The sequence below is a fragment of the Mycolicibacter minnesotensis genome (assembly GCF_010731755.1).
GTDB lineage: Bacteria > Actinomycetota > Actinomycetes > Mycobacteriales > Mycobacteriaceae > Mycobacterium > Mycobacterium minnesotense.
Map to the genome: position 1 here is coordinate 965650 of NZ_AP022589.1, position 56601 is coordinate 1022250.

At 68.3% G+C, this 56601-nt stretch carries 55 protein-coding genes (2 of these 55 cut by a window edge); 23 read left to right on the forward strand and 32 right to left on the reverse strand.

The features are described 5' to 3' along the window. Together G6N09_RS04675 and G6N09_RS04680 are read left to right on the forward strand one after the other, a co-directional pair. Positions 1-1639, forward strand: the 3' portion of a protein-coding gene (locus G6N09_RS04675; protein ID WP_083026720.1) for a flavin-containing monooxygenase. It extends 299 nt beyond the left edge of the window; the window shows 1639 of its 1938 coding nt (coding positions 300-1938); its start codon lies off the left edge, out of view; it ends in the stop codon at positions 1637-1639. Further along, a complete protein-coding gene (locus G6N09_RS04680; protein WP_083026721.1) occupies positions 1636-2373 on the forward strand; it encodes an SDR family NAD(P)-dependent oxidoreductase in 738 nt (245 codons plus the stop codon). Before G6N09_RS04675 ends, G6N09_RS04680 begins: the two co-directional genes overlap by 4 nt. A 4-nt stretch (positions 2374-2377) precedes the next feature. Here the strand turns inward: G6N09_RS04680 and G6N09_RS04685 are convergent, their stop codons facing one another. Then, on the reverse strand, positions 2378-2923 hold the full coding sequence (locus G6N09_RS04685) for a hypothetical protein (protein ID WP_234807050.1): 546 nt from the start codon (positions 2921-2923) through the stop codon (positions 2378-2380). A gap of 139 nt (positions 2924-3062) precedes the next feature. Here G6N09_RS04685 and G6N09_RS04690 point away from each other — a divergent pair, with 139 nt between their 5' ends. Continuing rightward, positions 3063-3419 (forward strand): hypothetical protein, encoded by a 357-nt coding sequence (locus G6N09_RS04690; RefSeq protein WP_083026722.1) that lies wholly within the window; start codon positions 3063-3065, stop codon positions 3417-3419. Between the two features lie 26 nt (positions 3420-3445). On the opposite strand, the gene rnhA is transcribed toward G6N09_RS04690, so the two are convergent. The 6 genes from rnhA to gjpA (G6N09_RS04720) form a co-directional block, all read right to left on the reverse strand. Further along, positions 3446-3919 (reverse strand): ribonuclease HI, encoded by a 474-nt coding sequence (gene rnhA, locus G6N09_RS04695; protein WP_083026723.1) that lies wholly within the window; start codon positions 3917-3919, stop codon positions 3446-3448. Beyond that, entirely contained in the window at positions 3916-4542 is a 627-nt protein-coding gene (locus G6N09_RS04700) for a VOC family protein (protein WP_083026724.1), read from the reverse strand. Before G6N09_RS04700 ends, rnhA begins: the two co-directional genes overlap by 4 nt. 13 nt (positions 4543-4555) lie before the next feature. Continuing rightward, complete coding sequence (locus tag G6N09_RS04705; protein WP_083026797.1) at positions 4556-5377, reverse strand: DUF4436 domain-containing protein; 822 nt, start codon at positions 5375-5377, stop codon at positions 4556-4558. A gap of 167 nt (positions 5378-5544) precedes the next feature. Next, positions 5545-6102 carry a hypothetical protein gene (locus tag G6N09_RS04710; RefSeq protein WP_083026725.1) on the reverse strand — a complete coding sequence of 186 codons (558 nt, stop codon included), beginning with the start codon at positions 6100-6102 and terminating at the stop codon, positions 5545-5547. 12 nt (positions 6103-6114) lie between these two features. Beyond that, complete coding sequence (glmS, locus tag G6N09_RS04715; RefSeq protein WP_083026726.1) at positions 6115-7983, reverse strand: glutamine--fructose-6-phosphate transaminase (isomerizing); 1869 nt, start codon at positions 7981-7983, stop codon at positions 6115-6117. 116 nt (positions 7984-8099) lie between these two features. Then, on the reverse strand, positions 8100-9206 hold the full coding sequence (gene gjpA / locus G6N09_RS04720) for an outer membrane porin GjpA (protein ID WP_083026727.1): 1107 nt from the start codon (positions 9204-9206) through the stop codon (positions 8100-8102). Positions 9207-9512: 306 nt separating this feature from the next. Between gjpA (G6N09_RS04720) and G6N09_RS04725 the strand changes: the two genes are divergently transcribed. Both G6N09_RS04725 and G6N09_RS04730 read left to right on the forward strand, forming a co-directional pair. After that, complete coding sequence (locus G6N09_RS04725; protein ID WP_083026728.1) at positions 9513-11345, forward strand: fatty acyl-AMP ligase; 1833 nt, start codon at positions 9513-9515, stop codon at positions 11343-11345. 40 nt (positions 11346-11385) lie between these two features. Further along, entirely contained in the window at positions 11386-12225 is an 840-nt protein-coding gene (locus G6N09_RS04730; RefSeq protein ID WP_083026729.1) for a dienelactone hydrolase family protein, read from the forward strand. Positions 12226-12304: 79 nt separating this feature from the next. Here the strand turns inward: G6N09_RS04730 and G6N09_RS19815 are convergent, their stop codons facing one another. Further along, the gene (locus tag G6N09_RS19815; protein WP_133053095.1) at positions 12305-15046 is read right to left on the reverse strand and encodes a PGRS repeat-containing protein; all 2742 of its coding nucleotides are present in this window, start codon (positions 15044-15046) and stop codon (positions 12305-12307) included. A gap of 85 nt (positions 15047-15131) precedes the next feature. Next, the gene (gene gjpA / locus G6N09_RS04740; RefSeq protein WP_109558962.1) at positions 15132-16280 is read right to left on the reverse strand and encodes an outer membrane porin GjpA; all 1149 of its coding nucleotides are present in this window, start codon (positions 16278-16280) and stop codon (positions 15132-15134) included. A gap of 276 nt (positions 16281-16556) precedes the next feature. Between gjpA (G6N09_RS04740) and G6N09_RS04745 the strand changes: the two genes are divergently transcribed. After that, the gene (locus G6N09_RS04745) at positions 16557-17600 is read left to right on the forward strand and encodes an LLM class F420-dependent oxidoreductase (protein WP_083026730.1); all 1044 of its coding nucleotides are present in this window, start codon (positions 16557-16559) and stop codon (positions 17598-17600) included. A 66-nt stretch (positions 17601-17666) separates the two neighbouring features. Then, complete coding sequence (locus G6N09_RS04750; protein WP_083026731.1) at positions 17667-19490, forward strand: fatty acyl-AMP ligase; 1824 nt, start codon at positions 17667-17669, stop codon at positions 19488-19490. Between the two features lie 12 nt (positions 19491-19502). On the opposite strand, the gene G6N09_RS04755 is transcribed toward G6N09_RS04750, so the two are convergent. The 9 genes from G6N09_RS04755 to gjpA (G6N09_RS04795) all read right to left on the reverse strand — a co-directional run bounded on the left by G6N09_RS04755 (position 19503) and on the right by gjpA (G6N09_RS04795) (position 28438). Next, a complete protein-coding gene (locus G6N09_RS04755; protein WP_083026732.1) occupies positions 19503-20825 on the reverse strand; it encodes an ICP22 family protein in 1323 nt (440 codons plus the stop codon). A gap of 1 nt (position 20826) precedes the next feature. Then, entirely contained in the window at positions 20827-21108 is a 282-nt protein-coding gene (locus G6N09_RS04760) for a hypothetical protein (protein WP_234807051.1), read from the reverse strand. Positions 21109-21181: 73 nt separating this feature from the next. Beyond that, entirely contained in the window at positions 21182-22513 is a 1332-nt protein-coding gene (gene glmM, locus G6N09_RS04765) for a phosphoglucosamine mutase (RefSeq protein WP_083026734.1), read from the reverse strand. Positions 22514-22658: 145 nt separating this feature from the next. Further along, on the reverse strand, positions 22659-23162 hold the full coding sequence (gene rpsI / locus G6N09_RS04770) for a 30S ribosomal protein S9 (protein WP_083026735.1): 504 nt from the start codon (positions 23160-23162) through the stop codon (positions 22659-22661). Continuing rightward, positions 23159-23602 (reverse strand): 50S ribosomal protein L13, encoded by a 444-nt coding sequence (gene rplM, locus G6N09_RS04775; protein WP_046191136.1) that lies wholly within the window; start codon positions 23600-23602, stop codon positions 23159-23161. Before rplM ends, rpsI begins: the two co-directional genes overlap by 4 nt. 263 nt (positions 23603-23865) lie before the next feature. Continuing rightward, positions 23866-24162, reverse strand: a complete 297-nt coding sequence (locus G6N09_RS04780; protein ID WP_083026736.1) for a WXG100 family type VII secretion target — start codon at positions 24160-24162, stop codon at positions 23866-23868. Between the two features lie 12 nt (positions 24163-24174). Next, complete coding sequence (locus G6N09_RS04785) at positions 24175-24501, reverse strand: WXG100 family type VII secretion target (RefSeq protein WP_083026737.1); 327 nt, start codon at positions 24499-24501, stop codon at positions 24175-24177. Between the two features lie 135 nt (positions 24502-24636). Beyond that, positions 24637-27255, reverse strand: a complete 2619-nt coding sequence (locus G6N09_RS20225) for a PGRS repeat-containing protein (protein ID WP_163752577.1) — start codon at positions 27253-27255, stop codon at positions 24637-24639. A 70-nt stretch (positions 27256-27325) separates the two neighbouring features. Continuing rightward, positions 27326-28438: an outer membrane porin GjpA gene (gjpA, locus tag G6N09_RS04795; RefSeq protein WP_083026738.1), complete on the reverse strand. Its 1113-nt coding sequence runs from the start codon at positions 28436-28438 to the stop codon at positions 27326-27328. A gap of 248 nt (positions 28439-28686) precedes the next feature. Here gjpA (G6N09_RS04795) and G6N09_RS04800 point away from each other — a divergent pair, with 248 nt between their 5' ends. After that, complete coding sequence (locus tag G6N09_RS04800; protein ID WP_083026739.1) at positions 28687-29547, forward strand: helix-turn-helix transcriptional regulator; 861 nt, start codon at positions 28687-28689, stop codon at positions 29545-29547. Between the two features lie 19 nt (positions 29548-29566). On the opposite strand, the gene G6N09_RS04805 is transcribed toward G6N09_RS04800, so the two are convergent. Both G6N09_RS04805 and eccCb read right to left on the reverse strand, forming a co-directional pair. Next, positions 29567-30742 (reverse strand): type VII secretion-associated protein, encoded by a 1176-nt coding sequence (locus tag G6N09_RS04805; protein ID WP_083026740.1) that lies wholly within the window; start codon positions 30740-30742, stop codon positions 29567-29569. Continuing rightward, positions 30739-34332, reverse strand: coding sequence for a type VII secretion protein EccCb (gene eccCb, locus G6N09_RS04810; protein ID WP_083026741.1), 3594 nt, complete (start codon positions 34330-34332; stop codon positions 30739-30741). Before eccCb ends, G6N09_RS04805 begins: the two co-directional genes overlap by 4 nt. Positions 34333-34446: 114 nt before the next feature. Here eccCb and G6N09_RS04815 point away from each other — a divergent pair, with 114 nt between their 5' ends. Continuing rightward, positions 34447-35601: an EsaB/YukD family protein gene (locus G6N09_RS04815; RefSeq protein WP_163752663.1), complete on the forward strand. Its 1155-nt coding sequence runs from the start codon at positions 34447-34449 to the stop codon at positions 35599-35601. A 4-nt stretch (positions 35602-35605) separates the two neighbouring features. After that, complete coding sequence (gene mycP, locus G6N09_RS04820) at positions 35606-36913, forward strand: type VII secretion-associated serine protease mycosin (RefSeq protein ID WP_272937508.1); 1308 nt, start codon at positions 35606-35608, stop codon at positions 36911-36913. Here mycP and eccB read toward each other — a convergent pair. Continuing rightward, positions 36849-37955: a type VII secretion protein EccB gene (gene eccB, locus G6N09_RS04825; RefSeq protein WP_083026743.1), complete on the reverse strand. Its 1107-nt coding sequence runs from the start codon at positions 37953-37955 to the stop codon at positions 36849-36851. The genes mycP and eccB overlap by 65 nt on opposite strands. Positions 37956-38049: 94 nt before the next feature. Here eccB and G6N09_RS04830 point away from each other — a divergent pair, with 94 nt between their 5' ends. Both G6N09_RS04830 and G6N09_RS04835 read left to right on the forward strand, forming a co-directional pair. Then, positions 38050-38754: a cutinase family protein gene (locus G6N09_RS04830; protein ID WP_083026744.1), complete on the forward strand. Its 705-nt coding sequence runs from the start codon at positions 38050-38052 to the stop codon at positions 38752-38754. 59 nt (positions 38755-38813) lie between these two features. After that, positions 38814-39449 (forward strand): cutinase family protein, encoded by a 636-nt coding sequence (locus G6N09_RS04835; RefSeq protein ID WP_083026745.1) that lies wholly within the window; start codon positions 38814-38816, stop codon positions 39447-39449. Positions 39450-39465: 16 nt separating this feature from the next. On the opposite strand, the gene truA is transcribed toward G6N09_RS04835, so the two are convergent. The 8 genes from truA to infA form a co-directional block, all read right to left on the reverse strand. Further along, positions 39466-40341, reverse strand: coding sequence for a tRNA pseudouridine(38-40) synthase TruA (gene truA / locus G6N09_RS04840; RefSeq protein ID WP_083026746.1), 876 nt, complete (start codon positions 40339-40341; stop codon positions 39466-39468). Next, the gene (rplQ, locus tag G6N09_RS04845) at positions 40313-40861 is read right to left on the reverse strand and encodes a 50S ribosomal protein L17 (protein WP_083026747.1); all 549 of its coding nucleotides are present in this window, start codon (positions 40859-40861) and stop codon (positions 40313-40315) included. The genes truA and rplQ overlap by 29 nt, the downstream gene beginning before the upstream one ends. A gap of 75 nt (positions 40862-40936) precedes the next feature. Continuing rightward, positions 40937-41980: a DNA-directed RNA polymerase subunit alpha gene (locus tag G6N09_RS04850; protein WP_046189663.1), complete on the reverse strand. Its 1044-nt coding sequence runs from the start codon at positions 41978-41980 to the stop codon at positions 40937-40939. 80 nt (positions 41981-42060) lie between these two features. After that, complete coding sequence (gene rpsD / locus G6N09_RS04855) at positions 42061-42666, reverse strand: 30S ribosomal protein S4 (RefSeq protein WP_046189662.1); 606 nt, start codon at positions 42664-42666, stop codon at positions 42061-42063. Between the two features lie 15 nt (positions 42667-42681). Beyond that, positions 42682-43092: a 30S ribosomal protein S11 gene (gene rpsK, locus G6N09_RS04860; RefSeq protein ID WP_046189661.1), complete on the reverse strand. Its 411-nt coding sequence runs from the start codon at positions 43090-43092 to the stop codon at positions 42682-42684. 5 nt (positions 43093-43097) lie between these two features. Further along, positions 43098-43472 carry a 30S ribosomal protein S13 gene (rpsM, locus tag G6N09_RS04865; protein WP_024443769.1) on the reverse strand — a complete coding sequence of 125 codons (375 nt, stop codon included), beginning with the start codon at positions 43470-43472 and terminating at the stop codon, positions 43098-43100. 200 nt (positions 43473-43672) lie between these two features. After that, positions 43673-43786: a 50S ribosomal protein L36 gene (gene rpmJ / locus G6N09_RS04870; RefSeq protein ID WP_046318639.1), complete on the reverse strand. Its 114-nt coding sequence runs from the start codon at positions 43784-43786 to the stop codon at positions 43673-43675. Positions 43787-43842: 56 nt separating this feature from the next. Further along, positions 43843-44064, reverse strand: coding sequence for a translation initiation factor IF-1 (infA, locus tag G6N09_RS04875; RefSeq protein ID WP_003418601.1), 222 nt, complete (start codon positions 44062-44064; stop codon positions 43843-43845). Between the two features lie 297 nt (positions 44065-44361). Between infA and G6N09_RS04880 the strand changes: the two genes are divergently transcribed. The 3 genes from G6N09_RS04880 to G6N09_RS04890 are packed head-to-tail and all read left to right on the forward strand — an operon-like array spanning position 44362 to position 47241. Further along, positions 44362-44889 carry a hypothetical protein gene (locus tag G6N09_RS04880; RefSeq protein ID WP_179959874.1) on the forward strand — a complete coding sequence of 176 codons (528 nt, stop codon included), beginning with the start codon at positions 44362-44364 and terminating at the stop codon, positions 44887-44889. Between the two features lie 22 nt (positions 44890-44911). After that, complete coding sequence (locus G6N09_RS04885; protein ID WP_083026749.1) at positions 44912-46369, forward strand: flotillin family protein; 1458 nt, start codon at positions 44912-44914, stop codon at positions 46367-46369. A 14-nt stretch (positions 46370-46383) separates the two neighbouring features. Next, a complete protein-coding gene (locus tag G6N09_RS04890) occupies positions 46384-47241 on the forward strand; it encodes an LLM class F420-dependent oxidoreductase (protein WP_083026750.1) in 858 nt (285 codons plus the stop codon). Positions 47242-47261: 20 nt separating this feature from the next. On the opposite strand, the gene G6N09_RS04895 is transcribed toward G6N09_RS04890, so the two are convergent. Beyond that, on the reverse strand, positions 47262-47693 hold the full coding sequence (locus G6N09_RS04895) for a DUF1398 family protein (protein WP_083026751.1): 432 nt from the start codon (positions 47691-47693) through the stop codon (positions 47262-47264). A 95-nt stretch (positions 47694-47788) separates the two neighbouring features. On the opposite strand from G6N09_RS04895, the gene G6N09_RS04900 reads away from it, so the two are divergent. From G6N09_RS04900 to G6N09_RS04930, 7 genes are all read left to right on the forward strand, one after another. Beyond that, a complete protein-coding gene (locus tag G6N09_RS04900) occupies positions 47789-48214 on the forward strand; it encodes a MarR family winged helix-turn-helix transcriptional regulator (RefSeq protein ID WP_083026752.1) in 426 nt (141 codons plus the stop codon). Between the two features lie 50 nt (positions 48215-48264). Beyond that, positions 48265-49281, forward strand: a complete 1017-nt coding sequence (gene rfbB, locus G6N09_RS04905) for a dTDP-glucose 4,6-dehydratase (protein ID WP_083026801.1) — start codon at positions 48265-48267, stop codon at positions 49279-49281. A gap of 1 nt (position 49282) precedes the next feature. Further along, on the forward strand, positions 49283-49855 hold the full coding sequence (rfbC, locus tag G6N09_RS04910) for a dTDP-4-dehydrorhamnose 3,5-epimerase (protein WP_083026753.1): 573 nt from the start codon (positions 49283-49285) through the stop codon (positions 49853-49855). 120 nt (positions 49856-49975) lie between these two features. Further along, positions 49976-51496 (forward strand): CoA-acylating methylmalonate-semialdehyde dehydrogenase, encoded by a 1521-nt coding sequence (locus tag G6N09_RS04915; protein ID WP_083026754.1) that lies wholly within the window; start codon positions 49976-49978, stop codon positions 51494-51496. Positions 51497-51506: 10 nt separating this feature from the next. Next, on the forward strand, positions 51507-52670 hold the full coding sequence (locus G6N09_RS04920; protein WP_083026755.1) for an acyl-CoA dehydrogenase family protein: 1164 nt from the start codon (positions 51507-51509) through the stop codon (positions 52668-52670). 39 nt (positions 52671-52709) lie between these two features. Next, a complete protein-coding gene (mmsB, locus tag G6N09_RS04925) occupies positions 52710-53585 on the forward strand; it encodes a 3-hydroxyisobutyrate dehydrogenase (RefSeq protein WP_083026756.1) in 876 nt (291 codons plus the stop codon). Positions 53586-53656: 71 nt separating this feature from the next. Continuing rightward, positions 53657-54907, forward strand: a complete 1251-nt coding sequence (locus G6N09_RS04930) for an HNH endonuclease signature motif containing protein (protein ID WP_083026757.1) — start codon at positions 53657-53659, stop codon at positions 54905-54907. A 13-nt stretch (positions 54908-54920) separates the two neighbouring features. On the opposite strand, the gene G6N09_RS04935 is transcribed toward G6N09_RS04930, so the two are convergent. Further along, positions 54921-55577, reverse strand: a complete 657-nt coding sequence (locus G6N09_RS04935) for a L,D-transpeptidase family protein (RefSeq protein ID WP_083026802.1) — start codon at positions 55575-55577, stop codon at positions 54921-54923. Between the two features lie 55 nt (positions 55578-55632). Beyond that, entirely contained in the window at positions 55633-56166 is a 534-nt protein-coding gene (locus G6N09_RS04940; protein ID WP_083026758.1) for an HAD family hydrolase, read from the reverse strand. Positions 56167-56366: 200 nt separating this feature from the next. Here G6N09_RS04940 and G6N09_RS04945 point away from each other — a divergent pair, with 200 nt between their 5' ends. Beyond that, on the forward strand, positions 56367-56601 hold the 5' end (the start) of the coding sequence (locus G6N09_RS04945; RefSeq protein WP_083026759.1) for a response regulator. 416 nt of this gene lie beyond the right edge of the window; the window shows 235 of its 651 coding nt (coding positions 1-235); its start codon is at positions 56367-56369; the stop codon falls past the right edge of the window.

A 56601-nucleotide genomic window follows, 5' to 3' on the forward strand; every position in this document is an offset into this window, starting at 1 on the left:
CTGGGCGGCGTGCGAGATCGTGCCGGATGCCTATCTGGGCCTACTCGCCGAGGAGCTTGACCTCGAAGGCCGCGATCCGCGAAGCCCCGCACCCCTGGAGCCTTCCCGTGCGGCAGAGCTTCCAGTGGTGGTGATCGGCTGCGGCGAATCTGGCGTGCTGGCCGGCATCCGGCTGGCCCAGGCCAGGCTCCCTTTCACGATCATCGAGAAGAACGTGGGCGCGGGCGGAACGTGGTGGGAGAACGACTATCCGGGCGCCCGGGTGGATGTGGCGAACCATTTCTACTGCTACAGCTTCGAACCCAACAACGGCTGGGGCCACTACTTCGCCGAGCAGCCCGAGCTGCGGGCCTACTTCGGCGATCTGGTGGCCAAACACGGCCTGGAAGAACATATTCGTTGGGGAACCGAGGTGACCGACGCCGTCTGGGACGAGGAGACTGGGACCTGGACAGTGACCACCCGCTGCGCCGACGGTGCGGAGTCCACTGTGACGGCGCGCGCGGTGATCACCGCGGTCGGTCAGCTCAACCGGCCGCATCTGCCCGACCTGGAGGGGGCCGATACTTTCGCCGGGCCGGCGTTTCATTCCGCGGCGTGGGATCACAGCATCGACCTGACCGGCAAGCGGGTGGCGCTGATCGGGGCGGGCGCCAGCGGATTTCAGATCGCACCGGCGATCGCCGAAAAAGTCGCCCAACTCACGGTGTTTCAGCGCACCGCTCAGTGGATGTTTCCCAACCCGATGTATCACGACGTGGTCGCCGACGGGGTGCGCTGGGCGTTGGAGCATCTTCCGTTCTACGGCCGCTGGTACCGGTTTCTGCTGTTGTGGCCTGGCGCCGACAAGGGCCTGGAGGCCGCCCGGGTCGACCCGGACTACCCCGACCAGGACTACGCGGTGAGTGAGATCAACGCACTGGCCCGGCAGATGTTTACCGGCTGGATCACCGATCAGGTGGGCGACGACCAGGAGCTGCTGGCCAAGGTGCTGCCGGATTATCCGGCCACCGGCAAACGCACCTTGCAGGACAACGGCACCTGGCTCAGCACTTTGCGACGCGACAACGTCGACCTCTGCCGCGACCCGATTCGCCGGATCACTCCGCATGCCGTGCAGACCGAGGACGGCGCGCTCCGCGAAGTGGACGTGATCATCTACGCCACCGGCTTTCGGCACACCGAGGTGCTGTGGCCGATGCGTGTCACCGGACGCGCTGGAACCGATCTGCACGCATTGTGGGGCAACAGGCCCTATGCGTACCTGGGCATCACGGTGCCCAGTTTTCCGAATTTCTTTCTGCTTTACGGCCCGGGCGCGCACCTGGCTCACGGGGGCAGTCTGATCTTCAATTCCGAGCTGGAAATGCGCTACATCGATGCCTGCCTGGCCAAGCTCGCCGACGAGGGGCTGCATTCGATCGAACCGTCGACTCAGGCGGCCGCCGAGTGGCATCGGGCCACCCAGGCGGCCATCGCGCAGACCGTGTGGGCACATCCGTCGATCAAGCATTCCTATTTCAAGAACGCCGACGGTGAGATCCACACCGTGAGCCCGTGGCGGCTCGACGAGTACTGGTCGGCGGTGCGCGAACCGGATTGGTCGCAGTTCGTCATCACCCAAGGAGTATCGAGTTGAGCGGAGTCGTGATCACCGGGGCCGCATCGGGAATCGGCCGGGCATGCGCCCGCGCCCTGGTAGCCGACGGACGCCGAGTTGCGCTGTGGGACATCGCACCTGGCGTCTCCGACGTGGCCGAGGAGCTGGGCATGCCCGGCACTGTCGTCGACGTCTGTGACGACGCCGCGCTGCCCGGCGCGGTCGCGGCCGCGGCCGAAGCGCTCGACGGCATCGACGGGCTGGTGCACGCCGCCGGACGGGTTCTGCCCGAACCGGTGGGCGCCTACACCGGTGAATCGTGGAATGCCGTGATGGACGTCAACCTCCGCGCCCAGGCCATGCTGGTGCAGGTGATGCTGCCGCACCTAGAAGCAGTCGCCCGGGCCGGCGGCGGCCCGGCGGTGGTCGGCATCTCCAGCATCGAGGGACTGGCGGCCAACCCCTTCATCCCGGCCTACTGCGCCTCCAAGGCCGGACTGCTGGGTCTGACCAGGTCGATGGCGGCCCAGTTGGGCCCGGCGGGAATTCGGATCAACGCGGTCTGCCCGGGCTTCATCGAAACCCCGATGCTGCAGATCGCGCTCGACGTCGAAGAAGTCGCGGCCGGCTTTGTGGCCGCCGCCCCGCTGGGACGGATCGGTCAACCGGAGGAAGTCGCTCACGCGGTGGCGTTCCTGATGTCGCCACGGGCATCGTTTATCACCGGGACCCAGCTTGTCGTCGACGGTGGGGTCACCGCCCGGCACCCGTGAGGCTCTAGAAGACCCAGCTCTGCGGTGCGGCGACGACGAAGCCGTGGCTGATGACCGGACTCATCGTGTCGGGCACCTGGGGCTCTTTGAGCACGCAGACCAAGTCCGCGGACGGCGGCACCCCGCAGACCATCGATTGTGCGGGCGAGAAGTCCCAGAGCACGATCTTGTGGCCCATCGGGAGCTGTTCGACCGGGCTTCCCACGGCCAGCGCGTCCGGCGGGGCGGGCAGGAATCGTGCCGGCACACTTGCCTTTCCATAGATCCCCGGCAGCTCGACCGATCCCGCATCGCGTGGCGCACCCGGAATATCACCGGCGCACCTGAGCTCGTGGGTGATTCTGCCCTGACGCAGCCGGCAGACCAGACCGGACTCGGTGGCGAAGGCAACAGTGGACAGCTTCTGCAGGTCACTGACCGATGCGGGCGGCGGTCCACTGTCATCGATGAGTGAGTCCACATCGGGCACAACCGGTGTCGCCGCGGCGTTCGGCGCTGCCGTCAGCACGCCTACCGAGGTGATCGCCACTGCCAGTACCCGCCGTGCCACGCGATGCCTCCCTGTTCACCGTCGAATCTTCAAACTACGAGCGACGGGCTTGCGGGTCAACGTCACCCCGCCTAGCCATGTGCAGCACGGCAGGCGAACCTCGCCACTGCCAGCACAGGCGTCGGTAGCATTCCTGGGGATGTCGCCAAGCTACCCGCCACCGAAGCCGCCGATCTCACGGGGAGATCTCGCGGGGTCCCTGGCGGCGCTGGTGCTGACGGTCGTCGGCGGTGGTCTGGCTGCGATTCTGGGGCTATTCATGATGGCCTTCACCGATAACTGCCCGACCACGACCTGCAATATTGACGCCGGCGTCACGGCAATCACGGCCGGATTCGCGGCTGCCGCCGCAGTCTGCGCGGCCGGAACTGTGCTGACCATCGTGCGACTGGTCCGCCGGAACCTGGCCTGGCCGTTCGCCGTAGCGACCTTGGCGCTCACCGCCGCGGCGTGCGCTGCGGGCCTCGGGGGCTATCTCGCTGCCGTGGGCGGCTGAACGATCCAGGTGCCCTGACACTCAACTCAATGCCGGCCGGCCGCCTCGGCGATCGCCTCCTGGAGGCCGCGCGTGGCCAACTCATCGGCCAGCTCGTTGTCGGCAACCCCCGAATGGCCTTTCACCCAGAACCACTCGACCTGGTGACGCGCGCAGGCAGCCTGCAGCCGTTGCCACAGGTCGACGTTCTTCACCGGCTGCTTGGCGGCGGTCAGCCAGCCGTTGCGTTCCCAGCCGGACACCCACTTGGTAATGCCGTTGCGGACGTAGGTGCTGTCGGTGTGCAGATGTACCACCACGGGCCGGGTGAGCGCTTCCAGCGCCACGATCGGAGCGGTCAGCTCCATCCGGTTGTTGCTCGTCTCGCTGGGCTCGCCACCGAACATCTCGCGCACGTGGTGGCGCATGCGCAATACCGCGCCCCAACCACCGGGGCCCGGGTTGGGCCGGCACCCACCGTCGGTGTGAATGACGACCACGTCATCGGTGGATTCGGTCATCGGCTGAGGATAGGCGGCGAGATCAGCGCGGTGCGGACCGACATACCCAAATCGCGATGCCGCAGCGTGGTGATCCGACGACCGGGCTGCACGGCGTCCTTCACCGGCAGTGTTCGCTCGCCGAAGAACGCCGCCGACGCCTCGATATCGGCTACGACGTAAGTGATTCCCCACAGCGATGACGGGCCGTCGGCCGCCGTCTCGGGCGACCCGACGACTTCGAGGATCACCGCACCCAGCCGGAAGAAGACCTGCCGCATCGGCCGGCCGCCCAGTTCGGTATCGCGGACCCGGCGCGATTGCAGCCCGACCGCATTCAGTGCATCGACGGTGCGAGACAGATTGGGAGACAACAGCACAACGTGATCGATCGAGGTCACACCGTTCGGATGCACGGCTGGCTCGGTGGCCGCCGCGGCGGAGCGGGAAGTGGGAATACCGTCGAGCGAGCCGTCCTGGGGCAAGCCCCGCAGCGCCCACCCGAGGATGCCGGTGCCACCTCCGGCCAGCCGCAGCCGAACCTCACCTACCCGGCAGACGTCGTCGGGGTCGACGCTGAAACCGGCCGAGCGCCACGTATCAGCCGGATCGGCAATATGGAGTTCGTCGACGGTGACGGACATGCCGCGCCTCGTGTCAGGCTTGTGTGACGGGATCGGGCTTCAGATCGCGCCACCAGCAGAAGATGAACACCATCATCGACATCACCAACGCGACAATCACCCAGAGCGTGACCGTGACATCGATCCAGGACCCGATCGGCGGCGCATCAGGTAGTGCATTTCTCAGCGGAACCACCGCGAAAAGCATTGCCGCATACCACGTTGTCATCGGCGGCTGGAACTTGCGCCAGCCCAGGAAAGTCAGGTTTGCGACGAGGACGGCCACCACGGCCAAGGAGACCAGAACGCCCACGATCACCGCGCCGAAGGCGATGGTGCTGGGTGAGCGGTGCAGCGCGATCCGGTACGGACCGCCGTCGTCGCGGTCGCTGGCGATCTCGTTCCGCCAGCCGGCGATGTGGTCGACAAAAGTCACCGACATCCGTTCCGGCATCGTGGCATCGCCGCGAACGACATCAACGGTGACCGGCCCGGTCTGGTAGTGGTCGAACGGCCACTTCGCCGAGTTCCCGGAGATGGTCAGGGGAACCGGGAACTCCCCGGGCACGGTGCCCTTGCTCCAGGTGCGCTTGGTCGGGGTGACGGCGGAGTGCACGGCGATGCTGAGTTCTTCGGTGAGTCCGTGCCTGACCGGATCGAGCAGTGCGGGCCCCGGGCTGATGGTGACCTTGCCGGTCAGCGTGCCCTTGACGGTCTGAAGGTCTTCGATGTCGATGACAACGGTCGTTCCATCGGCTGACGCCACACCCTCGGTCAGGTGGCGAGGGCATCCGCAACCCGCGCGCTCATACAGCGCGACGGTCACGACGTAGGAGGCGATGAAGAACACCGTCATACCGAGGATCAACAGCAGCCTTGGCCGATTGAAGTGGACCGCAGGGCCGTTGGTGGACAAGACTGCTCTCCCTCATTCGGTCAGATCGATGGTCGCCGACAACTCTGCATCGTCTCATCGGCGCCGGGATCGCCGCCGAGTTTTCGGCGTATCACGGTGTGCCGAGGCTAGAAGACCTCGCTTTGGGGCGCCGCGATGACGAATCCATGCGTGACCGCTGCACCGTTGCTCTTGGCACCGTTGTCGCGCGCGGCCTTGAGCACACAGGCCACCTCGGTTCCCAACGGCGCGCCACAGACCAGTGATTCGGTCGGCGAGAAGTCCCAGAACACGATCTTGTGGCCCGGCGCCAACATGATCAGCGGCACCTTCGCGGGATCGCCGAGGAGCCCGTCGGGCGCCATCGGCAGAAACTGTGCCGGCCCATTGCCGTCGGCGGCGACAGTCCCGAGGCTGACACTGCGGGTTCCCGGCGGCCCACCGACGACGTTGCCCACGCAGGCCACACTGTGCGTCAGTTTCCCGCGGCTCTTTCGGCAGGCCACCCCCGACGCGGTGGTGAATGCCAAGTCGGGGATCGCAATGAGGTCGCCGACCGTCCCCGGCAATGGCCCACTGTCGTCGAATAGCGGGCCGAGGTCAGGAACCTCGTTCGCCGCAACGGCATTCGGCACCTGCGCCAGCATCGTCATCACGGCGCACACCACCGCCACCAGTTGTCGCACTGAAAGCTCCTGCTACTCGACGGTGACCGACTTGGCCAGATTGCGCGGCTTGTCCACGTCGTAGCCACGCGCCTGCGCGACTCCCGCGGCAAAAACCTGCAGCGGGATCGTGGACAGCAGTGGCTGGTACAGCGTTGGCACCGCCGGGATTTCGATCAGGTGATCGGCGTAGGGGCGCACCGTCTCGTCACCCTCCTCGGCGATCACGATGGTGACGGCGCCGCGAGCCTGAATCTCGCGGATGTTGGAGAGCAGCTTCGAGTGCAGCATTGCCGCGTTCTTGGGCGAGGGCATCACCACGATCACCGGCAGGTCATCCTCGATCAGCGCGATCGGACCGTGCTTGAGCTCACCGGCGGCGAAACCCTCGGCGTGCATGTAGGCAAGTTCCTTGAGCTTGAGCGCGCCTTCCAAGGCGACCGGGTAGCCGACGTGGCGGCCCAGGAAGAGCACCGCACTCGACGACGCGAACTGCTTGGCCAACTGCGCGACCGAGTCGATGCCCTCCAGCACATGCGCCACGAGTTCGGGCATCGCCTCCAGCTGCCGGTACTCGTGCTCGACCTCATCGGGGTACTTGGTGCCCCGGGCCTGCGCCAGCGCCAGGCCTACCAGATAGTTCGCGGTGATCTGGGCCAGGAACGTCTTGGTGGACGCGACACCGATCTCCGGCCCGGCGCGGGTGTAGAGCACCGCGTCGCACTCGCGAGGGATCTGCGAGCCGTTGGTGTTGCAGACCGCGAGCACCTTGGCCTTCTGTTCTTTGGCGTGCCGGACGGCCTCAAGGGTGTCGGCGGTCTCGCCGGACTGGCTGATCGCCACCACCAGGGTGCTGCGGTCCAGCACCGGGTCGCGGTAGCGGAACTCGCTGGCAAGCTCGACCTCGACCGGCAGCCGCGTCCAGTGCTCAATCGCATACTTGGCCAGCAGACCGGAGTGGTACGCGGTGCCGCAGGCCACCACGAACACCTTGTCGACCTCACGCAATTCCTGATCGCTCAAGCGCTGCTCGTCGAGGACGATGCGGCCGTCCTCGAAGTGCCCCAGCAGTGTCTCGGCCACCGCCGTGGGCTGCTCGGCGATCTCCTTGAGCATGAAGTACTCGTAGCCGCCCTTCTCCGCGGCCGACAGGTCCCAGTCAATGTGAAAACGCCGCGCGTTGGCGGTGTCATCGGTGCCGTGGAAGTCGCTGATGCGGTAGCCGTCGGCGGTGATGACCACGGCTTGGTCCTGACCCAGCTCGACCGCTTCGCGGGTGAAGGGGATGAAGGCCGCCACATCCGAGCCCAGGAACATCTCACCGTCGCCGATGCCGACCACGAGCGGGGTGGAGCGACGCGCCGCCACGATCGTGCCCGGCTCATCGGCGTGGGCGAACACCACGGTGAAGTGGCCTTCCAGCCGACGCAACACCGCCAGCGCCGAGGCCACGAAATCCCCGGCCGCCTCGCCGTGCCGGTACTCGCGCGCCAGCAGGTGGACGGTCACCTCACTGTCGGTCTCGCTGGTGAACTCCACCCCGGCCATTTCCAGCTCGTCGCGCAGGACGGCGAAATTCTCGATGATGCCGTTGTGCACGACGGCGAACTTGCCGGCGGTGTCGCAGTGCGGGTGCGCGTTCTGGTCGGTGGGACGACCGTGGGTAGCCCAGCGGGTGTGGCCCAAGCCGGTGCCCCCGGCCAGCAGCGCCGGATCGGTGGCGGCCAGCTCGGCTTCCAGGTTGGCCAGCCGCCCGGCCCGGCGCCGAACGGTGAGTTGGCCGATGCCGTCGACCACGGCGATTCCGGCGGAGTCATAGCCGCGGTACTCCATGCGGCGCAGAGCCTCGACGACGACGTCGCGGGCAGGCCGTTTCCCGACGTAGCCGACGATTCCACACATAGCTGTTCAGGGTAGTGCACCGCCGGGGGGACCCGGACAACCGCGCAGGTCAGCAATGCCCCGGCTACGAGCCGGAACCGTAACTTTCCGAGGCGATCAGTGCCCGCCGATGGCTACTACGCGCCACCGAACAGGTCTGCCCACAGGGCTCCGAAGTCGAAGTCGGTAGCCGCCCCAGGATCCGGGAGAACCTCGGGAGGGGGCCCATCGAAGTCCAGGTCGCCGGTGAACAGCAATGCGAGCACCTGCTCCAAGCCGATCAACGCGCCGCTCAGTCCGACCCCCTGACCTGGCCCGAATGTCAGGTCAAGGGTGAGCGGGTCGGTGACCGAGATGGTGATACCGAGCGCGTTGAGGATCGAGCCGCCACCGAAGGTGATCGGCGGGAGTTCGTCCCCGGTCAGTGCATCCAGATTGCCGCCGACCTCTCCCGGGGACAGCAGCCCGCCGAAGGCGAAACTCAGGGCGCCTATGGAAACACCCTCCGGCAGCAGGCCGGCACCGTCGAGGAGCGGGATCAGGGCGTCCAGATTGAGGGTTGCACCGTTGAGGAATCCGTTGATGACGTTGGCCGGGATGCTGATCAGATCGCTCAGCGCCTGCCCCAGGTCCGTGGTGCCCCCACCGACACCGAGATTGTTGATGACACTCTCAATGCTGTTGATCAACGCCACGAACGGGGCCACCGCCGGACTGATCGCGCCGATCAGTATGCCGGACAACGGCGAGGCCAGGAATTGGACGATCTCCGGGATTGGGGCAGGAATTTCCGGAATGAGCCCGGGGGCCAAGGCTTCCCCCTGGTTGCTCAGCAGCCCGTACAGCAAGAAGTTGCCCAGGAAGAAATCCGGACTTCCAATTCCGCCCTCGCCCGAAGGAAGACTTGTCGTAAATTCTGCCAGCGGGTTGAGGAAGCCCTTCTGGTCGCCGGCTAGGAACGTGAGGGCGCCCAGCAGTTCCTGCGGACTGGTGCTCCACCAGTCCGGGTTGCCCTGAATAGCTTCCACCAGCGCGTCATTGGCATTTGCGAAGGCCAGGCTAAGGTTGCCGCCGTTGGTGAGCGTGTCCTGCAACAGATCGAAAAACCCTGCCCCGGCGGTGAGTTCAACGTCGTGCACCACAGGAGCGCCAGGCGGCGGCGGGGCCACCGGTGCGATCGCGAGCGTGCTGGCGCCCACAAGCGCGATGCCGGCGGTGACAAAGGGACGCAGTGCTTGATTCATTTGAGCTACTCCTCAGATCACAGTCCGCGGCAGTGGTACACAACGCGTGCAGAGCACACATTAACTTAGATTAGTCTGTGTGACAAGCAATACTCGGATCGAAATTCCGCCGGCCACAAGGTGGGCCGGTGCCAACGACATGGCACTTCAGTCCGCCTTGTTGATGGCCGTTCGTTGAGAGTTCTTGGGGTATTGCCAGCACACCCGGTCAAGCTGCGTCCACGGCTGCGCTGCAGCAGCTATGTTGAGAGACCACGCGAAGACCCGAGGCGGGGTCGACCAGCAATCGACGGTCTAGGTGACGACATGCCAGAAGACAGCCCAGCGACCGCACGCACCCTGGTGGAACTGCTACGTCAGCAGGCCGTCCGCCATCGGGACAAAGTCGCATTCGCGTTCGCCCCGGATGGCTCGGAAGAACAGAGTCGGCTGACATACGCCGAACTCGACCGCAGCGCGCGGGCCGTCGCGGCGGGTCTGCAACAGCAGGGTGCGGCGGGGCGTCGCGTTCTTGTCGTCTGCCGGCCGGGTCTGGACAGCGTCGCGGCCTACTTCGGCTGCCTGTATGCCGGTGCGGTGGCCGTCCCGGTGCAGGATCGGCTCGGACGGTTGGCGCTGATCGCCCCGGATGCGCGAGCCGGTTTCGCCCTGGCGGACTCGGCGACGCAGGACAGACTCAGGACCCAGGCCGACGGCCTGACCAGGCGCCCGCTGCGGTGGATGGCCCCAGAAGATCCCGGCGCGGACCCGGACAGTTGGACGCCGCCGGACATCGGCAGCGACACTACCGCCACAGTGCAATACACCTCAGGCTCCACCAGGGCGCCCAAGGGCGTTGTCCTGACGCACGGCAACCTGATGGCCAACCTGGCCGCGATCCATGAGACGTGGGGCGGCGACGACCAGAAAGTCGCGGTGTGCTGGCTGCCCCAGCACCATGACATGGGCTTGATCGGCGGCATTCTGCAGAGCGTGTACGTCGGCGGCAACACGGTGCTGATGTCGCCGGCCGGCTTCATCACCCGCCCGATGCGCTGGCTGGAGGCCATGTCCCGATACCGCGCCACCATCGCCACCGCACCGAATTTCGCCTACCAGCTCTGCGTCGAACGCAGCACCGCCGCCGAGCGTGCAGCCCTGGACCTGTCGCAGTGGTCGACCGCGATGAACGGCGCCGAACCGGTGCAGGCGAGCACCCTGCGGGCCTTCGCCGAGGCGTTCGCCGATGCCGGGTTCCGGCCCGAGGCGTTCCTGCCCGTGTACGGCCTGGCCGAAGCCACCCTGCTGGTCTCGGGCGGATCGGACTCCGCCGCACCGGTGATCCGGCATATCGACCGCGCCGCGCTGGGCGAAGACCGGGTGGTCGAGGTTGCCGACGCAGACGTCGACGCCTCCGGCGTGCTGGAGCTGGTCGGCTGCGGCTATCCCCGTGGCGGTCAGCAGATCGTGTTCGTCGACCCGGAGACGCGCCGGCGCCGCGACGCCGAGCAGGTCGGCGAGATCTGGGTCTCCGGGCCGTGCGTCGCCCAGGGATATCGGGGAAAGCCCGAGGACACCGAGCAGACCTTCGGCGCGTACCTGGCCGACACCGGCGAGGGACCATATCTGCGCACCGGAGATCTGGGCTTCATGAGCGCAGGTGAGGTGTTCATCACCGGACGTTGCAAAGACCTGATCGTCCTGCGCGGCAACAACTATTACCCCAACGACATCGAGAAGACGGTGCAGGGCAGCCATCCGGGCCTGCTGTCCGGACGGGGTGCGGCCTTCGCCGTGGAGCCCCAACCCGGCGGCGGTGAGCACCTCGTGGTGGTACAAGAAGTCCATGCTGCCGGCGACGCCCCCGCGCTGGCCGGCCTGCTGGGTAGGATTCGGGCCGCGATCAACCGTCATCACGGCATCGAAGCTCATGCCGTGGTCTTGGTCGAGGCGGGATCGATCCCGACCACCTCCAGCGGCAAGATCCAGCGGCAGGCCGCCCGCCAGCGCTTCGTCGACGGCGGATTCACCGCGCTGGCGCAATGGCAGGGCACGCTGGGCGCGAGCACCGGTGCGACCGAACCCGCGGCGGCGGCCAGGACGGCCGCCGCGGCACAGCAGGCGGTGGCACTGCAGTACTGGAAGGCACGGCAGGACTGAGGGGCTCAGCATCGGCGCCGGCGTGCGTTACCGTCATCGGATGGCCAGCATCAAGAGCCTCTACGCTGCGTTGACCCGACCCGGCCCCCACCGCGTCCTGCGCGGGGACTTGGCTTATGCGGGCCTGGCCGGGGTGGTCTACACGCCGCAGTCCGGGTATCGCCTACCCGCGGTGGCGTTCGGCCACGACTGGCTGACCGGCGCCGACCGCTATGCCGGATTGCTCGAGCATCTGGCCTCGTGGGGCATTGTGGCCGCGGCCCCCGACACGGGCCGGGGCCTGGCGCCGTCGGTGCTGGATCTGGCCGCTGATCTGGGTCGCGCCCTGGAGATCGCCAGCGAGGTCCGGCTGGGGCCGGGACGGATCAGCGTCGACCGCAATCGACTCGCGCTGGCCGGCCACGGGTTCGGCGGCTCGGCCGCGGTGTTCGCTGCGGACACTCTGTCGGTGCGCCCCAAGGCGGTGGCGGCGATCTTCCCGACCGTCACCACCCCGGCCGCCGAGCAGGTGGCCTCGGGCCTGACCGTTCCGGGCGTGGTGTTCAGCAGTCCCGATGACCCGAAGGCGCTGCGCTCCAACTCGATCGAACTGGCGCACGCCTGGCGGCTTTCGACCCTGCGAGTGATCGACAAGGTGTCACCTGCGGGCCTGCCGCAGGGACGCAGGCTGACCGGATTCTTCGGCCTGCCCACGTCAGACCGGCGCACCCAGCGACGGGTGCGCGCCCTGCTGACCGGATACTTGCTGGCAGAACTTGTGGGCGACAAGAGATTCCGTGACTTCGCCAACCCCCAGGTGGCCATGCCCAAGACCGAGGCACTCGAGGCCCTGCCCGAGCCGGCGAGCCCCGAAGAGAAGATCGCCGCACTGTTCTCGTAGGTCTGACGTAGACCCTGATACGACGATGGCCGCCGGGTCCGGATCGGACCCGGCGACCATGGTCGCACCGAACTGTCGGCTAGGTGCCGGGCGTTCCGCCTGAGCCGGGCCCACCCGCAGTACCCGGGGCACCGTCGGCGCCCGGCGTCCCGGTTCCGGTAGCGGCACCGCCCGGGCCGGCAGCCCCGGCTCCGCCACCATCGCCACCGGCACCGGCCGCACCACCGGTGCCGTTTCCGCCACCACCGGTCCCGTGGCCACCGCCGTTTCCGCCGGTGCCGCCGTCACCTCCATTGCCGCCGTTGCCGCCCTTGTAGCCGTTGCCGGTGGTGGCGTTGGTTCCGCCGGCTCCGCCGTTGCCGCCGTTGCCACCGTTGCCACCTGATCCGCCGGCACCGCCGTTGCCACCGGTCCCGGAGGTTGAGGCTCCACCGACCCCGCCCTTGCCGCCGGTCCCACCGTCGTTGCCGTTGCCGCCGTTGCCACCCGCGGTGTTGTTGTCACCGATCAGCGGAATACCACTGACGCCTTCGGCGCCAGAGTCTGCATTGCCTCCGCCACCGCCGGCTCCGCCGGTACCGCCGTCACCGGCGGCAGCGGTGCCGCCGGCGCCTCCGGCGCCACCGCTACCCGCGGTGACTCCTCCTCCGCCGACACCTCCGGCGCCGCCGGTGCCACCATCGACCGTGCCTGCCCCGGCGCCACCGGTGCCGCCATTGCCGCCGTTACCGCCGGTGGCGCTGCCGTTGGAGTTGCCGCCGGCACCGCCGGCGCCGCCGGTTCCGGCGTGGCTGGTCCCGAAGCCACTGGGGCCGCCGCCCGGGGTGACGACGCCGCCGCTGTTGCCGCCGGCACCTCCATTGCCACCGACGCCGCCGTTGGCCTTCGTGGACAGGCCCGCATAGCCTTCGCCGCCAGTACCTCCGGCGCCACCGTCACCACCGGAAGCGGTTCCGTTGCCGCCGGCCCCGCCGCTACCGCCCACACCTGCGGCGGGTCCGCCACCGGTGCTGCCGCCACCACCGCCGGCCCCGCCATTGCCGCCGATGCTGACCACACCGGCACCGACGGCACCACTGGCCCCGGCCGCGCCAGCACCACCATTGCCACCGTTCGCGGGACCACCGGCAGCACCGCCAGCACCACCGGATCCACCGTTGCCGCCGATGCTCCAGACCGTGCTGCCATCATCCCAACCGACGCCCTTACCGGCCGCGCCACCGTCGCCGCCGTTGCCGCCACCGCCGGCGCTGCTGTAGCCGCCACTACCGCCACTGCCGCCGTTCCCGCCACGCAGGGTCCCGTCACCGGCCGCGCCACCGTTGCCGCCGGCACCCCCGGTGCCGTTGCCAGCGTTGCTGCTGCCGCCGGCGCCGCCCGAACCGCCTGCGCCGCCAGTGGTCGCGACCTCCGGGTCGCTGGTCGCGCCGGAGCCGCCTTGCCCGCCGTTGCCGCCAACGCCGCCGCCGGAGTTACTGTCACCACCCGTGCCACCGCTGCCGCCCGCTCCGCCATTACCGGTGGCGCCGAAACCACCCATGCCGCCGTTACCGCCAGCACCACCGACGTGGGCTCCCACCGACGCACCGCCCTGGCCGCCGGCACCGCCCGTACCACCGTTGGTGCCGTCGCCGGCCACACCGCCGCTACCGCCGTTGCCGCCGTGCTCACCGGCGCCGCCGGCACCACCGGCACCGCCTCCTGCCCCAAGGCCGAGGTAGTTGCCATTGCCGTCCTGGGCCGCGTCGCCACCGGCACCACCATTGGCGCCGTCGGCACCGTCACCGCCCACGCCGGCACTGCCGAAGAACGAGCTGGCGTAGAAGTTCGAGCCGCGGGCCCCACCGACGCCACCGGCGCCACCGGCGCCACCGCGGCCGCCGGCTGCGCCATTGTTGTTGGCCGCGGTGGTGCCGTTGCCACCCTCGCCCGCGGCGCCACCGGCGCCACCCTTGCCGCCGTCGCCGTACAAGAAGCCACTGCGGCCGCCGTCACCGCCGGCGCCACCAGCGCCACCGTTGCCACCGGTGCCGGTGCCACCGTTGGCCAGAGTGCCGAGGAGACCCTCCATTCCGGCGCCGCCGGCACCACCGGCGCCACCGTTGCCGAAGAACCAGGCGGCCGATGCGCCGCCGTCACCGCCGGCGCCACCAATGCCACCCGCAACCACCGCGGCACCGCCATCGCCGCCGTCACCACCGTGGCCCATCCACCAGCCACCGGCGCCGCCGTCGCCACCGGCAGCACCGGCACCGCCGTCGCCGCCGTCGCCACCGTTGCCCAGCCAGCCGAGTGCCGCGCCGCCATCGCCGCCGGCCACGCCATCGAGATCGCTATTCCAGCCGGCACCGCCGTCGCCGAACCACAGGCCGCCGTCACCACCGTCGGGGTTGGCCTCGGTGCCGTCGACACCGTTGCCGATCAGGTACAGGCCCGACCACTCGTTGATCATGCCGTTGACCGCTTCGCCCAGCGGGTTGGTGATCCAGAGCTGAGCCAGTCCATTCAGCGGCTCGTAGAACAGCTGGTCCATGATCCCGGTCCAGGAGAACCAGTCACCGGCCGAGCTACCCGGATCGGTTGCACCGAACAGCGCACTGAGGTCCCAGTTGGCCGCGGCCTCTCCGGTGTCGCTCACCGACCACGAACTGAACAGATCGCCGAAGAAATCGTCGAAATCGGCGTGCGCGGCTGGCGCCGCGGTCATCGGGGCCATCCCGAAGGCCAAGAATGCGCCTACCGCACTGGCGGCACCGACCATCCGTCCGCGGTATGGCGCTGCGGTGTTACCTGACTGGCTGCTGCTGTGACGACGACTCATGTGCGAACACCTCTCCTGTGAAGCGGTTCTTGGAAGCAGTGATGAAGGTTGTGAGGAACTGGCTGGGAATGCGGCACTGGCCGGATCAGGCGTCGAAACCGATCAGCCCTGCCAGGTCCGCGAAGAAGTCGGTGGACGCTGCCGTTCCCGTACCACCGTCGTCGAAGAAGTCGTCGGGCACGATCGGGAAGCCGATCCCCGGCCACGGCGGGCTGACCTCGATCGGACCCTTGCCCTCCCATCCAGAGCCGAGCAGCGCACCGACGGTCTGACCCCAGGCCTGCATGGCCGCGATCGGGCCCACCCCGTAGCTCTCGATGTCCAGTGGAACCCCGGGCAGGATCCCGGTTTCCAGCGAGATGCCCAGGCTGTTGAAGATCGATCCGCCGACCGCGTGCACATCGACCACATCTCCGCCCTGATCAGTCACCTGATAGGGCCCCACCGCCACCGAGCCAGTGCTGAGCAATCCACCCAACGCAAAGTCCAGGTGGGTGATGTTGGTGCCCTCGGGCAGCAGGCCGGCGTTGGCGATCAGCGGCAGCAGGAAGCCCAGGTCAAGCTTCGCGCCATTCAGGAAGCCGTCGAGCGGGCTGGCCATGATCTCGGCGAAGCTATCCCCGTCCTGGACGCTGTTCATCAGCGCGACCCACGGGCTCAGCCACGGTCCGATGGAGCCCATGAGGATGGCACTCGCCGGCGAGGCCAGGTAGTTCACGATCGGCGTCACCGATTCAGCCAAGTCGGCGGGCAGGAACTGCGGCAGCAGCTGGTAGAGCAGGTCGTGACCCAGCGCGAAGTCATTCAGGTCCGAGCCGCTGAGGGTGTGGAAGTTCACCGTCGCGATGGTCTCGGCGGAGGCGTCCTGCAGGGTGTAGCCCGTCAGCACCGCGTCTAGGTTGCTCTGGATCTGCTGCATAACGGTCGGGATGGTCGACGGGTCGTCCAGCACCGACTGCCAGTACTGCGACTGGTTGGCCATGATCTGCTGGAACGCCACCCCGGGGGCCAGGAAGTAGTTCTGGGTGAGGATCGTCGCATTCTCTGCCGCCTGGTTGTACACCGCCGTCCACGGCGCCAGCAGGTCGGGCAGGCCGCCCGCGGTGAGCGCGACATCTCGGATGGTGGGTCCGCCGACCTGCTGGGCCGCCACCGGGGTGGCGGCGATCAGGCCGCAGCCGACGATCGCGATACCGGCGGTGACGTAGGGGCGAAGGGTTTGCTGCACAGCCATCTCCTTTGGTGAGGTGCCGCCCTCGGTGGCGCGCTGAGGGGTGGCGCCGCCGTGTTGCTCCTGAAATCTCACTTAACTCACTGACGCGAACGGAACCCTAACCGTGAATAACTTAAGTTACAAGCATCTTGGTCAAATATTTTTCCTGGGAGTTTAATGCTAACGGCCGTTAACTCTGAGAGCGTCGTGGTCAAGCTTAATTTTCAGCTGAGAGTGGACAGGAGTTCTTTTTCTGACACGGCGTGCCACCCGGCACGGTCCTGGTATCTGTGAGGGATGCGAATCGGTACACAGCTGGCCTACGCCGGTGGATTCAAGGACGCGGTGAGCCAGGTCGTTGAGTTGGAGAAAATCGGAATCGACGTGGTCGCTGTCGCCGAGGCCTACTCATTCGATGCCATCAGCCAGTTGGGCTACCTGGCGGCCAAGACATCACGGGTCGAGCTGCTCACCGGGGTGCTGCCCATCTACACCCGAACACCGGCGCTGCTGGCGATGACAGCCGCCGGCCTGGACTACGTCTCCGATGGCCGGTTCACTCTGGGACTGGGCACCTCCGGACCCCAGGTGGTGGAGGGCTTCCATGGCGTGCCGTTCGACGCCCCGCTGGGCCGCACCCGCGAAGTGGTGGAGATCTGCCGGGCGGTGTGGCGCCGCGAACGACTCAGCTATGACGGAAAGCACTATCAACTACCGCTTCCCGCCGAACGCGGAACAGGGCTGGGCAAGGCGTTACAGCTGATCAATCATCCTGTGCGGAGCAGGATTCCGATCTCAATCGCGGCTTTGGGACCCCAGAACGTCGAACTGACCGCGGAGATAGCCGACGGCTGGCAGCCGGTGTTCTTCTACCCCGAGCGCGCCCAGGAAGTGTGGGGAGATTCCCTGAAATCCGGTACAGCCAAACGTGACCCGTCGTTGGGGAAGCTGGATGTGATCGTGGGCGCGTCGCTGGCCATCGGCGACGATGTCGAAGATCGACTGGCGTGGGCCAAGCCGCAGCTGGCGCTCTACATCGGCGGCATGGGCGCCCGCGGGCGCAACTTCTATCACAATCTGGCAACTCGCTACGGCTTCGGTGAGGTAGCCGATCGCATTCAGGAGCTGTACCTGGCCGGCCGCAAGGCCGAGGCGATCGACGCCGTCCCCGACGAACTGGTGCGCAACACCTCGTTGGTGGGTCCGCGCGGCTTGGTGGCCGAACGCCTGGCCGCCTACGCCGAGGCCGGCGTGACGACGCTGCTGGTAGGCCCGCTGACCACCGAACCCGACGAGGCGCTGCGCTACGTCGAGGAGCTGCGCGACCTGCTGCCGACCTGATCAGCGTCGCAGGGGCGAGCGTGGGCCGGGTGTGGTCCAGAACACGTCGCACGCCAAGATGGGCCTATGGACTTCACGCCCACCGTGACCAACCCCACCGCACAAACGCTGGTAGAGCTGCTCCAGCGGCAGGCCGAGCGGCTGGGAGACAAAGTCGCGTTCAGCTTCTCCTACAACGGCGACGACGAAGGCCGCAGTGAGCTGACCTTTCGGGAACTGGATCGGCGCGCCCGCGCGATTGCGGCGAACCTGCAGCGTTACGACGTCGCCGGCGAGCGGGTGCTGGTGCTGGTCCGTCCGGGCCTGGACTTCATCGCCGGGTTCTTCGGCTGCCTCTACGCGGGCGCCGTCGCCGTGCCGGTGCACCAGAAGCTGGCGCCGCGCCTGGCGGTGGTCGTGCCCGATGCCCAGGCCCGGTTCGCGCTCACCGCGGCCGAGAACCGCGAGGCCACCCGCGCCGCGGTCGCCGGGATTCCCGGCGAACCCGAGCAATGGTTCTTCACCGACGCCGGTGCTGACCCGGCTACCTGGGTCGCTCCCGACATCGACACCGACTCGCCGGCTGCAATCCAGTACACATCGGGGTCGACCCGCTCCCCCAAGGGCGTGCTGTTGACCCACCGCAACATCCTGCACAACGTCGACGCGATCCGGCAGGCGTGGAACGGTGACGAAGATGCCCGCGGCGTCTTCTGGCTGCCGCCGCACCACGACCTGGGCCTGATCGGCGGAATCTTGTCGATGGTCTACATCGGGGCGAGCACGGCGCTGATGTCGCCCACGGCGTTCATCAAACGCCCGATGCGCTGGCTGGAGTTGGTATCGGCCCACCGCGGCGTGATCACCGCAGCACCGAACTTCGCCTACGACCGATGCGTGGAAACCAGCACTCCCGAAGAACGTGCCGCACTGGATCTTTCGTGCCTCACCGTGGCGATGAATGGCGCCGAGTCGGTGCGCGCCACCTCGTTGGCCGCCTTCGCCGACGCCTTCGCGCCGGCCGGTTTTCAGCTGTCGTCGTGCTATCCGGTGTACGGGCTGGCCGAGGCCACTTTGCAGGTTTCTGCCGGATGCCCGACCGGGACACCGGGGGTTCGCTACCTCGACCGTGTCGCGCTGGAACAGGACCGCATCGTCGACGTGTCGCCGGACGACCCCGCCGCCGCGACATTCGTGGGTTGCGGCCAGCCCCGCCAGGCCGACCTGGCGATCGTGGACCCGGTAACCCGCAAGCCCTGCGAATCCGACCAGATCGGCGAGATCTGGGTCGCGGGACCCAATGTCGCCCAGGGCTATTGGCAACGGCCCGAAGAGACGGCGCAGGCCTTCGGGGCGGTACTCGCCGAGCCCGGAGACCCGAATCGCGGACCATTTCTCCGCACCGGTGACCTCGGATTCCTCTGCGCCGGTGAAGTTTTCACCACCGGGCGCTGCAAGGACCTGGTAGAGGTGGACGGGCACCGTTACTACCCGAACGACATCGAATTCACCGTGCAGGAATGCGACCCGGTACTGGTCTCCGGCCGCGGGGCGGTCTTCGCGACCGACGCGCCGCCCGGTGGCGTCGAGGAGCTGGTCGTGGTCCACGAAGTCGACAGCGCGCGGTCGGCCGAGACCGATCTGAACGCAGTCATCGAGGCGATCCGGCTGGCGGTCGCAACCCATCACGGGATCGCCCCCGACGCCATCGTGCTGGTGTACCACGTGTCGCTGCCCACCACCTCCAGCGGCAAGATCCAACGCGGCCAGACCAAACAGCACTTCCTTGAGGGGCGGCTCGCAACCATCAGCCATTGGCGCACGCCGACTCACGAGTTGACGCAGGAGGAGCTGGAGGCCGCCGCCAAGATCGTCTCGCAGCTGCAGTCCTGGGGCGCCCGGCAGGCCTGAGCGCCGACCGCGTCACGGCCCCGCCTGAGGCAATTCCTCGGCGGCGATCTCGCACGGACTCTTGCGCGGATTGGCCTGCGCCGACTCCGCAGGCGCTTCGCCCTCACTGTGTCCGATGTCGACTCCCGGTTCCGCCGACTCCGGTATGGCATCGCTGACCGGGCCCTCTGCCGCGGGTACCTCGACGCCGGGCTCCTGCTCAGCAAGCCCGTCGTCCGGTTCGGACTCCGGCGCGGATTCGTCGCGTTCGTCGGGCTCGTCGCGTTCGTCGGGCTCCTCGAGGTCCGCGCCGCCGCGGCTGTCCTCCTCGATCGGCTCGGCGAACTGCTGCCCGCCATCGGGATCGCCGAGCGCATCGACCAGTCGGGGAACCAGTCCAGCCAGGCCGGCCAGCCCGCCGAGCCCACCGCCGGACGGCATTGCCGCCGACGGCAGGCCCAGGCCGTCGGGCAGACCGAACCCACCCGGAAGACCAGGGCCGGACTCACCGTCGAGCAGTCCGGCGGGCGCAGTGCCCCCCACCACCTGCGGTGGCGCGGTGGGCGCCGCCTCCGGCGCGGGCGCCTGCGGAATGCCAACAGGGCCGGGGATGGGCGTAACCGTAAGCGGGGCAGCGAGACCCGTCACATCCGGCTGAACCACCGGGGCGAGGTCAGCCGGTACCGCGAACTCCACGCCTGCACCTGTTCCGATCGCGGCAATCGCGGCGTCATAGGCCGCAGTGATTCCGTCGCTCGCCGACCGCATCGACGCAAGCCACGTACCGCGAATATCGTTGTCCACGTAGGGCATAACTTGGTGCTCGATGACGGTTACGGCATCCGCGTCGTCGGCACCGGAGTCCACCGCGCGCGCTGCCGCCAGCCATGCCGGCCGTTGCGCACCCACGTGATCATCGAGGCTCACCACCGCGGCGACCTTCGCGTCCACCCGCTGCCACAGGTCATCGCGCAGCACCCCGCAGCCGGTAGCCGCGGCGCGCAACCGCAGTGTCAACCGCTCGGCGGCAGCGCAATGACGGCGCAGGAACTCCGCCGCCGCTTCGGCACCTGGACCCCGCCAGGCAGCGGTGAGCTCAGCAAGCTGTCCACGCTGGGTGCGCAGCACCTCATCGGCGGCATCGGCCAATGCGGCCAGCGCGACGCAGTCGGCGTCGAGCAGTCCCAGGTCGAGCCCGGCCTCACTGTCGTAGCGCTCGGCGAGCTGGCCGTCATAGTCGGTCAGTCCCGGTTGCCGGTATCCCAGCCGATGGCAGGCCGACACATAGGCCTGGGCGCCAGCGACCGCGTCACGACCCTCGGCCAGTCGCGTGGACACGTCGAGGTGCCGGGCCACGTCAGCCCAGTCGCTCGGTTGCGGCGGCCACTGCCTGCCCGTAGCGCTCCATACCGATGCGCAAAGCCGTGGCGATCTCGACGCCGGCCCGCGACCAGCGCAGCAGCTCCGGCCCCCAGGCCTGTATTGCACGGTGCAGGGACTCCCCCGCCCGGGCATAATCGCGCCCAGCGACTGTGCCGTCGAATCTCAATCCGCCCAAATGGATCCGGCATGCGACCGCGATGTCGGCTGCGGTCGAGTCGTAGCTGTCCGCTACCGCGCGTAATGCGGATTCGTCCACGTGGAGCTGTTGTCTTCCCATACGGGTAAGACGCCACTCCGGCCGGAGAAGTTCCCCTCGACGCGCCCGCGGTTCAGTGCCGAGCGCGTACCGCGTCGGCGACGTCGCCCGCGATCCGGCGCGCCGTGGGCTCGTCGGAGGCCTCAACCATGACCCGGACGAGCTGCTCGGTTCCCGACGGGCGCAACAGAATTCGACCGGTGTCCCCAAGCTCGTCGGTGGCTCGCCGCACCGCATCACGGACCGCCGAGTGGCCCACCGCTTCGGCTTTGTCGGTGACCTCGACATTGATCAGCACTTGCGGCAACGTGCGCATCGCTGCGGCGAGAGCCGCCAGGCCCGCGCCAGTCTGCGCCATCCGCGCCATCAGGCGCAGCCCGGTGATGATGCCGTCGCCGGTGGTCGCCACCTGGGGCAGCACGATGTGACCGGATTGCTCACCGCCGAGGGTGAATCCGCCGGCCCGCAGTTGCTCGAGTACGTAGCGGTCGCCGACGTCGGTGGTGTGCACCGCGACCCCGGCCTCACGCATCGCCAGGTGCAACCCGAGGTTGCTCATGACGGTGGCCACCAGGGTGTCGGCGGCAAGTTCACCGGAATCGCGCATGGCCAGCGCCAACACGACCATGATGGCGTCGCCGTCGATCACGTTGCCCTCGGCATCGACGGCCAGGCACCGGTCAGCGTCTCCGTCATGCGCCAAGCCCAGGTCAGCGCCATGGCTGCGCACCGCGTCGCGCAGCGGTTCCAGGTGCGTCGAGCCACAGCCGTCGTTGATGTTGAGCCCATCGGGGTCGGCATTGATCGCAATCACGGTGGCACCGGCGGCCTGGTAGGCCCGCGGCGCCGCCTCAGACGCCGCGCCGTGGGCGCAGTCCACCACCACAGTCACGCCGTCCAACCGGGTGGGGTGGGTATCGCTGAGGTGTTTCAGGTAGCGGTCCAGCGCGTCCGCGGCATCCACTACCCGGCCCAGGTCCGCCCCGATCGGTCGCAGACCGGGGCCGGCGGCCACCAGGTCTTCGATCTGGTCTTCGGTGGCGTCGTCGAGCTTGTGGCCACCCGGGCCGAAGAATTTGATGCCGTTGTCGGGCATCGGATTGTGCGAGGCGGAGATCATCACGCCGAAGTCGGCTTCATAAGCAGCGGTCAGATATGCCACCGCCGGTGTCGGCAGCACGCCGGTGCGCAGCGCATCGACGCCCTGGCTGGTCAGGCCGGCGATCACCGCGGCCTCCAGCATCTCACCGCTGGCCCGCGGGTCACGGCCCACAACGGCCACCCGCCGCCCGGTCCCGGAGGACAGCCGCTGCGCCGCCGCGCCGCCCAGCGCAACCGCCAGCTCGGCGGTCAACTCGCGGTTGGCGACCCCGCGCACGCCGTCGGTGCCGAAAAGTCGACCCATAACTATCCTTTATCGCCGCGAGCGTGCACGCAGACGACCCGACACGCCGGTGCCGGACCGGGAACGCACACCCTCAAACGCAAGCCGGGGGCACCTTCCGCGTACGGAAGGCGCCCCCAACTCGCTGCCAGAGTGCAATCGCAGATCAGCGCTTGCTGTACTGCGGAGCCTTACGGGCCTTCTTGAGACCGTACTTCTTGCGCTCGGTGGCCCGCGGGTCACGAGTCAGGAAGCCGGCCTTCTTCAGCGCCGGGCGGTCTTCGGGCTGGACGATGATCAGCGCGCGGGCCAGAGCCAATCGCAACGCACCGGCCTGGCCGGAAGGGCCACCGCCGTCGAGGTGGGCGTAGACGTCAAACGCGTCCACCCGGTCCACGGTGACCAGCGGAGCCTTGATCAGCTGCTGGTGCACCTTGTTCGGGAAGTAGGCCTCCAACGTGCGGCCGTCCAGGTCGAACTTGCCGGTGCCGGGCACCAGACGCACCCGTACCACGGCCTCCTTGCGGCGGCCCACGGTCTGGATGGGACGACCAAGGTCGTGCGGCTCGTAGGCCGGAGCGGCCTCCTCGTGCACCTCTACGGTCTCAACGACCTCGACGGTTTCGTCAACCTCGGGGGCCTCGGCACCTTCGAATGCGGTCTCGGTCATTGGGCCACCTGCTTGATTTCGAACGGGATCGGCTGCTGGGCGGTGTGCGGGTGCACCGGCCCGGCGTAGACGTGCAGCTTGCGCTGGATCTGACGACCCAGCTTGGTGTGCGGGATCATCCCGAGGATCGCCTTTTCCACGACACGGTCGGGACGCGTCTCCATCAGCTCACCGATGCTGCGCTTGCGCAGTCCGCCCGGGTAGCCCGAGTGGCGGTAAGCCATCTTCTTCTGCAGTTTGTCGCCACTGATGGCGACCTTGTCGGCGTTGATGATGATGACGAAGTCACCGCCGTCAACGTTGGGTGCGAATGTCGGCTTGTGCTTGCCGCGCAGCAGGGTTGCTGCCGCAACGGCGAGCCGGCCAAGCACCACGTCGGTGGCGTCGATGACATACCACGAACGCGTGGTGTCACCCGCCTTCGGCGCATAGGTGGGCACAGCGCTTACCTCTTCTTTTACTCGAGCCGGGTGTTCCCGGTTCTTGCGGATCCCGGTGCGAGCCGGGTGTCGGTCTGGCGTGTACGGCGGGGTGGTTCTCGGCGACCGACAGTGACCCGAGGCCCCGCTGTGCCCGAAGGCACCGCACGCCAACGGAGCAGCCTACCGGCGTAGATCCGGGCAGGTCAAAACGCGGCCGCCCAGGTGTGGCCCCGTCGGCTCTCCTTCCGTCGGGGCCACACCGTGTCCGGGGGCGGCCTCTCCTACCTCCCCCAAGCTCCCGCGGCACGCCGGTCGGCGTCGGCCACGTCCGCCGCTCCGTCGCGCACCGCGTTGCCCAGTTCCACCAGAATCTGATTCAGCACGCTGACAGCCTGGTGCCATCGGAGCTGTTCGGCGTGGTAGGCATCGGCTGCCTCGCGGGTCCACATCTGGTGCAGCGGTGCGATCTGGGACCGCAGGTCTGCCAGCGCGGTGTTGAGCCGCGCGGCAGTGGCATGGATCTCCTGGCGGATGGCGCAGTCGATCTCCTCGAAGTTGTAGGACAGTGCGGCGTCCATGTCCTGGTCCGCTCAGACCCCGCCGCCGGCGGCGGCGATGCGCTGCGAGTGGGCCTCGGCCACGTCCCGCAGCACCCGTTCATTGCCGCGGATGGTCTCGGCGATGCCCGCCAGCGCGTGGTGCAGGTTGAGCGCCTCGGTGTTCCAGCGATCCAGGATGTCGTGAAACCGGACGGCCGCCAGGCCCGACCACACCGAGGGCGGTACCGCCCGAATTCGCCCCACGAAGCCCTGCAGCATGCCCCGTATCTCGGCGTTGCCGGTATCGATGGCCGCTGCAACGGTGTGCATAACGTCGAAGTCGGCGTGCAGTGTGGTGGTACCCGCGGGTGTACTCACATCTCCCCCATATCGGTCTGTGGCTGATATGGGGTTCGACGGCGTCAGACCCGATTCGGTTCCCTGCGGCGCCGAAAACAGACACGGTCGCCGGGCCCCCTGCGGGACCCGACGACCGTGTCGAGGGAATACCGGCTAGGCGGGGTTACCCGGATTGCCGTCGGCCCCGTTAGGTCCGACGGGATCTCCGGCGCCACCGGCGCCACCGGCACCGGCCGAACCCGCTCCACCTCCGGCGCCCGCGACACCAGCGGCACCGCTACCGGCCCCGCCCTGGCCGGCCGCTCCCGCTGCGCCACCGGCCGCACCGTTGCCGCCATTGCCGCCGTCACCGCCGGCCAGGCCGGCGCCACTGGCGTTCACACCGCCGGCACCGCCCTCGCCGCCGCGGCCGCCGTCACCGCCGCGGCCACCGTCGCCCGCATTGCCGCCCGTGCCGTTCTGTGAGCTCCCGCCGTTGCCGCCTTTGCCGCCGACCGCTCCCTGGCTGCCGTTGCCTCCGTCGCCACCAGCAGTTTTTCCGGGGGTGCCGAACAGGGAGTTGCTGGTCGAACCGACCGTGCCGGCACCGCCGGTGCCGCCGGCGCCGGCGTTTCCACCGTTGCCGCCGTTGACGTTGCCGGCACCATTGCCACCGTTGCCGCCGTTGCCGCCGAGCCCACCGACGCCACCGCCGCTCTGCCCGCCACCGCCGCCGAGGCCACCGCCGCCGCCGTTGCCGGCGTGACTGGGTCCGAGGCCCAGAGTGTTGGCCGGGGTTTCGACGCCGCCGCTGTTACCACCGTTGCCGCCGCTACCGCCGGCTCCACCGACACCGGTGGCGTAGTCGGTGCCGCCGTTGGCGCCGAGACCGCCATTGCCGCCGGAAGCGGTGCCGTGACCGCCGTGACCGCCGTCGCCACCGGCGCCCCCGGCCTGGCCGTTGCCGCTACCGCCATAGGCGCCCAAGCCGCCGTTACCGCCGACGCTGACCACACCCGGTCCGGTCGCGCCTGCACCGCCGTTGCCCCCATTGCCGCCATTGCCGCCGCCACCGGTACCTCCGGTGAGCATGTTGGTGGTGGTGTCGCCGCCGATCCCACCGTTGCCGCCGTTGCCGCCGATGCTCCAGATGGTGCCGTCGGTGTCCTTCCAGCCGGTGGCTATGCCGCCATCGACGCCATTGCCGCCGTTCCCGCCGTTGACTCCGTAGGCACCGTTGCCGCCGCCGCCTCCGTCACCACCCTTGTAGGTGCCGGTGCCGCCGGCCCCGCCGTCGCTGGTGGCGCCGTTGACGGTGCCGCCGCCACCGGTGCCGCCGTACCCGCCGCGGCCGCCGATGGTCTTGATGGTGTTGTCGGTGGTGGCGCCGTTTCCGCCTGCGCCGGCCTTCCCGGCATCGCCACCGACGCCGGTTCCAGCCACGCCGCCCTGACCGGCGGACCCGCCGTTACCGGCGGTGCCGGTGACCCCGACCGCTCCGGTGGCGTTCCCACCGACGCCCCCGTTGCCGCCACGCCCGCCGATGCCGTCGGCATTCTCGGTGCTGGTGCCAGTGCCCAGCCCGTAGCCACCGCTGCCGCCCCACCCGCCGGCGTCGCCGCCATTGATACCGGAGCCGCCGTCGCCACTGTCACCACCGTCACCACCGGTGTACCCGGTGCCGCCCTCGCCGCCGGCCCCGCCGGCGCCACCGTTGCCGAGGTAGTTGCCGCCGGCGTCCTTGAAGGCGTCACCGCCGGCGCCGCCGATGCCGCCTTGACCGCCGTCGCCGCGCTGCCCGGACGCCCCATAGAGCGCGGAGCCGTAGAAGTTGGAGCCGCGGGCACCACCGGCGCCACCGTGGCCACCGTGGGCGCCGCCGGCGCTACCACCGCTGGCGCCGTCGACGTGCTCGGCCGTGCCGGCCGCGCCGGCCCCGCCGTTTCCGGCCGCGCCTCCTTCTCCACCGGCGCCGCCGTTGCCGAACATGTAGCCAGAGACCCCGCCATTGCCGCCGTTACCACCGAAGCCGGCGGTCCCACCGGCACCTGCGTTCGGGCCGTCGAACCTGCCGGCCGCACCGTCGGCGCCCTTTCCGCCGGCGCCGCCGGCACCACCGTTGCCGAACAGCCAGGCCATCGCCGCACCGCCGTCGCCACCGTCGCCGCCCACAGCACCGCCGCCACTGACGGCATAGACCATGGCCGTGTCCCCGCCGGCCCCGCCGTCACCGCCGTGGCCCATCCAGACGCCGCCGATACCGCCGTTGCCGCCGGCAGCACCGGCACCGCCGTCACCACCGTCACCACCATTGCCGAAGCCGATGGCGTTACCGCCGTTGCCGCCGGCCACCCCGTCCAGATCGCTGTTCCAGCCGGCGCCGCCGTCACCGAACCACAGGCCACCGGCGGTGCCATCAGGGTTGAGCTCGGTGCCGTCGGCACCGTTGCCGATCAGGAACTGCCCGGAGAGGCCGTTGATGGCACCGTTCACCAGCTCACCGAGCGGGTTGGTGATCCAGAACTCGGTCAGCATGTGCATCGGGGTGTAGAACAGCTGGTCGAACAGCGTGGCCATGCTGAAGTCGCCGAACTCGGCAGACATGTCACCGAAGGTGACGCCTTCGGCCGAGCCAGTGGTGTCGAGGGCGGCAGTCGGGGTCAGCCAGTCGAGACTGAACAGATCGTCGAAGTCGGCCTGAGCCTGCGGTGTCGGCGCTAGGGGCGTCATGCCGATTGCCAGAAACGCCGCGACGGCGCTGCCGGTGCCGATCATCCGGGTGCGGTAACTCATGTGCGAATACCTCTCGTGCGAAAAGTCGGTTGGGGAAAACGAATTCGTGGGGATCGATGTCCGTCAGTGGTCACAGGCCCAGCAGGTCGGCGAACCAGTCACCGGCTGCCGCAGTACCGGCAGCGCCGTCATCGAGGTCGGGGACCAGTGGCAGGTCGGTGCCGGCCAGCGGCGGGGTCACCGGCACCGCGCCCTTGCCGTCCCAGCCCGAGCCCAACAGGGCACCGACGGTCTGGCCCCAGGCCTGCATCGCGGCGATCGGGCCGATCGCGTTGCTTTGGATATCGAGCGCGCCGAGCAACGGAATACCGTTGAGTGTCAACCCGACACTGTTCAAGATCGAGCCACCCACCGCGGGCGTCTCGGCCACCACCTCGCCACCGGCACCCAACACCTGATAGGGGTCGATGGCGACGTGGCCGGCACTGAGCCACCCACCGAACGCGATGTCGAGGTGGCCGATGGACGCGCCGGCCGGCAGGAAGTCACCGGCGACCTCGTTGATCATCGGCAGCAGGCCGTCCAAGTTGAAGGTGGCGCCGTTGAGGGAGGCGCCAAAAACGTTTGCCAGGGTGTCGCCCAGGCTGTCGCCGTCGCCGATGCTGTTGAGCAGCGCCACACCGGGGGCGATCCAGGGGCCCAGCGAACCCATGATCAGCCCGCTCAGGGGCGAGGACAGCAGGTGGATGATCGGGATCATCTCGGCCGGGAACATGCCGCCGGCGATCGCCGCCAACGGTCCGGCGAACAGGTCGTACCAGCCGAAGGTGAAGGTGTTCGCGTCACCGGCCGCCAGCGTGTGGCTCATGACCATTTCGAGGGTCTCTTGACTGGCCCCGGACAACGTGTAGCCGGTGAGGAATCCGTCGAGGTTGTGCCGGATCTGCTCGGTGACGGCGGTGATATTGGTCGGGTCGTCGAGGAGCTGCTGAGCGTAGTCGCTCTGGTTGGCGACGAGCTGCTGGAAGGCAATGCCCGGGGCCAGGTAGTAGTTGTTGAGCATCTGGGTGAGGTTCTGCGACGTGGTGTCGAACACCTCGTCCCACGCACTGGTCGCGGTCAGCGCGAAGTCGGGCGCGGAGTGGATTGCCGGCTGCGGCGTGGCCGCCGGGGTCGCCGCGATCAGGCCGGCGCCAGCAATGGCGACGCCGACTGTCGCGTAGGGGCGGATTGTTGCGCGCAAGAGAGGTCTCCTCATGGTTGTGGCGACTGCAAAGGGTGGGTGTTCCGTTAGCTGGAGTGCCGCGAGACAGGCGAGGCTTGCCATAGATTTTTCTCAGGCAGGTACAGGCATACGTCATCGCCTGCGCTGGGGCTGATCACGAATCCACAGACATTGCAGGGCATCTCGTTCGGCACGGATCAAAGCTAACCGTCATTTATCTGTGAAGTAAGGACGTTTTTTCGCAGGTTTGGACTATCGTCGGCGCCATGCTTCCTACGGCCCGTTTGGTGCGCCAGCGCGCAGGGGTGAAGGTCTACGACTATCCGATGGACCCACACCTGTCGCCGGTGGTGGTGGCCAGGGTGGGGCAGGAACGGCTGTCCCAGCACGGTCAGATCCATAACTTCCCGGCCATGTGGTGTGACCGGGCGACCGGGATGGTTTACGTGGTCGCGCTGGGAGCCACTGTCGGCCCCGGGGGCGTGGAACGCACCGACGACGGCCTTACGGTGTTCTTCGACCCGAAGGCGATCGGCGCCGACGGTGCATCGCCATGGCTGTCCTGGCGATCTCATCCCCTGCTGTGCCTGTTTCTGCACGAGCACGAGGACGGACTGCTGCGGGTGGAGCTGCCCGCGGCTGACCGTCAGGCCTTCTTCCGGATCCTCGACTCGATGAGATACGAACTCGCGCAACGACAAGACGGCGACCGCGAGGCGGTATCGGCGTTGCTGACCCTACTGCTGGTCAAGCTCAGCCGGCTTGCCGCCGACACCATTGGCGGCCTGCGCCACGACGACGAGCCCTTGCTGGCGCACGTGTTCGCCACCATCGACCGGCGCTTCACCGAACCGCTGTCGCTGCGCGAGGTCGCGCGGGAGGTCTCGGTCTCGGCGGGCCACCTGACCACCGTCGTGCGCCGCCGCACCGGCCGCACCGTTCTGGAGTGGATCACCCAACGCCGGATGGGCGAAGCCCGCAGATTGCTGACCGATACGCGGCTGTCGATCACCGAAATCGGGCAGCGCGTGGGATTGCCGGACGCGGCCTATTTCACCAGGCAGTTCCGCCAAGCGCACGGTGTTTCACCCAGCCAGTGGCGAAAGGCGCCGCCACCGCCACTATGACGGTCGACGACACCCGCCCTCAGCGGATGGCGTGAGCCGACCGCACCGCCGCCTCACAAGCCGCCCGCAAGGCTGCCTCACCTCCGGGTTCGCTCTGGCACCCCACGGCGATGCGTAGGCCACGATCGACCACAACCGTCCAGTCGACGCGACGGCCGTCGCGAACCTCCCGGTAGGTCACCGCGGGCCGCCCCGCGCTGATGCCGGCCGGATCGAAATCGACGAACACTCCGGGCATCTCGTCGTCGGCGCGTTCCAGGGCTCGCTGCAACGGCTCCGCGATGGCGGTCAAGGTGTCGGCGGCGGCCGGCGCTTGAGTGACAAGCAGCATAAGCCGCGGATCGTTGGGCGAGACCACCTCGACACGGGCAGACCCCGGCCCGCCAGTCACCCGCCGTGTCGTCCACTCTGCCGGAACCTGAACCGCCACATGATTTTCCACCAGGTAGGTCACCGCCGCCCCAGCATCCGGCCGTGCGCTGTGACGCGTCAGGAGGGCCAGCGCCAATACCAGCACACCGCCGACCACCCCGGCCGGCGCCAATGGCCGGCGATGATCGGGGTCGGCGGGTTCAGCCACGGGCGCATCAACCGTGCGGCGGGTCTTCGGCAACTGATCGACGGTGGTCGTCGGCACCGCGGGCCGCAGCCTCTCCTCGATCAGCGCAGAAAGAACCCCGGCCCCGCCGATGCCGGCCGGTGCGTCGATCACGACCGCACCGGGTTGGCACCGCAACGCCGCACGTATCCGCCCCGCCACCGCATCGGCGACCTCGTCGGGGGCACCGATGCGCGGCTCGGCGACGACGTCAGCACTGGCAGAGGTGGTGACGGCCACCAGGCCGGTGGCGATCTCCACCACTACTGCGGCGGGTGACGCGGCGGCCAGCACCGCTGCTCGCGATCGGGTGAGCACCTCGCGATCGGGCCCGCCCGCCGCCGCGGCAAGCAGCTGCACCCTTCGCGCCGGCCACCATGACGGGTGGATGAGTTCTACCGACTCAACGGGCAACGGGCAGGCCAGTACGTCGCGGAGCAGCAGCGGCACCGAGACCGGTTGCTCGTCGAGCAATCCGACCGGGTCATCGATCCACTCCAGCGCCGCTGCGGCACGGGCTGATTCGGCGCTGACACAGCAGGTTCGGTAGATGGTCGCGGGACCGGCCTCGATCACCGCCCGATGCCTGAGGTTCATGGTTCCCACGCCACCTGGATGAGTCGCTCGCCGTCGGCACGGGTGATCAGAGTCCCCCGACCGGGCGGCAGGACTACCGGTCGAACCGCACCCCACGGATTGTCCATGGTGCTGTCGGCCATGCCGCCCATCATCAGCGTCATCGCGCCCAGATCGCCCAGTGCGGTCAGCATCGGGTCGTACATCGACCGGGTCGCTCCACCGCCGCGGCAGGCGACGATCAGGTGCAGCCCGAGGTCTCCGGCGTGCGGCAGGTATTCCAGCAGTGATGTCAGCGGATTTCCGGTGCCGGCGGCCACCAGGTGATGGTCATCGACCACCACATAAAGTCGAGGCCCGGACCACCGTGCATGGGCACGCAACTGCTGAGGGTCGAGGTCGGCACCGGGCATCCGCTGGGCCAGCTGGTCGATCAGCCCGGGCAGCAGCCCGGCCAGCGCGGGCCGAGACACCGCGTGGCCGGCCGAATGTTCCCGCGGTACGACGCCCAACAGGCCGCGCCGGTAGTCGACCACCACCAGCTGATCCTGACCGGAAGGATGTGCCCGCACCAGCTCCCGGCACAGCGTTCGCAACACGGAGGTCTTGCCGCACTCGCTGTCGCCCAGGACGAGCAGGTGCGGTTGGCGACCGAAATCGATTGCGACAGGCTTGAGGTCGCGCTCATCAACGCCCAGAATCGGCAGACCCGTGGGGGCAGGGACCAGATCGGTCCGGTCGATGACGTTGGGCAGCAACCGGACCGGCGGCGCCACGGCGCCCTCCGGGTGACGCATGGGCTCCCAGCCGTCTGGACGAGCCAACAGCATGTGCATACCGTCGTGGGTCAGGCCCCGGCCGGGCCGTCCCTGCGGCACTCGCTGCGCCTGACGACGGTCGAGTTCGGATTCGGAGGGATCGCCCAGCCTCAGCTCGATGCGGGTGCCGATCAGGTCCCGCAAGGCGGGCCGTATCTCGGCCCACCGCGACGCAGCGACCATCACGTGCATACGAAAGGACAGGCCACGTGCGGCTAGCGCGACAATCCTGGCCTCCACGTCGAACTCCCGGCAGAGAGCGGCCCATCCATCAATCACCAGGAAGACATCCGGTGTCGGGCCCGCGTCGTCCGCGACGCGGCTGGCACGCTGTGCTTCACGCCGTGCCACGATGCCCTCCATCTCGGCGATCACCCGCCGGACCAGGTCCAGTTGCCCGACGCCGGCGACGGCCCCGACCTGCGGCAGGGTGCGGGTGGCGGACAACTCCCCGCCACCGAAGTCCAAGCAGTAGAACGCGACCCGGGTCGCGTCGTGGGTTGCGCACAGCGCGGCCAGCAGGGCGTGTAGCGCGCTCGACTTGCCCGATTGCGGGGCGCCCACGACGGCGACATGTCCAGCGGCACCGTCCAACCGGAGCGCCAATGCGGTCCGGCGCTGCTCGAAGGGCCGATCGACTACTCCGATCTGAACTGTCAGATCCGCCTGGGCGTCATCGATGAGCGATCCCACCGTTGGGGAATCCCCCAGGGGTGGCAGCCATATCTGGTGCGCCGGGGCGCCGTGCCCGGACAATCGCTGCAGCACGGCCTGCAGCACGGTGCGCCCGCCCGGAGAGGCATCTTCTCGGAGGGGATCCCGTGACGTGGCCGCGAACGGGCTTACCGGGACGGGACGCGGCCCGGCCAGACGGTACACCCGGGAGACGTGGGCCGTCTGAAATCGCCGCACCGTGCCGTCGGCGGTCTGCAACAACCCAACCCCGGGGGTGTTGGGCAATTCGTAGGCCTCGTTGCTGCCCAGCACAATCCGCGACTCGGCGGCCGACATCGTCTTGAGACACACCCGGTAGGATAGATGCGCTTCCAGTCCGCGGAGCCGGCCCTCCTCGAGACGCTGGCTGGCCAGTAGCAGATGTATTCCCAGCGAGCGGCCCAGCCGGCCGATGGCGACGAAGGTGTCGAGCAGATCGGGCTGCTGCTGGAGCAGTTCGGAGAATTCGTCGACGATCACCAGTAGTGCCGGTAACGACTGCAGCTGTGGCTGGGCCGCGCGTGCCTGGCGGTATGCGGCAATGCTGGGCGCCCCCGCGTCGCGGAGTTGCTGCTGACGGCGGTGCATCTCGCCGGCCAGCGCGTCGCGCATCCGTTGCACCAGCGGGGCCTCCTGGTCGAGGTTGGTGATGACCGCACAGACATGGCTGGCCTGCTCGAAACCGAGAAAGGTTGCTCCGCCTTTGAAGTCGATCAACACCAGGTTCAGGTCCTCCGGGGAATGCCGGGCCGTCATGCCCAGCACCAGGGTCCGCAGGAATTCCGATTTGCCCGAGCCGGTGGCGCCGACGCACAGCCCGTGCGGCCCGCTACCCCGCTGCGCGGCCTCGTTGATGTTCAGCCGCACCGGGTCTCCTCGCGCGTCCGTGCCGATCGGTACGCACAACCGCTGTCCGGACGCGGCCGCCCAGCAGGTCGGCGGATCGAAGTCGCCGATGTCGCCGATCTCCACCAGGTCCGACCAGCCACGTGCCGCCCCGTGCACGCCGACCTGCCGGTGGGCGGCCAGACGCCGCGCGCACACCACCGCGTCGGCTAGGGGCAGATAGTCCGGGCAGCCAAGCTCGCGATCGCCGTCATGCAGCGCCCTAGCGCTCACCTGCAGGCGGCGATCCTCGCCTCGGGCGCCTAACTCCACCACCCGCAGGCCGGCGGCATCGTCGCAGATCACCACTGCCCGCTGGCCCGCAAGGCCCGCTTCTGCGGCGGCCAGGCCGGAATAGCTCAGCGGTAGCGGTCCGCCTGCGTCGGCGCTCGTTGGATGCTGATGGTGCGGGAGCCATTTCAACCAGTCCCAGTCGCCGGGATGCAGACTCTCCACGGCCGCGATCAGCAACACATCGGGGCCGTGCGACACGGCGAGCTGACAGATCAGTGCGCGCAACAGTCCACGCGCCCGCTCAGTGTCCCCGTCCAGCAAGAGCGGCGCCGGCCCCAGCACCGGCAGCGCGATGGGCACATCCGGCACCGCAGCATGGGAGTCCAGGAATCGGCGCAGCGCGATCTCGGTGACCGGGTCGACCCGGCGCATCGAATCGAGCGCGGGGGCCACCAGTCGGCTGGCCGGCAAGGCCGGCCCGATTCCGACCCGGCCCGAGCCGAAGTCGAGGTCGCCGACCCGGCGTTCCCACCTTCGGGAACCGTCGGCCAACACCCAGAGCACATCGGGATCTGGATGTGTCCATAGCGCGCATGCGCGCTGGGCCATTGCGCTGTCAGCGAGGGAGTTCCGCAATGCGGCCAGGTACGCCAGGTAGCTGTCGCGGTCATCGTCGATGCCGTTGCCGGGGCCGCGGTTTCGTCCGGCGAATACCGCAGCCAAGGCCGAGGCAAGCATGGTCAGCGGGAACAGTGCAAACAGCGGGCTACGTGCTGCCGGGGTACCCGAGCGGTAGGCGACGACAGTTACCGCAAGCATCCCCGCCGCCATGACTGCCGGCAGCAGCCGGGTGAGGACCATCCGCGCATCAGCGTCCGGCACCGATGGTGGTACAGCGACGGTGATGTCACTGACCACTGGCGGCATAGCCGGCTTCACGGTCGGCGCGGGGCCGGTCATCGGCACACCGTAGGCAGCGACGATTCCACCGGCAAGTCAGCTGTGGATAGCCGAAAACCTCTCGCCCGCTGGGTCGGTAGCGTGCGACCGACGAGGCCGAAAGGGGGCAGTGACGTGCCGAGTGAAGATTCCGGCCTATGCCGGGTTGCCATACACGCCGGCACGACACACGCTGATCTGACGTTGCCATCCGACGTTCCGATCGCCGACCTGATCCCGGCCGTGCTCGATCTGATACCGCGCCAGGAAGGCCCGGAATCGCTGCGGCCCTATCGCCTTGCCGTGCCGGGCAGACCGGCACTGGACGGCGGAAAAACACTGTCGCAACAAGGTATCCGGGATGGCTCCACCCTGCTGTTGAACCATGCCGAGTGCCCGGCGCCGCGGGTGGTATTCGATGACCCGGCCGAACAGGTTGCGGCTGCGGTGCAGACTATCGCCTGCCCGTGGACTCCCGCGGCACGACGGCTCAGCGCCGCGCTGAGTGCGTCCGGGCTGGCCGGTGCGGCAGGATTCGTGGCGATACCCGGCGGTCCCGGCGCCCCGAGCGCGCTGATGGCGGTCGCGGCAGCCGGCGCCGTTGCGTTGATGACCGTGCCGGCATGTGGCTGCACCGGACTGGTGCGCACGGTGGTGTGTTGCCTGGCTGGGCTGGCGGTGCTGAGCGCGATCGCGGGCATGGCCCTCGCAGCGACGGGTATCGCACCATCACGGGTGGGCGCCGCGGCGGTTGTCGCCGGGGTCGGCATGATCCGCATCGCCGGCCGAGTCGCGGCTGGGGTCACCGGGTTGTCCCATCGAGCGGCGTCGCAGGTGGCAAGAGCGCACGATCTGCTGACGGGCTTGGTGACGGCCGCTACCGCGGTGGTGGTTCTGGGCGCCGCCACGGTGGTCGCCGGGGCCGGATCGACCGGGGCGCCACAGCTGGTCTGCGCGGTGTTCGCTGCGACTTCCGGGATGGCGGTGGCACTGCGAGCCCGCTCGCACGCCGACGGCGTCCAGATCGCGTCATTGATCGCCGGCGGCGTCACCACGTTGGCCATCGGGCTGCTCGGCGTGGCGAGCAAGACGACCGGCCAGTGGTCGGCGGCGCTGACCGTGGTGATGGTCGCGGCCGCCCTCGGTCTGGGCTTCGCCGATCCGAGCGAGCTCCCAGTGATCCGGCGCGGCGCCGAGGTCGTGGAGGGCCTGGCGCTCGGCTCCCTGGTGCCGCTGGTGTGCTGGCTGTGCGGGTGGTACGGCGCTGCCCGCGGGCTGAGTCTGGGCTGACGCCGTGCAGCGCACCCGGATTGCTCGGCTGGTGGCGGTCGCGGCGGTCGTGGCCGCAATGGGCGCACCGCCGGCCAACGCGGTAGCACCGCCGCCCATCGACAGCCGACTGTTGCCCGCGCCGGCGCCGGCTGCGCCGGCACGCCCCACGGTGCAGCGCACGGTGTGCACGGTCGGCTCGTTGAGTCCGGACAGCTCGCCGACCCAGCTCGACGACCTGGACCTGGCCGCCGTCTGGGCGCTGACCCGTGGCGCCGGCCAACGGGTCGCGGTGATCGACACCGGTGTTGCGGCGCACCGACGGCTGCCCGGCCTGATCGGCGGCGGCGACTATGTTTCCACCGGCGACGGCACCCGCGATTGCGACGGACACGGCACCATGGTCGCCGGAATCATCGCGGCTGCAACCGATCCCGCATCGGATCGATTCAGCGGGGTGGCGCCGCTGGCCACCGTGATCGGCATCCGGGCATCCAGTGCACAATTCGCCGCATTCGGCGATGCTCCCGGCATCGGCGATGTCGACACCCTGGCCCGGGCGGTACGTACCGCAGCCGACCTGGGTGCGTCGGTGATCAACATCTCCTCGGTGGCCTGCCGGCCGGCACGTTCCGGACTCGACGACCGGCCGCTGGGGGCCGCCCTGGCATATGCGGTAGAGGTCAAGAACAGCGTCGTCGTGGCGGCAGCTGGCAATTCCGACGAAGGCTGTGACGCTGGGGAACCCATGATCGTCAGCCCGGCCTGGTACGACGACTACGTGCTCACCGTCGCCTCGATGGATCCCCACGGCGTCGCGTCGGCGTTCACCCTTCCCGGGCCGTGGGTGGACGTGGCCGCTCCCGGCGAAACAGTGCTCTCGTTGAGCACCGTCGGCGACGCGATGGCCAACCGCCTCGACGGCTCAGTGTTACGCGGCACCAGTTTCGCTGCGCCGGTGGTGAGCGGTCTGGCGGCGCTGATCCGCTCGCGGTTCCCCCAGTGGACGCCGCGGCAGGTGATGGACCGCATCAAGGCGACCGCCCACCACCCACCGGGCGGCCGCGATGATGTGGTCGGCGCTGGTGCGGTGGATCCATTGGCGGCGCTCACCTTTGAGTCGGCCACGTCCCACGATCCGCTCCGGTCGGCCCCACCTCAGCCCGGCCCCGCGCCGGAGCGCGATCGTGCGGCTGCTGGCGCGCCCGCCGGGCTGCCCACCGCGATCGTCGGCACGGCGGTGCTGCTGGCGTTGCTCCTGGCAGCCGTCACGGGCCGGGCAGTGCTGGGCCGGGGGCGCCGCCGAGACCTTGTAGCGCCTGGTCCCGACTGAGCCGCGGGCCGGCCGGCAATCCAGCCAGCATCGGCCACGGCACCCCAGCCGCCACCGCGGGCAGCCCCAGACTGCGCGCCGCGCCGGCGTCGTCAACGGTGAACCGCACCCCGATGTCGGTGATCAGATAGCCGCTGCCGCTGGGGTGGCCGGCTGTGTCGACCGCACGCACGTAGGCGATGTGTCCGGCAGGCAGATAGATCCCGTCCAGGGCGGGGCCCGATCCGTCTGCCCCGGCCAGCGCTGTCGGCGTCTCCCCCGCCGGCAGGCGCACCCCGCTGGACAAGGTGATGCCGGCCGGGTCGTCGGCACGCCAGTGTGCGCACAGGGTGGCCGGGGTTAAGCCCACCTCGTGACGGTCCGCCGGATCCTCCGATACCGCCGGCGGGACTTCGGGGATCACGTTGAGCAGTAGGGCGGTGACGGGTCGGGGCACGCTGGAGTCCAGCAGTGGGTCGGTCCCACCGACGGCAGCGCGGCGTCCGTTGCGGAGCAGATAGGTTGACCCGGATTCGGAGCTGACCAGGATCGGCTGCCGGGGGTCGAGGCGGGCCGATTGCGGTGGTTCGACGCCGACGATGAGGGTGACGCCGTGCGAGTCCTCACATAGCGACCACGTGACGGCGGCCGGCAGTGCCACCCCGATCCCGCCCGGCGCACCGGGAATCCCCAACGGCGGCCCTCGCCGAGCCCGGCCGACCGCGGCGCCGTCCACCGGTCGCGGATCGGCTGCACCGGCGATCAGCCGGGCCGAGGCGAGGTTATAGACCGGATACAGGGTGTCGCCGATCCGGGCATAGAGCGCGCCGGTCGCGCGATCGAGCACGATGGGCGCGTCGCCCAGCCCCGGCTGCGGTTGTAGGACGGCCAGCACCACCATGCCTGCGCCCAGGAGCGTGCTCAGAAGCGAACCCAGGCTCAGGGCCGCTCGACCGGGGACGGGGGCGCCCATGACCAGTCCGCACCGCAGCGCCCGCTCCATCCGGCGGGCCAGGAAGCGGTGCGCGCTGAGCTGAAGCTGCGTCGACGATCGCCCGGGCATATCGGCCCTACGTTATTGGGCAGACCGGCGCGGCCGTATTCGGCCATCCACAGGCCAGACGGTATCGAAAACGTCTTTCGGTACCATCTCGGGTATGCGTTTTGTTCAGGTGAGCAGCATCTTTTCCGCGGCCTTGATGGCAAGCGCACTGCTGGCGCTCCCGGCCGTGTCTCCATCTGCCCCGAGCGTCACCCCGGTGGCGTCGGCCTACGACTGCCCGGACGTCGAGGTGATCTTCGCCCGCGGCACCAGCGAGCCACCCGGCGTCGGACGGGTCGGCCGGGCGCTCATCGACTCACTGCGCCAGCAGACGTCCAAGAAGGTCGACGAGTACGCGGTCAACTACCCGGCCGGCCGGTTGCAGCTGGGGGGCGGCGACGGAGCCAATGACGTGATCAAGCGGGTCAAGGCCGCGGCCGACGTCTGCCCCAACACCCAACTGGTGCTGGGCGGCTATTCGCAGGGCGCGTCGGTCATCGACATCGTCACCGGTACGCAGGTGGGTGGCATCAGCTGGGGCAACCAATTGCCCGCGCAGTATGCCGACCAGATCGTGGCGGTGACCACTTTCGGCAATCCAGCCGATCGCACCGGCGGGCCGATCAGCGTGCAAAGCGCCTTGTTCGGTTCCAAGGCGCTGGACCTGTGCAATCCGGGGGATCCGATCTGCCATGAGGGCCCCGGCAATGAATGGACCGATCACACTGACGGCTACATTCCTGCCCTGACCAGCCAGGCGGCGAACTTCATCGCAGGCCGACTGCGGACCCCCGGACCAGAGCTCACGCTGGCACCGTGACGGGCCCCACCCGGGTTTAGTTAGCTCATCAAGGTTTAGTTTCGGTACTATCGTTCACTATGAAGGCAACCCGCATCCTGGCGGCCGGAGCCGCTGTCGTAGCGCTGCTGATCGATCCCCACGCTTCCGGGATGCCGACGGCTTCAGCCGACGGTTGCCCCGACGTCGAGGTGGTGTTCGCTCGAGGCACCAGTGAGCCGCCGGGCCTCGGTCGGGTCGGCGAGGGATTGGTGAACTCACTGCGGGGGCAGACGTCCCGTTCGGTGGGGTCCTATGCGGTCAACTACCCGGCCAGCTATGACTTCGGTCGGGCCGCCGACGGCGCCAACGACGCCAGCGGTCATGTCATGTGGATGGTCGAGAACTGCCCCGGTACCCGCCTGGTCCTCGGCGGCTACTCGCAGGGCGCGGCGATCATCGACATCGTGGCCGCGGCACCGGTGCCCGGTTTCGGTTTCACCGCACCACTACCGCCTGAGGCCGCCGATCACGTCGCGGCGATCGCGGTGTTCGGCAACCCCTCCAGCAAGATCGGGCAACCGCTGACCAACAGTCCGGTCTACGGGTTCAAGACCATCGACCTGTGCACCGACGGCGACCCCATCTGCTCCCCCGGCCGCCTGTTCTCGGCGCACTCCGGCTACACTCCCGGAATGACCAATCAGGCCGCATCGTTCGTCGCCGGCCTGCTGTAGGACGATTTCGCGCTGCTCAGCGCGTGCGCAGATCCCGGGTGATCAGGGTGCGCGCCCCCAATTGATCGTCCGGCGGGTAGTCGACCCCGACCAGGGCCAGACCGCGTGCCGGCGCGGCGGTGAAGTCGCTGGACCGGCGCTGCGCGTTCAGCAGGTCAGCGCACCACGCGGCATCGCGCCGGTGCTCACCGACCGCCAGCACCGCACCCACCAGGGAGCGCACCATCGACCAGCAGAACGCGTCGGCACTGACGTGCGCGGTCACCAGGTCACCGTCACGCACCCAGTCCAGGCGCTGCAGGTCGCGAATCGTGGTCGCGCCCTCGCGGTGCCGGCAGAAGGCCGCGAAGTCGTGCAGGCCCACCAGGTTCTTGGACGCCTCCGTCATCGCGTCGACGTCAAGCGGTCGCGACCACGCGGTCACATAGCGAGCGTCCTGCGGCGCCACCCCGTAGGGGGCGGTAGACAGTCGGTAGGCGTAGTGCCGGCGTAGCGCCGAAAACCGAGCATCGAATTCCGGCACCGTGCGACGTATGCTCAGCACCCGTACGTCGACCGGCAAGAACCGCGCCAATCGCCTTGTCAGCGAAAGGAATTCCGGCTCGCCGTCACGACGCGTCCGCGAATACCCATGGTGCAGTTCCGAAGCCGGAACGTCCAGGTGGGCCACCTGGCCGGTGGCGTGCACGCCGGTGTCGGTTCGTCCGGCCGCGAACACCCGCACCGGAACGCGGAACACGGTCGTCAGAGTCTCGTCGAGAACTCCGGCGACCGTGCGTTGTCCCGCTTGAACCGCCCATCCGGCGAATTCTGTTCCGTCGTAGGCGATATCGAGCCGAAGCCGAACGGCTTCGGCGTTGCCGTCAGGATTCGTCGGTGCCTTCGGCAGCATCGGTGGCCTCTGCGGCTTCGGTGGCCTCAGCGGCCTCGGTGGCCTCTTCGACCTTGTCCTCGGCCTCAACCTCGGCAGCCTTCTCGGCCTCCTCGGTCTTGGGGGCAGCCTTCTCCGCCTTGGCCGCGGCGCGACGGGCGCGGTCGGCCTCCGACGTCACGGTCCGCTCGCGAACCAACTCGATCACAGCCATCGGGGCGTTGTCACCCTGACGCGGCTCGACCTTGATGATGCGGGTGTAGCCACCGTTGCGGTCCGCGAAGTGCGGGGCGATCTCGGCGAACAGCGAGTGCACCACATCCTTGTCACGGATCTTCTTGAGAACCTCACGCCGGTTGTGCAGCGTGCCCTTCTTGGCATGCGTGATCAGCTTCTCGGCGTACGGCCGCAGTGCCCGCGCCTTCGGCTCGGTCGTCTTGATCCGTCCGTGCGTGAACAGCGACGTGGCCAGGTTGGCCAGCAGCGCCTTCTGGTGCGAGGACTTTCCGCCGAGGCGGGGACCCTTAGTGGGCTTGGGCATTGCGACTTCTCCTCAATGGGGCCGGCCCCCGTATCAGGTAGGGCCGGGACGGCTCTCTTTTCGAGAGGTTGGGCGTTAAAGCTGCTCGGTTTCGGCGTAGTCCTGCTCGTCATAACCGGCGTCAGCCGACCAGGTGCCGGTGGCGACGTCGTAGCCGGCCACCTGCGACGGGTCGAAGCTGGCCGGGCTGTCCTTGAGCGACAGGCCGAGCTGGTGCAGCTTGACCTTGACCTCGTCGATGGACTTCTGACCGAAGTTGCGGATGTCGAGCAGGTCGGACTCGGTGCGGGCGACCAGTTCCCCAACCGTGTGCACTCCCTCGCGCTTGAGGCAGTTGTAGGACCGCACGGTCAGGTCCAGGTCGTCGATCGGCAGGGCGAACGACGCGATGTGGTCCGCTTCGGCCGGCGACGGCCCGATCTCGATACCCTCGGCCTCGACGTTGAGTTCGCGTGCCAGGCCGAACAGTTCGACCAGGGTCTTACCGGCCGAGGCCAGCGCGTCCCGCGGGCTGATGGAGTTCTTGGTCTCCACGTCCAGCACCAGCTTGTCGAAGTCGGTCCGCTGCTCGACACGGGTGGCCTCGACCTTGTAGGTCACCTTGAGCACCGGCGAGTAGATCGAGTCGACCGGGATCCGGCCGATCTCGGCGCCCGACACCTTGTTCTGCACCGCCGGAACGTAGCCGCGGCCACGCTCGACGATCAGCTCAACCTCAAGCTTGCCCTTGTCGTTCAGAGTGGCGATGTGCATGTCGGGGTTGTGCACCGTCACGCCCGCCGGGGGAACGATGTCACCGGCGGTGACCGCACCGGGGCCCTGCTTGCGCAGGTACATGGTGACCGGCTCGTCCTCCTCGGACGAGACCACCAGGCCCTTGAGGTTCAAGATGATGTCGGTGACATCTTCCTTCACCCCGGGGACGGTGGTGAACTCGTGCAGCACGCCGTCGATGCGGATGCTGGTGACGGCTGCGCCCGGGATCGACGACAGCAGGGTGCGCCGAAGCGAGTTGCCCAGGGTGTAGCCGAAACCGGGCTCCAAGGGCTCGATGACGAACTGCGACCGGTTCTCGGCAACGACCTCTTCGGACAGGGTCGGGCGCTGTGAGATCAGCATGGTGTTCATTCTCCTTCTGGCACCCGCTATTTGATGCCGTTTGGGGGGTACTCGGGGCAAAGCCCCCGAGTTGTCTAAAGCTACTTCGAGTAGAACTCGACGATCAGCTGCTCGGTGAGCGGGACAACGATCTGCGCACGCTCGGGCAACTGGTGGACCAGGATGCGCTGCCGCTCCCCGACCACCTGCAGCCAGCCCGGGATCGGGCGGTCGCCCGAGGTCTCCCGCGCGATCTGGAACGGCACCGTGTTGATCGACTTGTCCTTGACGTCGATGATGTCGTACTGCGAGACCTGGTAGCTGGGCACGTCGACCTTCACACCGTTGACGGTGAAGTGGCCGTGGCTGACCAGCTGGCGAGCCATCCGACGGGTGCGGGCCAGACCGGCGCGGTAAACCACGTTGTCCAGCCGGCTCTCCAGGATGCGCAGCAGTTCCTCGCCGGTCTTGCCGCCACGACGGACGGCTTCCTCGTAGTAGCGACGGAACTGCTTCTCCATCACGCCGTAGGTGAAGCGAGCCTTCTGCTTCTCCTGCAGCTGCAGGCGGTATTCGCTTTCCTTGATCCGCGCGCGGCCGTGCTGGCCGGGCGGGTAGGGCCGCTTCTCGAATGCCTGGTCGCCACCGATCAGGTCGACGCCCAGACGGCGGGACTTGCGGGTGGCGGGTCCGGTATAACGAGCCATGTTTTCCTAAACCTCCTAGACCCGGCGCCGCTTGGGCGGACGGCAACCGTTGTGCGGCTGCGGCGTGACGTCAGAAATAGCACCGACCTCCAGGCCCGCGGCCTGCAGCGAACGGATCGCGGTCTCGCGGCCCGAACCCGGGCCCTTGACGAATACGTCGACCTTCTTCACGCCGTGCTCCTGCGCCTTGCGGGCCGCATTCTCGGCGGCCAACTGCGCGGCGAACGGAGTCGACTTACGCGAGCCCTTGAAGCCCACGTGTCCCGACGACGCCCACGCGATCACGTTGCCCTGCGGGTCGGTGATCGTCACGATCGTGTTGTTGAAGGTGCTCTTGATGTGAGCGGCACCATGCGGGATGTTCTTCTTTTCCCGCCGCCGGGTCTTCTGACCCTTCTTGGGCCCGGTCGCTTTCTTCGGTGGCATGACGATTACCTGGCCTTCTTCTTACCGGCGATGGTGCGCTTGGGTCCCTTGCGGGTGCGCGCGTTGGTCTTGGTCCGCTGGCCGCGCACCGGCAGACCGCGACGGTGCCGCAGGCCCTGGTAGCAGCCGATCTCGATCTTTCGACGGATGTCAGCCTGCACCTCGCGGCGCAAGTCGCCCTCAACCTTCAGGTTGCGCTCGATGTAGTCACGCAACTGGGTGAGCTGGTCGTCGGTCAGGTCCTTGCTGCGCTGGTCCTTGTCGATACCGGTCGCAGCCAGGATTTCGTTGGAACGAGTACGGCCGATGCCGTAGATATAGGTCAGCGCGATCTCCATGCGCTTATCGCGCGGCAGGTCGACGCCTACAAGTCGAGCCATGGGGGGCATGCCCCTTTCATCTTCGTTGCGGAGGTTGTGATCCCAGCCCGTTCCCGGCCTACTGCTCCGGGGCCCGGCCTCCGATCCGGGCGTGGGTGAGCCGGCCCATCTCTAAAGATGCCAGCCAGCTCACTGGTACTGGGAGGTCTGCATTCAGTTGTGGCGGGTGCCCGGCTACGCCGGGCCCGCGATCTGTGTCGCTAGCCCTGACGCTGCTTGTGGCGCGGGTCCGCGCAGATCACCATGACCCGGCCGTGCCGACGAATCACCCTGCATTTGTCGCAGATCGGCTTGACGCTGGGGTTCACCTTCACGGCTGCTGTGGTCCTGTTCTAATCGCTGGTTGACGTTCTTCGACGGCGGTGGGGAGCTACTTGTACCGGTAGACGATGCGTCCGCGGGAAAGGTCATAGGGCGACAGCTCCACAACCACCCGGTCTTCCGGCAGGATACGGATGTAGTGCTGCCGCATCTTGCCGCTGATGTGGGCGAGCACCTTGTGACCGTTCTCCAGCTCAATGCGAAACATCGCATTGGGCAGGGGTTCGACCACTCGACCCTCGACCTCGATTGCACCGTCTTTTTTGGCCATTACTCTCCGGCGATCCTCCGTGTCTGACTTACTTTTCGCGTGTGCATGCGCCCGCCACAGCGCAGCACCGACTACGACTGCAAAACGTGGGCCGGTGGCAGGAAATTCCAGGTAGAACCCGAAGAATCTCAGACTGGGCACGCAAAGAGTCGACGCGGACGCCGCACCGTCGACCTACGATACCCGCTTGGGCCGCCCACGCCAAAATGCCCGGTTCATGCGACGGTCCCAGCTTCGCGCCTCGCCCGCCGAGCCTCGCCAAACCGCAGAATTCCCACGCTGAAGAGGCATGCAAGGATGAACCTGACAATCGAGCTCAGAGGAGGCCTGGTGACGGTTGCGTATCTGGCGGCGTTCGCCGTCGGCGCTATCGCCCTGCTCACCGCCTTGCTGCTGACCGATATCGGCCACGACGGACTGCCGTTTCTGAGCCTGACCGGCTTGTCTGCCGCGCTGGTCGGAACGGGTGCCGGCGGCCTGGTGGGGACCTGGGCCGGGTTCGGCGCGCTGCCGGCAGCCGGCCTGGGGATCGGGAGCGGAGTGGCGCTGTCCACCCTCCTGCACGGCGTAGTGCTGCCCTACCTGCGGCGACAGGAATCCAACTCCCAGCATGGCCGTACTGCCTACATCGGCCTGCTGGGCACCGTGACCATCGATGTTCCGCCGGGCGGGTGGGGCGAGATCGCCTTCATCGACCCGGACGGGAACCGGGTCCGATCCCGCGCAGTCAGCCCGGAGTCGCAGAGCCTCGCCAAAACAACCCGCGTCTACATCGCCGATGTCGACGCCGACTACGTGCACGTCGTCGCAGTACCCGCCCAGTAACTCAGCCGGAGAGGCCGTAACCGTGTCGCTTGTCTTGATCGTGACCGTCAGCATCCTGGCAGCGCTGCTGCTGCTGGTCGTGTTGCCGATGATCTACGTCCAGAACTACATCAAGGTCCCGCCCAATGAGGTCGCGGTGTTCACCGGTCGCGGTCAGCCGAAGGTGGTACGCGGTGGAGCCAGGTTCCGGATGCCGGGCATCGAACGGGTCGACATCATGAGCCTCGAGCCGTTCAACGTCAGCATCAACCTGCAGAACGCGCTGTCCAACAACGGGGTACCGGTCAACGTCGAGGCCGTCGGGTTGGTGCGGATCGGTTCGGCCGACGATGCCGTGCAGACGGCGGTGCAGCGCTTCCTGACCTCCGACCTCGATGATCTGCAGCGCCAGATCAACGACATCCTCGCCGGCAGCCTGCGTGGCATCACCGCGACAATGACCGTCGAGGACCTCAACTCCAACCGCGACACCCTAGCCCGCAGCGTGGTCGAGGAGGCCGGCACCGACCTGTCCCGCATCGGCATGGAAGTCGACGTTCTCAAGATCGCCGGTATCTCCGACCGCAACGGCTATCTCGAGTCGCTGGGTCAGCGTCGTATCGCCGAGGTGAAACGGGACGCCACGGTCGGCACCGCCGAAGCCGAGCGGGACGCGCAGATCCAGTCGGCGAAGGCCCGTCAGGCGGGTTCGGTCGCCCAGGCCGAAGCCGATACCGCGATCGCGACCGCCAATCAGAGGCGCGACGTCGAACTGGCTCGGCTGCGCGCTCAGACCGAGGCCGAGAACGCGCAAGCCGACCAGGCCGGTCCGCTGGCGCACGCCCGCGCCGAGAAGGACGTCGGCATCGCGGTCGAGCAGGCCGAGGCCGCCCGGGTTCAGGCCCGCATCGAGGTGGAGCAGCGGCGCGCCGAGCAGGCCCAGGCCGCCCTACAGGCGGACGTGATCGCCCCCGCCGAGGCGCAGCGCCAAGCCGACGTGGCCCGCGCCGAGGGACAACGGCAGGCAGCAATCCTGGCGGCGCAGGCCCAGGCGGAGGCGGCCCGCCAGGCCGGCCAGGCCCAAGCCGATGCGCGTAAGGCGGCCGCCGAAGCGCTGCGGGTGGAACGTCAGGCCGAGGCCGACGGCGCCAAAGCCAAACTGCTCGCCGAAGCCGAGGGCAAGAAGGAGATCGCCCACGCGCTGAACAGCTACAGCGCGGAAGCGGCCCGAATGCTGCTGCTGCCCGACGTGCTGGCCTCGGTGGTGCAGGCCACCCAGGCGGCCGCCGCGCCGCTGTCGGACATCGAGCGACTGTCGATCATCGGCGGTGCCGGCGACGCCCAGGATGCGATCAGCGGTCTGCTGGGTATCAGTCCCCTGGGCATCGCCAAGGTGCTGGAGACCCTCAAGGCGTCGGGAGTGGACGTGGCGGCCATGCTGCGCCCGCGTTCTGCCGAGCCACCGCCGGTCGCCGACACCGGTCCGTTGCCCACCGAGTGACTGGAGGAGCCACGATGTCGGACACGTTCGCACTCAAGCCCGAGCTGGGCCGCTACGCGGCCTGGACATTCGGATCCCCCACCCCAGAGCAGGCTGCCGAGATCGAACGTCTGGGGTACGGCGCGATCTGGGTGGGCGGCTCCCCCGCCGCAGATCTTGCGTTTGTCGAACCGCTGCTCGCGGCCACGTCGTCCCTGCAGGTGGCCACCGGGATCGTCAACGTCTGGTCGGCCCCGGCCCACCAGGTCGCCGAGTCCTACCACCGCATCGAAGCGGCCTACCCGGACCGGTTCGTGCTCGGCATCGGTGTTGGCCACCCCGAGGCCACCGCCGAGTACCGCAGCCCGTATGCCGCCCTGACCGACTACCTGGACGTGCTCGATGAGGCCGGCGTGCCGACCAGCCGCCGGGTGCTGGCGGCGCTGGGCCCCAAGGTGCTGAAGTTGGCGGCGGAGCGCAGCGCCGGTGCGCACCCGTACTTGACCACCCCGGAGCACACCGCGAGCGCCCGCGAGCTGGTCGGACCGTCGGTGTACCTGGCGCCCGAGCACAAAGTGGTGCTCTCGACGGACGCCGCCGCGGCGCGTGACACCGGGCGCGAGGCGGTCGGTTTCTACCTGCGGCTGTCCAACTACGTCAACAACTGGCACCGGCTGGGCTTTGACGACAATGACGTCCACGCGCCCGGCAGCGATCGGTTGATCGATGCGGTCGTGGCCCACGGCACCGCCGATCAGATCGCCGCCCGGTTGGACGAACACCTCCAGGCCGGCGCGGACCAGGTGACGATCCAGGTACTGGGCGGCTGGAAGAACATTCTGCCGACGCTGACGGCGCTGGCCGGTCCGTTGGGGCTCACCCCGCGCGACTGAGCGGTCGCACCACGGTGGAGCTAGGCCGGTGCGGCGGGCCGGGCAAGCGTCACCGCCGGATAGTGCTCGACATACCTCCCGCCGGGGGCGCCGAGGTAGGTACAGGTGCGCTCAATCGTGTCGACCTCGTAGCCGACCACACCGGCCGTCCAGCAGCGACGGAGGAACTCCGGGAAGGTGATCTCGCCGGCCTTGTCGGCGTCGATCGCTGCAACCAGGGCGTGTTGATCGAACTCCGCCACCTCAACGGACTCCTCGTGCAACGGGTTGCCCGGTTGATGGACCACCCCGCCGTCCATGACGTAGAGCGCACCGCCGGAGGCGACATCGAAGCGGATCAGCCGCACGCCCGCCAGGCGCAGGGCCTCGGCCAGGTGGGGGAATCCGTGCGTTTCGGGCCGGACGCGCATCCCGTGATGCTGCGCCTGGGCCAGCCTTTCGACGCTGTTCATGTTCGCTCCTCGCCACACCGATCCAAGGTGACTAGATAGTGTCAGTATGACATTATGCTGTCAAAATGACGGACAGCTGACCGCCAGGAGGCTCCATGCACGATCCGATGGCGCTGCTGGTGGCCGACCTTTACCAGGCGGCGGGCCTGGCCAGGAGGCGCGGCGAGCGGATCGCGAAGTCCGAGGGACAGTCCCAGGCCCGATGGCAGCTGCTCTCGGTCGTCAGCGACGGTCCGCGCACCGTGGCCCAGGCGGCCCGACGGTTGGGCACCGCACGCCAGGCGGTGCAACGAGTCGCGAACGACCTTGCCCAGGAGGGTCTCCTGCGCACTCAAGCGAACCCCGATCACCGAACTTCCCCGCTATTCGCCCTGACCGACGAGGGGGCACAGATCCTGCAGCGCATGAACGGCGCGGCCGCCACGGCGCACCGCGCGCAGCTCCAAGCACTAGGCCCTGACGGGGCGGCACGACTCCATGACGGCCTTCGTCGACTGATCGCAGTGCTGGAGCAACCGTGACCAGGCGGCGGCCCGGCCGATCCGATCTCATCGCCGGTTATGGTTTCCCCATGCGTCTGCTGGTGACCGGTGGCGCCGGGTTCATCGGCGCCAACTTCGTGCGCAGCATCCTCGCGCAGCGGCCCGACACATCGGTCACGGTGCTCGACGCGTTGACCTACGCCGGCACCCGGGAGTCACTCACCGGCCTGGATTCACCTGACGGACGCTTCCGGCTGGTGCAAGGCGACATCACCGATGCGGCGCTGATGTCCGAGCTGGTCGCCAATCTGGATCCGGAGACCGATGCGGTGGTGCATTTCGCCGCCGAAACCCACGTGGACAACGCGCTGGCCGACCCGGAACCGTTCCTGCGGTCCAACGTGATCGGCACCTTCACTGTCTTGGAGGCGGTACGCGCTCGGCGAGTGCGGCTGCACCACGTCTCTACCGACGAGGTCTACGGCGAGTTAGCCCTTGACGAACCGCGCCGATTCACCGAGACCAGCGCGTATCGCCCGTCCAGCCCGTACTCGTCGACCAAGGCGGCCGCCGATCTCCTGGTGCACTCCTGGGTGCGCTCGTACGGCCTACACGCGACGATCTCGAACTGTTCCAACAACTACGGCCCTTACCAACACGTGGAGAAGTTCATTCCCCGCCAGATCACCAACCTGCTGACCGGCCGACGGGCCAAGCTGTACGGCAGCGGCGCCCATGTTCGCGACTGGATCCACGTCGACGACCACAACAGCGCCGTCTGGCAGATCATGACGCGCGGACATGTGGGCCGCACCTATCTGATCGGCGCCGACGGGGAGCGCGACAACCGGAGCGTGCTGCAGACCATCCTGCGGTTGATGGACCACGACCCCGACGACTTCGACCATGTGGCCGACCGGCCCGGCCACGATCTGCGCTATGCGATCGACCCGTCGGCGTTACGTAACGAACTCGGCTGGACACCCCAGCACACGGACTTCGAGGCCGGCCTGCGCGACACAATCGACTGGTACCGCGCCAACGAGTCCTGGTGGGCGCCACTGAAAGAGGCCGCCGAAGCCCGCTACACGGCATGGGGGCGCTGAGGTGGACGCACGCGAGCTGACCATCCCCGGAGCCTGGGAGCTCACCCCGGCCCAGCATGCCGACGCCCGCGGACTGTTCTTCGAATGGTTCACCGACCACGATTTCACCGGGTTCGCCGGGCACCGTTTCGATCTCCGCCAGGCCAACTGCTCGGTGTCCAGCGCCGGCGTGCTGCGGGGTCTGCACTTTGCTGAAGTGCCACCGGGACAGGCCAAATACGTTACCTGCGTGTCGGGTTCGGTCTTCGACGTCGTCGTCGACATCCGGGTCGGCTCGCCGAGCTATGGACACTGGGACGCCGTGGTACTGGACGCCAAGGACCGGCGGTCGGTGTACCTGGCCGCCGGACTGGCGCATGGGTTCCTTGCCCTGCAAGATAATTCGACCGTCATGTACCTCTGCTCAGCGGAGTACGACCCCCAGCGTGAACACACCATCTGCCCCACCGACCCGGCGATCGGTATCGACTGGCCGGGCGATCACCCGCCGCTGCTCTCCGAGCGGGACGCGGGCGCGCCGTTGTTGGCGCAGGTGCGCGCCGCCGGGCTACTGCCTACCTGGGACCCGAGCTAGAACCGCCCAGCTCGCCGACTGTGCGCTGCGGTAGGCCAAACCGCGGCGCGCCCCCACAAATTCGCCCACTCGCGGATCACCCTCTCGCATTTACTAGGATGTCCTAGTATTCTGGCCGTCATGACCCGCCAGATTCCGCACTACATCGACGGCCGTCGAATCTCCGGCACCTCGCAGCGCACCACGGACGTGTTCGACCCGAATACCGGCGAGGTACAGGCAACCCTGCCGCTGGCCAACGCCGCCGACGTCGACGCCGCGGTGACCTCGGCAGCTGTCGCCCAGCGCGATTGGGCCGCCTACAACCCGCAGCGCCGCGCCCGGGTCATGATGCGCTTCATCGACCTGGTCAACAGCCACGTCGACGAGCTGGCCGAGCTGCTCTCCCGCGAACACGGCAAAACCCTTGAGGACGCCCGCGGCGACATCCAGCGTGGCATCGAGGTGATCGAGTTCTGCGTCGGCATCCCGCACCTGCTCAAAGGCGAGCACACCGAGAGCGCCGGCCCGGGCATCGACGTGTTCTCGCTGCGTCAGCCGCTGGGCGTGGTCGCCGGGATCACCCCGTTCAACTTCCCCGCGATGATCCCACTGTGGCAGGCCGGACCGGCCCTGGCCTGTGGCAACGCGTTCATCCTCAAGCCTTCCGAGCGAGACCCGTCGGTGCCGGTGCGCCTCGCGGAGCTGTTCGTCGAGGCCGGGTTGCCGCCGGGAGTGCTGCAGGTGGTGCATGGCGATAAGGAGGCGGTCGACGCCCTGCTGCACCACCCCGGCATTGCCGCGGTCGGCTTCGTCGGCAGCTCCGATATTGCGCAGTACATCTACTCGACGGCAACGGCCAACGGCAAGCGCGCCCAGTGTTTCGGCGGCGCCAAGAACCACATGATCGTGATGCCCGACGCCGATCTGGATCAGGCCGTCGACGCGCTGATCGGCGCCGGCTACGGCAGTGCCGGCGAGCGTTGCATGGCGATCTCGGTGGCGGTGCCCGTCGGCGAGCAGACCGCCGAACGGCTGCGGTCCCGGCTGGTCGAACGCATCAACAGTCTGCGGGTCGGCCACAGCCTGGACCCCAAAGCCGACTACGGCCCGCTGGTCACCCGGGCCGCTCTGGACCGGGTCAACGGCTACATCGCCCAAGGCGTGTACGCCGGCGCCGACCTGGTGATCGATGGCCGCGACCGGGCCAGTGACGACACCCAATTCGGCGACGCCGATCTGACCGGCGGCTTCTTCGCCGGACCGTCGCTGTTCGACCATGTCAGCACCGACATGTCGATCTATACCGACGAGATCTTCGGTCCGGTGCTGTGCATCGTCCGCGCGCACGACTATGAAGAGGCGCTGCGGCTGCCGAGCGAGCACGAGTACGGCAACGGAGTGGCGATCTTCACCCGCGATGGCGACACCGCCCGCGACTTCACGTCGCGCGTGCAGGTCGGCATGGTCGGGGTGAACGTGCCGATTCCGGTGCCGGTGGCGTACCACACCTTCGGCGGCTGGAAGCGATCCGGCTTCGGCGACCTCAACCAGCATGGTCCGGCCGCCATCACCTTCTACACGAAGGTGAAGACCGTTACGCAGCGCTGGCCCTCGGGCATCAAGGACGGCGCTGAGTTCCACATCCCCACAATGGAATAGGGCCGCTGCCATGAACTTGACCTTGGATGACGAAGAACGGGTGATCGTCGACACCGCAGCGGCTTTCGCCGCCAAGCGCCTGGCGCCGTACGCCCTGGAATGGGATGCCACCCACCACTTTCCGGTCGACGTGATGCGGGAGGCGGCCGAGCTGGGGATGGCGGCGATCTACTGCCGCGAGGACGTCGGCGGCTCCGGACTGCGCCGGCTGGACGGCGTACGCATTTTCGAGCAGCTCGCGATCGCCGACCCGGTGATCGCCGCCTATCTGTCCATTCACAACATGTGCTCCTGGATGATCGACACCTACGGCACCGAGGAACAGCGCAAGAGCTGGATTCCCCGGCTGGCCTCGATGGAGACCGTCGCCAGCTACTGCCTCACCGAACCCGGTGCGGGATCGGACGCCAGCGCCTTGAGCACCCGCGCGGTGCGCTCGGGTGACGACTACGTGCTCGACGGCGTCAAGCAGTTCATCTCCGGCGCCGGGGTCTCAGATGTCTATGTGGTGATGGCCCGAACCGGCGCGGAAGGCCCCCGGGGAATCTCGACATTCATCGTCGAAAAAGACACGCCCGGAATGGGTTTCGGAGTCGCGGAGCAGAAGATGGGCTGGAACTCCCAGCCCACCGCACAGGTCATCTTCGACGGCGTCCGGGTGCCCGCCGAGGCGATGCTCGGCGGTTCCGAGGGTGACGGGAACGGGTTCAACATCGCCATGAACGGCCTCAACGGCGGCCGGATCAACATCGCCGCCTGCTCAATGGGAGGCGGCCAGGCGGCATTCGACAAGACCGGCAGCTATCTGGCCAACCGCACGGCGTTCGGCAAGGCATTGCTGGACGAACCGACGATCCGGTTCACCCTCGCCGACATGGCCACCGCCCTGGAGACCTCACGCCTGCTGCTGTGGCGCGCGGCCACCGCGCTGGACAACAACGCCCCCGACAAGGTCGAGTTGTGCGCGATGGCCAAGCGCTACGTCACCGACGCCTGCTTCGGTGTCGCCGACCAGGCTTTGCAACTGCACGGCGGGTATGGATATCTGCGCGAATACGGTCTGGAGAAAATCGTCCGGGATCTTCGGGTGCACCGCATCCTGGAGGGCACCAACGAGATCATGCGGTTGGTGATCGGTAGGGCCGAAGCGGCTCGCGTCCGCGCCGGCCAGTAGCCGCCTCACCCGGAGAACCTGGGCCACTTAGGAGCACATATGGCAATCGTCGCGTTTCTCGGCCTGGGCCACATGGGTGGGCCGATGTCGGCCAACCTGGTGGCCGCCGGGCACACCGTGCGCGGCTTCGACCCGGTTCCGGCCGCCACCGCGGCCGCACAGCAGCACGGCGTGAACATCCACGCCAGCGCCGCCGAGGCGGTCGCCGGGGCCGACGCGGTGGTCACCATGCTGCCGCACGGGGACGCGGTGAAGAGCTGCTATGCCGAGATACTGCCGGCAGCCGGGCCGGACACGTTGTTCATCGACAGCTCGACGATCTCGGTCGCCGACGCCCGAGAAGTACACGCCCTCGCCGCGTCCCAGGGGCTGGCCCAACTCGACGCGCCGGTCTCCGGCGGGGTGGCCGGTGCGGTCGCCGGGCGGCTGGCGTTCATGGTCGGCGGCGAGGACGCTGCGGTGGTACGAGCCACCCCAGTGCTGGAGCCGATGGCCGCCAAGATCATCCACTGCGGCGCGGCGGGCGCCGGACAGGCCGCCAAGGTCTGCAACAACATGGTGCTGGCCGTGCAGCAGGTGGCAGTCGCCGAGGCGTTCGTGCTGGCCGAAAAGCTGGGCCTGGCCGATCAGGCGCTATTCGACGTGATGACCGGTGCCACCGGGAACTGCTGGGCACTGCACACCAACTGTCCGGTCCCGGGACCGGTTCCCACCTCGCCGGCAAACCGGAACTTCGAGCCGGGTTTCGCCACCGCGCTGATGAACAAGGACCTGGGCTTGGCGATGGACGCGGTCGCTGCGACCGGGTCGGCTGCCCCGCTCGGTAGCCACGCCGCAGCGATCTATCGCGACTTCGCCGCCGAGCACAGCGGGCAGGACTTCAGCGCGGTGATCAACCTGCTGCGCGGCAGCTGAACGCGCCGTCGGCCTGAACGATCACGATCAGGCCGCCCAGAATTGTCAGACCCCGGTGCCATGCTCATGTCATGTCTCCGGACACACCCCCAGCCAGCGCCGAAGCGCGTTGCGGCACACGCCTTGAGGTGCTCTTCGACGAGCTCGCCGAGTTGTCGGGTCAGCGCAACGCGATCGATGGACGCATCGTCGAGATTGCCGCTGAGATCGCACGCGACGAACTGTGGGGCGCCACCGGTGCCCGGTCGGTCGCGGCGCTGGTGGCCTGGAAGACCGGCACCTCACCCAGCAATGCGCACACGATCGCGACCGTGGCACACCGGCTGGAGGAGTTCCCCCGTTGCGCCCGCGGCATGCGCGAGGGTCGCCTGTCACTAGACCAGGTCGGGGTGATCGCCGAGCGCGCCGGCGCGGGATCCGACGAGCACTACGCGCAGCTGGCCGGTGTTGCCACGGTCGGCCAGCTGCGCACCGCAGTCAAGATGGAACCGCGGCCCGAACCCGGGCCGCGGCCCGACCCGCGGCCCGCGATCACTCGGAGCTCCAACGCCGAACTCGACGTCTGGCGCATCGCCCTGCCACAGACCGAATCAGCGATGTTCGACGCCGCGCTGCAGTCGCATCTCGATGCCCTGATCGCCGAGTGGAGCCACGACCGCGACAGCAACAGCGCCACGCCCGACAACCCTCCCCCGATGCCGACACAGCTCGACGCGTTCCTGTCGCTGGTAGAAGCCGGCTGGGACAGCGAGGCGCAACGACGACCGCACGGTCAGCGCACCACACTGGTGGTACATCTCGATGTTGAACAGCAGATCGGCGCACTGCACCTGGGTCCGTTACTGCGTGAGTCTGAGCGGCAATACCTCACCTGTGACGCCACCTGCGAAGTGTGGTTCGAGCGTGCGGGCGAAGTGATCGGGTGCGGTCGGTCGACCCGCACCATCAGCCGTCGGCTGCGCCGCGCCCTTGAACACCGCGACCACTGCTGCGTGGTTCCCGGCTGTGGCGCGACCCGGGCGCTACATGCCCATCACATCCGGCACTGGGAGGACGGCGGCGCCACCGAGCTGGCCAACCTGGCGCTGCTCTGCCCCTTCCACCACCGGCTGCATCACCGAGGCATCATCACCATCACTGGGCCGGCCGGCCGGCTCCTCGTCACCGACCACGAGGGCCGGACTCTGCATACCGGATCACTGGCCCGTCCACCGCGGACCTCGCCACCCGCAGTCCCGCCCTGCCCAGGGCCGACCGGTGAACGCGCCGACTGGTGGTGGTATCAGCCCTTCCAACCCCAGGCGCCACCGAGCACCAACTGAGCGCAGCCGCGGGCTACTTCGCGATCGCCATCACCGCGCCCGGCCGCAACCAGGCGATGATCTTCACCAGCGTGGCGTCATCGATGGCCACGCAGCCCGCCGTCGGGCCGCCGTCGGTGGTGTGGAAGAAGTAGGCGGAGCCGTCTCCGGGGGTACGGGATTTGTTGACACCGATGACCACAGCGTGCCGATACTGCGGGATGTTGAGGTTCTCACTGGCCGCCGTGCTGAACGGGCACTGGGCTCTTTTGCAGACCTGCATGGTGTTGTAGGTCGGGCTGTTCGAGTCGCTGTCCCACCAGTGGTCGGATCCGACTTGCACATACGGCAGGCCGCCGCCGGGGTTCGGCGCGGTGCCAAACGCCGAGTCCAGCGTGTAGAACCCCATCGGGGTCGACGGCTCACCTTCTTTGGTCTGCGGCGTGATGCCCGCCGAGCCGACGTGTGCCGGGATCCCGGCCGCGACCGCCTCCCAGCCGGCGGGAGTCCGCTGATAGACATCGATTTTTGCCGTCGAATGACCTACTCCGACAACCGATACCACCTGGGTAGCATTGCCGACCGCATCCCCGAACCACGGCTCGACGGTCGCCGCGGCCAGAGGCGTCGTAGCCGACGTCACGCCCAGCGCAAACCACGCTGCACACAGCAGGACCACCAGTCGACGCACCACATCATCGTCGATGAGCAGTGGCGCCAGCGTCAAATATCGCCGGCCCCCAGGATCAGCCGGCGGCACGCGAGCTGAAGCGGGCGACCACCCGCTGCGCCTGCAACTCCCGGCATCCGTTGGCCAGCAGCCCGTCGTAACGGCTGGAACCCGCGTAGATCGCCGGCAGGCCGATAGCAGCCGCAGTGCGGGCCCCGGACTCGTAACCGGCGATCACCAGCGCCTCCCCCGCGACGATGCCCAGCTCCCACAGCGCCAGCCGGTAGAGCTCGGCGTCACCCGCAGGACCGGTCAGGTCATCGGCACTGATCACGGTCTCGGCCATGCCGTCGCCGATCAGTTCCCGCACCCGCGCCTGGACCCAGCTGCGCGGGCCGGCACCCACCACCGCCACCCAGATGCCGGTGGCGAACAGGCTCAACACCAGGTCCACCACGCCTGAGCGCGGTTCACCATCGGCGTCGGCAAGGGCGTCCACATCGAAGACCACTGCCTGCAGGGGGTAAACCTCGGCATCCGGGTGCACCTGTTCCCACCGGAACGGGCGGCCAGGACCGGTCCATGTCGCAAGTTCGGTTGTGATCTGCATAACAGCCACTGTCCTGGAAACCGGCTCGGGTGTCCTCCCCCATTGGGGGGATCCGGGCGGGGTAATCGAACCACCGGCTTCATTCGGCGGTCCCAGCTTCGCCTCTCCTCCGCCGTCCCTACGGGCCGACTCCGTCGAGCCTCGCCGAACCACCGGGTTCATTCGGCGGTCCCAGCTTCGCAGGGCCCTATTGTCGTGCTATGCCCGTGCGCCTGGTCCTCGTCGACGACCACGAGATGGTGATCGAGGGCCTGCGCGCCATGCTGACCGCGTTCGCTGACCGGGTCGACGTGGTGGGACAGGCGATCAACGCCGCGCAGGCCTTGGAGGTGATCGCGCAGACCGATCCCGACATCGTGCTGTGCGACGTGCGAATGCGCGGAGAAAGCGGCCTGGACCTCTGCCTGGCGCTGCGGGAGCGTGAGCCGGAGCGCA

Excerpts from the sequence above, each read along its gene's own strand:
- G6N09_RS04690 (WP_083026722.1), top strand. The coding sequence starts at position 3,063 with ATGTCGCCAAGCTACCCGCCACCGAAGCCGCCGATCTCACGGGGAGAT.
- rnhA (WP_083026723.1), bottom strand. The coding sequence starts at position 3,919 with ATGACCGAATCCACCGATGACGTGGTCGTCATTCACACCGACGGTGGG.
- G6N09_RS04700 (WP_083026724.1), bottom strand. The coding sequence starts at position 4,542 with ATGTCCGTCACCGTCGACGAACTCCATATTGCCGATCCGGCTGATACG.
- G6N09_RS04705 (WP_083026797.1), bottom strand. The coding sequence starts at position 5,377 with ATGACGGTGTTCTTCATCGCCTCCTACGTCGTGACCGTCGCGCTGTAT.
- glmS (WP_083026726.1), bottom strand. The coding sequence starts at position 7,983 with ATGTGTGGAATCGTCGGCTACGTCGGGAAACGGCCTGCCCGCGACGTC.
- gjpA (WP_083026727.1), bottom strand. The coding sequence starts at position 9,206 with ATGAATCAAGCACTGCGTCCCTTTGTCACCGCCGGCATCGCGCTTGTG.
- G6N09_RS04725 (WP_083026728.1), top strand. The coding sequence starts at position 9,513 with ATGCCAGAAGACAGCCCAGCGACCGCACGCACCCTGGTGGAACTGCTA.
- G6N09_RS04730 (WP_083026729.1), top strand. The coding sequence starts at position 11,386 with ATGGCCAGCATCAAGAGCCTCTACGCTGCGTTGACCCGACCCGGCCCC.
- G6N09_RS19815 (WP_133053095.1), bottom strand. The coding sequence starts at position 15,046 with ATGAGTCGTCGTCACAGCAGCAGCCAGTCAGGTAACACCGCAGCGCCA.
- gjpA (WP_109558962.1), bottom strand. The coding sequence starts at position 16,280 with ATGGCTGTGCAGCAAACCCTTCGCCCCTACGTCACCGCCGGTATCGCG.
- G6N09_RS04745 (WP_083026730.1), top strand. The coding sequence starts at position 16,557 with ATGCGAATCGGTACACAGCTGGCCTACGCCGGTGGATTCAAGGACGCG.
- G6N09_RS04750 (WP_083026731.1), top strand. The coding sequence starts at position 17,667 with ATGGACTTCACGCCCACCGTGACCAACCCCACCGCACAAACGCTGGTA.
- glmM (WP_083026734.1), bottom strand. The coding sequence starts at position 22,513 with ATGGGTCGACTTTTCGGCACCGACGGCGTGCGCGGGGTCGCCAACCGC.
- rpsI (WP_083026735.1), bottom strand. The coding sequence starts at position 23,162 with ATGACCGAGACCGCATTCGAAGGTGCCGAGGCCCCCGAGGTTGACGAA.
- G6N09_RS04780 (WP_083026736.1), bottom strand. The coding sequence starts at position 24,162 with ATGGACGCCGCACTGTCCTACAACTTCGAGGAGATCGACTGCGCCATC.
- G6N09_RS20225 (WP_163752577.1), bottom strand. The coding sequence starts at position 27,255 with ATGAGTTACCGCACCCGGATGATCGGCACCGGCAGCGCCGTCGCGGCG.
- G6N09_RS04800 (WP_083026739.1), top strand. The coding sequence starts at position 28,687 with ATGCTTCCTACGGCCCGTTTGGTGCGCCAGCGCGCAGGGGTGAAGGTC.
- G6N09_RS04805 (WP_083026740.1), bottom strand. The coding sequence starts at position 30,742 with ATGAACCTCAGGCATCGGGCGGTGATCGAGGCCGGTCCCGCGACCATC.
- eccCb (WP_083026741.1), bottom strand. The coding sequence starts at position 34,332 with ATGACCGGCCCCGCGCCGACCGTGAAGCCGGCTATGCCGCCAGTGGTC.
- eccB (WP_083026743.1), bottom strand. The coding sequence starts at position 37,955 with ATGCCCGGGCGATCGTCGACGCAGCTTCAGCTCAGCGCGCACCGCTTC.
- G6N09_RS04830 (WP_083026744.1), top strand. The coding sequence starts at position 38,050 with ATGCGTTTTGTTCAGGTGAGCAGCATCTTTTCCGCGGCCTTGATGGCA.
- G6N09_RS04835 (WP_083026745.1), top strand. The coding sequence starts at position 38,814 with ATGAAGGCAACCCGCATCCTGGCGGCCGGAGCCGCTGTCGTAGCGCTG.
- truA (WP_083026746.1), bottom strand. The coding sequence starts at position 40,341 with ATGCTGCCGAAGGCACCGACGAATCCTGACGGCAACGCCGAAGCCGTT.
- rplQ (WP_083026747.1), bottom strand. The coding sequence starts at position 40,861 with ATGCCCAAGCCCACTAAGGGTCCCCGCCTCGGCGGAAAGTCCTCGCAC.
- G6N09_RS04850 (WP_046189663.1), bottom strand. The coding sequence starts at position 41,980 with ATGCTGATCTCACAGCGCCCGACCCTGTCCGAAGAGGTCGTTGCCGAG.
- rpsD (WP_046189662.1), bottom strand. The coding sequence starts at position 42,666 with ATGGCTCGTTATACCGGACCCGCCACCCGCAAGTCCCGCCGTCTGGGC.
- rpsK (WP_046189661.1), bottom strand. The coding sequence starts at position 43,092 with ATGCCACCGAAGAAAGCGACCGGGCCCAAGAAGGGTCAGAAGACCCGG.
- rpsM (WP_024443769.1), bottom strand. The coding sequence starts at position 43,472 with ATGGCTCGACTTGTAGGCGTCGACCTGCCGCGCGATAAGCGCATGGAG.
- infA (WP_003418601.1), bottom strand. The coding sequence starts at position 44,064 with ATGGCCAAAAAAGACGGTGCAATCGAGGTCGAGGGTCGAGTGGTCGAA.
- G6N09_RS04880 (WP_179959874.1), top strand. The coding sequence starts at position 44,362 with ATGAACCTGACAATCGAGCTCAGAGGAGGCCTGGTGACGGTTGCGTAT.
- G6N09_RS04890 (WP_083026750.1), top strand. The coding sequence starts at position 46,384 with ATGTCGGACACGTTCGCACTCAAGCCCGAGCTGGGCCGCTACGCGGCC.
- G6N09_RS04895 (WP_083026751.1), bottom strand. The coding sequence starts at position 47,693 with ATGAACAGCGTCGAAAGGCTGGCCCAGGCGCAGCATCACGGGATGCGC.
- G6N09_RS04900 (WP_083026752.1), top strand. The coding sequence starts at position 47,789 with ATGCACGATCCGATGGCGCTGCTGGTGGCCGACCTTTACCAGGCGGCG.
- rfbB (WP_083026801.1), top strand. The coding sequence starts at position 48,265 with ATGCGTCTGCTGGTGACCGGTGGCGCCGGGTTCATCGGCGCCAACTTC.
- G6N09_RS04915 (WP_083026754.1), top strand. The coding sequence starts at position 49,976 with ATGACCCGCCAGATTCCGCACTACATCGACGGCCGTCGAATCTCCGGC.
- G6N09_RS04920 (WP_083026755.1), top strand. The coding sequence starts at position 51,507 with ATGAACTTGACCTTGGATGACGAAGAACGGGTGATCGTCGACACCGCA.
- mmsB (WP_083026756.1), top strand. The coding sequence starts at position 52,710 with ATGGCAATCGTCGCGTTTCTCGGCCTGGGCCACATGGGTGGGCCGATG.
- G6N09_RS04930 (WP_083026757.1), top strand. The coding sequence starts at position 53,657 with ATGTCTCCGGACACACCCCCAGCCAGCGCCGAAGCGCGTTGCGGCACA.
- G6N09_RS04940 (WP_083026758.1), bottom strand. The coding sequence starts at position 56,166 with ATGCAGATCACAACCGAACTTGCGACATGGACCGGTCCTGGCCGCCCG.